The organism is uncultured Dubosiella sp. (assembly GCF_964018005.1).
Classification (GTDB): Bacteria; Bacillota_I; Bacilli_A; order Erysipelotrichales; family Erysipelotrichaceae; genus Dubosiella; species Dubosiella muris.
In genome coordinates, this window is the sequence record NZ_CAXHOA010000009.1 from 1 (window position 1) to 57671 (window position 57671).

Below are 57671 nucleotides of genomic sequence, written 5' to 3' on the forward strand. Positions count from 1 at the left end.
TAGAAAATGTTTAGGCTACAAAACACCATATGAAGTGTATTATTCGGAAACGTTGCACTTAATTTGACAATTCAAGGTAAAAAATTTAAGTACACCAAAAATCAAGATGCTTTTTTTTGATATGGATTTTGTCAGTTTGAAGGAAACAAAGAAAAAAGAGCTGTAACTTTTTAGTGATTTCTAAAAAGGATCCATTCGTTACAGCTCCTTCATTGAGTCCGTGGAGCCCGAAAATATTCGTCTCCAAAATAATTTTTTTCCACAGCGCCTAAGAAAAACTTATCGCTGAAGTTATCATCATTAATATATCTAGTTATGGGTTTTCTGTCAAATAAATTGTTTTTTTTTCTTATTTGGCATCGCAAATGACCAAATTATCCGATACGAGCCTTTTTACAAGTTCGTGATCAATTACTGATAATGCATTCTCTGTAACGGATATTTTCCCAATAGGATCAAGAGGATTAAGCGGGAGTCGAATTCTGAATTTGCTTATAGTGGTTATTGAATTAGGCATTAAGAAAGACTCTTTGTCATTCCCTTTATATGTATTCCTTATTTCTTTCAACCATTCAATTACGACAAGCAAGAGGTCAGTGGTGGAGTTTATTGGATTGCCTTCATCAACAGCAATAGATTTATATACATTTGCGCACTCTGTTAACTCATTTATTTGTTCGTTGCTAAGATCGGAATCTTCTGGGCTTATATAGAAATTTAATAGGCGATTCATATCCGATAGATTCTTTGAAAATTCGGTTATTATATCCAATATAATTTCTCTACCGATTGAAACATTATACGGCTTATTTTTTGAAGTTAAAGGCATCACGGTAAGTGCTTCATTGTAAGGATTATCGTTTTTCGTAAGAACAACCGCAAAATGGTATCCACACAACTCTGCGCCGATGGAAGTTCCAAAATCTACATAGATAATGGTCCCTCTTCGATATTTACGGAATCTTTTCTTCTGGCCGAAATGTTTGTTTTCGTTGTGATAGAATTTTGCTTGTTTATTCATCCATAAATGCAAATTCGAAAACTTTGGATTTCGCGGGTTTTTTATAATGTCTTTTACTTTTTCGTTTGCTAAATCACAGGTCTGTAGTTTATTTTTCATTTTTTCTTTTCCCCTCTATAAACCTCAATTTTTAATTTTTTTATATTTGAATTAACAGTTTTTAACCTTCACTTTTCAATAGTGTCATTTCTTATTCTTTTTGCCAATTTTATTTTCATCATGCAGGCTTACTCTCTAATTCAAAAGTGAAATTTATCATATGATTTAAGTATATTAAAAATATAGCTCTCAATAAAGCGCTATATTAAATATTTTCTTTTATTTTGCCGAAAGGCAATTCGGTAGAGTGAGAGCCAAAAAAATGAAAGATATTTTAATTGTTTGATTCATTTGATTGCAGAATGAAGGGAAGAACATATGATGGAGATTTCAGGAAGAGATAAAACGAAGTTTATAGAAATTTTTCAAAATACGTACACAAAATACGTACAAAGAGCTGAAAAGATACTAACCGATGGAGATGCTTTTGGAGCAGTAGAGAAGGGGAATAAAAAAAAGAAGTTCTCATTTAAGATAGTTTTTATTCGGCAAAAGGCCCCATCTTTATACAATCTTTATACGAACGCCTTTTCCTTAACGCCAATTTTACAAAAAAAAGCCTATCATAAGGTCCATTAGGAGGGTTTTGTGATGCCAATACTCATCGCACTGTCGGCGCTATGCGCCATCGGATTATTGATATGGTATATCGTGATTTTGTTAAAGGGGGACGCGCAATGATGGCACTTGTCATACGCTATGGCGTCTATGTGCTTCTGGTCGGCGCGCTCGCCTATCCGCTCGGCCTTTACATGTACAACGTCATGTTTGAAAAAAAGAACGCCTTGACCGGACTGGTCGGTCCGCTGGAAAAGGCGACCTACAAAGTGCTGGGAATCGACCCCGACAAACCAATGAACGGCAAGCGGTATTTAAGCTCGCTGCTGCTGTTTTCTTTGATCGGCTTCCTCGTTTTGTTTTTGATGCTCGTCACGCAAGCAAGCCTTGTCCACGACAAAGGCTTTGTCGGCATGGACATCGCGCAGGCGTTCAACACAGCCGCCTCGTTTGTCACCAACACGAACTGGCAGTCGTACACGCCCGAAACGCAAATGACACCCGTCGTGCAGGCGCTCGGTCTGAGCGTGCAAAACTTTCTGGCGCCAGCCGCCGGCATGGCCGTGCTCTTCGCGCTCGTGCGCGGACTCATCCAAACGAAAACCGGCACGATTGGCAACTTCTGGAAAGACATGACCCGGATCCTGCTTTACATTTTGATCCCGATCAACCTCGTGCTCTCGCTGCTGCTCGTTTCGCAAGGCGTCGTCCAGACGATGAACGGCACGCAAACCGCCAAACTGCTGGAGCCAGTCGCCGTCAACGCCAAAGGGGAGTGGATCGAAAACGCCATCATCGACGAGGAACACGACGTCGTAATCGTCGACGGAACGATCGTTCCCGACGCGAAAATCATCACCGAGCAGGCACTGCCATCGGGGCTTGCCGCCAGCCAAATCGCCATTAAACAAAGCGGGACGAATGGCGGGGGCTACTTTTTGACCAACGCCGCCCATCCATACGAGAACCCGACGCCGTTCACGAACGTGCTCGAGGTCGTTTCGATCCTGCTCATTCCCGCCGCGCTGTGCTTCACCTTTGGCAAGGCGCTCAAAGACATGAAGCAGGGCCGGGCCATCTTCTGGGCCATGCTCATTTGCCTGCTGCTCTCCACGCTTGTCATCACGCTGGGCGAGCACGCCGGCCTTGGCCTCGATCCCGCCATGGCGCTGGAAGGAAAGGAAACCCGCTTCGGCATTGTCGGTTCGAGCATCTGGTCGAGCTTTACGACCGCCGCGTCCAGCGGATCGGTCAACGCGATGCTCGATAGCACGTCGCCTGTGGCGCAGCTGGCCATGCTGCTTGTCATGCAGCTAGGCGAAGTCATCTTCGGCGGCGCGGGCTGCGGCTTGTATGGCATGCTCGCCTTCGTCATTTTGACCGTCTTTATTGCCGGCCTCATGGTCGGCCGCACGCCCGAGTTCGCCGGCAAGAAAATCGAGCCGTATGAAATGAAGTGGGCCGTCGTCATGGTGCTCGCCGCGCCATTCGCGATCTTGCTCGGAAGCACGATCGCCTGTCTGGACCCGGCCACGATGGATAGCGTGTCCGCTTCCGGGCCGCACGCGTTCACGCAAATCCTGTACGCCTTCACATCGGCGGGCGCCAACAACGGCAGCGCCTTGAGCGGATTTGCCAGCCACACCGTCTTGCTCGACACGCTGCTGGGCGCGATGATGCTGTTCGCGCGCTTCGTGCCCATGGCAGCCGCCATCTTCATGGCCCAGCACTTGAGCCGCAAGCAAATGGTCGCCAGCACGTCGGGAACGCTTTGCACAAGCAACGCCTTGTTTGTCTTTTTGCTGATCCTGATCGTCGTCGTGATCGGGGCGCTCAGCTTCTTCCCGGCGCTCGCGCTCGGGCCAATCGCCGAGTGGACGCAAATGATCCATTGATGAGGTATTCGATATGAACAATCAACAAAAACAATCGTTCGCCGACGGCGCCATGATCAAGGCGGCGCTCATCGACAGCGTAAAAAAAATGGGACCAAAAACCCAGGTCGAAAATCCAGTCATGTTTCTCGTATACTTGAGCGCGTGGCTGACGACCGTCTTCTTCTTTTTCGCGCTCGCCGGCATCCAGGACGCCCCGACCGCGTACATCTTCACCATCGCCATCATCTTGTGGCTGACGGTGCTGTTCGCCAACTTCGCGCAAGCCATCGCCGAAGGCCGCGGCAAAGCCCAGGCCGACGCCCTGCGCTCCTCCAAAAAGGAAGTGGAGGCCCGCCGCGTGGCTTCGCTCGACGATTTGGAAACTGTCGAAACCGTCTGTTCGCCTGACTTGCACAAAGGCGATCTCGTCCTTGTCAAAGCGGGGGAGACGATTCCAGCCGACGGCGACGTCGTGCTTGGGGCGGCCAGCGTGGACGAAAGCGCCATCACCGGCGAATCCGCGCCCGTCATTCGTGAAGCCGGAGGCGACCGCAGCGCCGTGACCGGGGGCACGAGCGTGCTCTCGGACTGGATCGTACTGCAAGTCGTCAACGAAGCCGGCAACAGCTTTCTCGACCAAATGATTTCGATGGTGGAAGGCGCCAACCGCAAAAAGACGCCCAACGAAATCGCTCTGCAAATCTTTTTGATCGCGCTGTCCATGATCTTTATTTTAGTGACGATCGCCTTGTACGCGTTCTCGGCGTTTTCCGCGACGATGGAAGGTGCCGCCAACCCGGTATCCATCACGACATGCGTCGCCTTGCTCGTGTGCCTGGCGCCCACGACGATTGGGGCACTGCTTTCCGCCATCGGCATCGCCGGCATGTCGCGCCTGAACCAGGCCAATGTGCTTGCCATGAGCGGACGCGCCATCGAAGCGGCCGGCGACGTCGACATTCTCATGCTTGACAAAACCGGAACGATCACGCTGGGCAACCGGCAGGCTAGCGAATTCATTCCCGTCGACCACACCGACGAGATGGAACTCGCCCAAGCCGCCCAGCTTTCCTCGCTAGCGGACGAAACGCCGGAAGGGCGCAGCATCGTCATTCTCGCCAAGGAAAAGTACGGGCTGCGCGAGCAGGAAATCAAGGATATGACGTTCGTGCCGTTCACGGCCGCGACCCGGATGAGCGGCGTCGACTTCCAGGATGTGCAAATCCGCAAAGGCGCCGCCGACACGATGATGAAATTCGTCGAAAAGGCGGGCGGTCACGTGTCGTTCGAAACACGCGAAGTCGTCAACGCCATCGCCACCAAAGGCGGCACACCGCTTGTGGTTGTCAAAAACAACAAGATCCTCGGCGTCGTCTATTTAAAAGACATCATCAAGGAAGGCGTCAAAGAGAAATTCAGCGATTTGCGCAAGATGGGCATCAAGACGATCATGATTACCGGCGACAACCCGATGACTGCCGCCGCCATCGCCGCGGAAGCGGGCGTCGACGACTTTCTCGCCGAGGCGACCCCGGAAGGCAAGCTGGACATGATTCGCAAGTTCCAGCAGGAAGGCCACCTCGTCGCGATGACGGGCGATGGCACCAACGACGCGCCCGCCCTGGCGCAAGCCGACGTGGCCGTGGCGATGAACACCGGCACGCAGGCAGCCAAGGAAGCCGGCAACATGGTCGACCTCGACTCCTCGCCGACCAAGCTAATCGAAATCGTGCAAATCGGCAAGCAGCTGCTTATGACACGTGGCAGTTTGACGACGTTTTCCATCGCCAACGACATCGCGAAATATTTCGCCATTATTCCGGCGCTGTTTGTCGGCTTGTATCCGCAGCTTGACGTGCTCAACATCATGCGACTGGCCAGTCCGCAAAGCGCGATCCTGTCCGCGGTCATCTACAACGCCTTGATTATCGTGGCGCTCATCCCGCTGGCGCTGCGTGGCGTCCAATACAAAGAGCTGCCGGCCGGCAAACTGCTGTCGCGCAACTTGCTCGTCTACGGACTGGGCGGACTCGTCGCGCCGTTTGTTTGCGTCAAGCTCATTGATCTGCTGATCAACTGCATATAAGGAGGTTCAATCATGCTTTCAACCCTTTGGAAACCTTGCGTCCGCTTCTTCCTGTTGTTCACGCTCGTCTGCGGCGTGCTGTACACGGGAAGCGTCACGATTTTGGCGCAGCTTTTCTTTCCGGCCCAGGCCAACGGCAGCCTCGTTGAAAAAGATGGCGTCGTGGTTGGATCGACCGCGATCGGCCAGCCGTTCAAGGACGACGACCACTTGTGGGGACGCCCGGCATCCATTGACGTCACAAGCTTCCAGGACGAGTTCGGCCAGCCGCTCGTCTATGGGGCGCCAGCCAACCACGTGCGCTCCGATTCAGCCTACCAGCAGGACCTTTCCAACAAACGGGAAGATCTGGCCGTCAAACTCGGTGTCGATCCAAAAGACGTGCCCGCGGACTTGCTGGCGAGCTCCGCCAGCGGGCTCGATCCCGACATTTCGCCAAAGGCCGCCAAGGCGCAGGTCAAACGCATCGCCCAAGCCAAAGGCATCAGCGAGAAGGAAGTCCAAAACGTCATCGACGCCTGCACGAGCAAGGCGTGGCTTGGCTTGTTTGGCGAGAATCGCGTCAATGTGCTCGAGGTGAATTTGAAGCTCGACGAAATCGGACATTAAGTTTTAAATAAACGGAAAAAACAAGGAAACAAGACGATAAAATCGTACGGCCAGCCATGGATTTGGCTGGTTTTTTTGAGGGATGATTTGAATTGAGTTTCCCGCAGTCAATCGTGTAAGATGAACGCTAAAGGAGGGAATCCACTTGAGAAAAGGGCATTTAAAAATCTTTTTCGGCTACGCGGCCGGCGTGGGCAAGACATACAGCATGCTCGTCGCCGCCAGGGAAGCCAAGGTGCTTGGCCGCGACGTCGTCATTGGCTACGTCGAACCGCACGATCGGGCGCAGACGCTCGCGCTCATGGAAGGACTGGAAGCGCTGCCCAAACGACAATACCAGGAAAACGGCGTGGCCGTCGAGGAGTTCGATTTGGATGGGGCGCTGGCGCGCGATCCCGACTTGATTCTTGTCGACGAAATGGCGCACACCAACGCCTCTTCAAGCCGCCACCACAAACGGTACAAAGACATCGAGGAGCTGCTCAACGCCGGCATCGACGTGTACACGACCGTCAACGTGCAGCATCTGGAAAGCCTGAACGACACGATCGCCGCCATCACGACCGTGCGCGTACGCGAGCGCATCCTCGATTCGAGCTTTGACGAAGCCGACCAGGTGGAACTGGTCGATATCGAACCGGAAGAGCTGCTCGAGCGGATGAAGGCGGGAAAAATCTACGCCCCCGCCCAGGCGATGCAGGCGATGGACAACTTTTTCACGCTCGACCACTTGCGGGCGCTGCGGGAAATCGCCTTGCGGCGCTGCGCCGAACGGGTGAGCCGGCTCCAGGGGGCGTCGGCCCCCAAAGGCGACGAGCACATTTTGGTTTGCCTGTCCTCGTCGCCAAGCAACGAGCGCATCATCCGCACTGCCGCCCGGATGGCTGCCGCCTTCAAAGCGCGGTTTTCGGCCGTGTATGTACAGCGCGACGACGAGGAGTGGCGCGGGCAGGAAAACGAGAAGCGGCTCGAAAACCATAAACGGCTCGCCCAGCAGCTGGGCGCGCGCATCGAAACGCTGTATGGCGAGGATATCGCGGAGCAAATCGCCACGTTTTCCCGCTTGTCGCATGTGACCAAAATCGTCCTGGGGCGCAGCGCCGTTTCAAAGCCGCGCTTTTTTCCGTCGCCGACACTGACGGAGCGGCTGATCGGCCAGGCGCCCGACCTGGACGTGTACATCATTCCCGACAAGGCGGGCTACAAGGCGCAAAAGAAAAAGCTCTTTCGCGTCATGAAGCCGACGCGCGCGCTGCTGAAAAGCGTGCTCATTCTCGCCTTTGTGACGATAGCCGGCCTGGCGCTCGAGATGAGCGGCTTTCCGAAAACCGCGATCCTCACGACGTACGTGCTCGGGGTGTTATTCGCCTCCACGTTGTCGGCCAGCGCCTTCAACGGTCTGGTGACTTCGCTGGTAGCCGTGCTTTTGTTCAATTTCGCGTTCACGCCGCCTCGCTATTCGTTCCACGCCTTGCACGCCGGGGACTTTTTGACGCTCGCGCTTATGTTTGCCGCGGCGCTGCTGACAAGCCGCATGGCGCAAAAGATTCGCTCAAGCGCTGAAAGCGCGGCCCGCTCGGCGTTTAAGACGAAAGTTTTGCTCGAAACGAACCAGTTGCTTCAAAGCGTCGAGGAAGAGGACGTGGTGTTCGAAATTGGCGCGGCCCAGCTGCGCCAGCTGCTGGACTGTCCAATCGTCACATACGCTTACGCCAAGCGCCGCATCGGCCATGGCCGGGTGTATGGGGAGGGCAAGGAGCTGCTGCTGACGCCCAACGAGCGGGCGGTTGCCTACTGGTGCGCCACCAACAACAAGCACGCCGGCGCGAGCACCGACACGCTGTCCAGCGCCAAGTGTTTGTATTTGGCGGTCCGTCTGAACGAGAAGGTATACGGAGTGGTTGGGATCGCGATGGACGAAGGCGCCCGGCTCGACCCGCTGGAGCAAAGCATCGTCTTGTCGGTGCTTGGCGAATGCGCCCTCGCGCTGGAAGGCATTCAAAGCCGGGCCGAAAAGGAACAGGCGCGGATGCTGGCGAAAAACGAGCAGACGCGCGCCAACCTGCTGCGGGCCATTTCGCACGACTTGCGCACGCCGCTGACGTCGATTTCGGGCAACGCGTCGAATTTGCTGGATAACGAGGCCGGGATGGACGAAATTACCCGAAGGCAGACGATCGAGGACATTTACGAGGAGTCGAACTGGCTCATCGGTTTGGTGGAAAACCTGCTCGCCATCACCCGGATCGAGGAAGGCAAGGTGGCGCTGCATCCGACGCTGGAGCTGTTCGAGGAGCTGGTGGAGGAGGCGCTGGGCCACATCCGCCACAACGAGGATCACGAAATCGCGACGGACGGCGACCCGTTTTTGTTTGTCGAAGCCGATTCCAGACTCGTGATGCAAGTGCTCGTGAATCTGGTGGACAACGCCATCAAATACACGCCGTCCGGATCGAGAATCGAGATCGCGTGGCGCAAGGAGGGCGAACGGGTGCGCGTCGAGGTGAAAGACGAGGGCGAGGGCATTCCGGACGCCGTCAAGGCGCGGGTGTTCGAACGGTTTTACTGCGGCGACCACGAAATCGTCGACAGCCGGCGCTCGCTTGGCCTCGGGCTTTCGCTTTGCGAGTCAATCGTGCACGCCCATGGCGGGACGATCGAGGTAAAGGACAATGTGCCCAAAGGCAGCGTGTTCACGTTTACGCTGCCGTATCGAAAGGTGGATTTACATGAATAAAAACACAGTGCTGATCGTGGAGGACGACGCCAGGATCCGCCACTTGATGGCGACGACGCTCAAACTGCACGAATACAAATACGACATGGCGAAAAACGGCAAGGATGCGCTCATGCAGACGTTGTCCAACCGGCCGGATATCGTCTTGCTCGACTTGGGACTGCCGGATATGGACGGGCTGGAAGTCATCGAGACGATTCGCTCGTGGTCGCAAGTGCCGATTATCGTCATTAGCGCGCGCAACGAGGACCAGGACAAAATCGAGGCGCTCGACCAGGGGGCCGACGACTACTTGACCAAACCGTTCTCGGTGGACGAGCTGCTGGCCCGTTTGCGGGTGACGCAGCGGCGGCTGGCGCAAATGGAAACCGGGCCGCGGATGGAGGATGCCTGTTTGAAAAACGGCGGGCTGGAAGTCGACTTGGCGCGCGGCGTGGCGAGCGTCAATGGCGAGCCGCTGCATTTGACGCCAATCGAGTATAAGATCTTGACGCTTTTGCTGCAAAATCTGGACAAGGTGCTGACGCATACGCAAATCACGAACCGCATCTGGGGCCACAGCCAGGAAAACGATGTCGCCAGCTTGCGGGTGTATGTCGCGGGACTGCGCAAAAAGATCGAGAAAATCGACAAGAAGGCTTCGTGCATCCAAACGCACATCGGTGTGGGATACCGGATGCTGAAGGCCGCCTCCATGTCGTAACGAAGGACTTTTTCAGGGGTCCTTTTTTTATTAAGCGAAGATGAATTAATTGTGAAAAATTTAACTTGCAAAAAAATAAGAGAAATAATAAACTGGAACCAGAAGGAAGTGAAAACGTGTATCAATGGATCAATGGAAATTCCTATACGTGCCAAGTCACGTTTTATCCGACCAATATCACGCTCAACGCCGCGGCTTGTACGTTTTTTCAGGATATCCGCTGGGTGCGCATCGGCCTGGATCTGGAACGAAAGCGGGTGGCGATCGAGCCGGTTCCGAAGGCGACGATCGAGCTTGGCGTCATTCCAAGGGAACAGCTGCAAAAGCTTTCGCTAGGGAAAGGGTATGGACGCATCAGCAACAAGGCGATCATGCACGAGATCTACACGTCGATGCATGTGCCGGTGGACGGCTGCAAATACGCGGCCGCCTTCAACCAAAACGAGAATTTGCTGGAAATCGAGTGTGGAGACGGAATGGGAAAAGAGGGATGAAAAGATGGTTTTGATTTGGATCGCGGCCGCGCTGGCGGCTGTGCTGATTGAACTTTTGACGCCAACCGCGCTGGTGAGCGTGTGGTTTGCGCTGGGCGCGGTGGTGGCGGCGCTGCTGGCCATCCTGCGTTTGTCGGTGGCTGTGCAAGTCGTGGCGTTCGTGCTGGTTTCGCTTTTGGCGATGCTCATCGTCCGTCCAATCGCGTCGCGTTACTTGCGCGGCAACGTCGTGCCGACCAACGCCGATCGCATGATTCACCAGATCGGCACGGTGACAAGGGAAATCAGGGAGGACCAGTGGGGCGAAGTGTACGTGCTCTCTTCGTACTGGTCGGCGGTGTCGTTTCAGCACGAGACGATTGAAAAGGGCACGAAGGTGAAAGTATTGAACATCGAAGGCGCCAAGCTCATCGTGGAGGCGCTCGGGAAAGGAAATGAATAATGATGACTATTGTAAAAATCGTTTTGATCGTTTTGGCGATCGTGCTCATCGTGGCCATTCTCATGAGCATGATCAGCATCGTTTCGCAAGCCAACGCCTACGTCATTGAGCGGCTGGGCGCCTACTATGCCACGTGGCACACGGGCATCCACTTCAAGATCCCGTTCATCGACCGGGTCGCCAACAAGGTGACGCTCAAGGAAGTCGTGAAGGATTTCGCGCCGCAGCCAGTCATTACGAAAGACAACGTCACGATGATGATCGACACGGTCGTCTACTTCCAGATCACGGATCCGAAGCTGTACACGTATGGCGTCGTGGGGCCGATCACGGCCATTGAGAATTTGACGGCCACGACGTTGCGAAACATCATCGGCGACCTCGAGCTGGACGAAACGCTGACGTCGCGCGACATCATCAACACGAAGATGCGCAGCATTTTGGATGAGGCGACCGATCCGTGGGGCATCAAAGTCGGACGCGTCGAAGTGAAAAACATCATTCCGCCAAAGGATATTCAGGAAGCGATGGAAAAGCAGATGCGCGCCGAGCGGGAACGCCGCGAGTCGATTTTAAAGGCGGAAGGCGAAAAACGCAGCGCGATTTTGACCGCGGAAGGAAAGAAAGAGGCAACGATCCTGAACGCGACCGCCAAAAAGGAAGCGATGATCGCCGAGGCGGAAGGAAAGGCGAAGGCGATGGAGGCCATTTACGAGGCGCAGGCGCGTGGAATCCAGATGATCAAGGACGCCAATCCGACCAAGGAGTATTTGACGCTGCAAGGCTTGAAAACGTACAGCGATCTGGCCAACGGAACCGCGACCAAGATCGTGGTGCCAAGCGAGCTGCAAAACCTGGCGACGATTTTGACGGCGTCCAAGGAATTTGTCGAGTCGAAAGAAAACTAAGGGCAAAAGGAAAGGATTTGGATGTACGATATGGCGATCGTTCTTGGCTTCATCGTGGCGGCCGCTTTCGCGGCGAACGCATTGCTGCATCGAAAAAAGCCATGAAACGCGAGGCGCTCTGTGAAAAACGGGGCGCCTTTTTTGTATTTATGATTCCTTTTTCTTTTCTGTATGTAGTGATGATGATAAAATGTGAAAGGAAACAGGAGGCTTTTTTTATGTGGAGCAATACATATATCAAATATATCGGCGCGAATGACCACGATTTGGATCTGTTTGAAAGCCAGTATCCGATTTCGCATGGCGTGTCGTACAACTCGTATGTGATCGTCGATGAGAAAATTGTCGTGATGGACACGATCGACATTCGCAAAAGCGAGGAGTGGCTGAACAACCTGGCCGAAAAAATCGGCGACCGTCCGGTGGACTATTTGGTGATCTCGCATTTGGAGCCGGATCACGCGGCCAATATTTTAGAGCTGTGCAAGCGGTATCCGAACATGCGGCTCATTGGAAACGCGCAGACGTTCAACATGCTGCCAAACTATTTTGACATTGAAGGGCTGAATGAGAAAAAAGTCGTCGTGAAGGAAGGCGACCAGATTTCGATCGGAAAAAACACGCTGCAGTTTTTCATGGCGCCCATGGTGCACTGGCCGGAAGTCATGGTGACGTACGTGCCGGAGGAAAAAGTGCTGTTCTCGGCGGACGCGTTTGGTAAATTCGGAACGCTGGACTACGAGGATGGCTGGGTGGACGAAGCCCGCCGCTACTATTTGAATATCGTCGGCAAATACGGCATGCAGGTGCAGGCGCTGCTGAAAAAGCTGAGCGGCTTGGATGTGCAGATCATCTGCCCGCTGCACGGCCCGATCCTGACGGAAAACCTGGGGTACTACATCAACTTGTACAACACGTGGAGCTCGTACGCGCCGGAGGAAGAAGGCGTGTTTATCGCGTACTCCTCGATTTACGGCCACACGGCGCACGCGGCCGGGCTGCTCAAGGACATGATCGAGGGCCTTGGCAAGAAGGCGAAAGTGGCGGATCTGTCCCGCGTTCCCGTATCGCAGGCGATCGCGGACGCGTTCAAATACAGCTCGCTCGTGCTCGCTTCCGCAAGCTACGACGGCGGCGTGTTCCCGAGCATGGAGCTGTTTTTGATCGAACTGGTGCATAAAAACTTCCAAAACCGCAAGGTCGCGATCATGCAAAACGGATCGTGGGGACCGTCGGCGGCGCGCGTCATCCAAGGGTATGTGGACAAAATGAAAAATATGACCCTCGTGGAGCCGATTGTCACTTTGAAAGCGCGTGAAACCGAGCGAAATCTGGAAGAAATGGCGCAAATCGCGGAAGAATTGTAAAAAAAACGATGAATTTCTGCCACAATCCAAACGGGGGAATGTGGTAAAAAACCGGAATTATTTAAGTTTCGCTTAAGCGATAAATAAAATAAATCTTTTCATTTCCTACGAAAAAGGTATAATTTGAGTAGGAGGACAGTATATGGTAATTCTTTATACTTCTCCTGGGTGCGCTAGTTGTCGGAAGGCAAAACAGTGGCTCAAAGATAATCATATAGATTTTGTCGAAAAAAATATTTTTTCAAGTGTGTTAAAAGAAAGTGAGATTAAGTACTTGTTGTCAAGGTGCGAAAATGGTACAGAAGATATCATTTCCGTCCGTTCAAAAGTGTTTCATTCTTTAGAGAAAGGGATTGATGACTTCTCGACAAAGGAATTGATTGTTTTGATACAGAAGAATCCGTCGATTTTGAAGCGGCCGATTCTCTTATCAGAGAATAGTATGGTAATTGGTTATGACGATGATGAAATTACAACATTCACACCGAATGCTATACGCAGTCAGACAACTCACGTCCGCACACCAGGAATGAAAGAAGACGAAACTAGTATCGGTTTGACCCTGAACGACGAACCGGGTACGATTCATCTTAGTTCAATTTAAAATCTCTCGACTTCCCCAGTTGGGAGATTTTTCTATTTTTGTCCCGGCCGGCGCTTTGGAGGATGTGGTATAATAAAACTCCGCTTTCATCCGGATGGATGCGCGGACTAGCAAAGGAACCCGCATTATGAAACAAACCTCGAAACAACATCTCCGGTTCGCTTTGGAAATGCTCGTCTTTACGATTTTTCCAATTATGGAAACCGCCAAAACGCCCATTGTGCTCGGGCAGATTTACGTCTTGTTCTTTTTGTGCGTGGAAGTCATTGGCTGGATGTATGTCAAATCGCTGCGCGAAAACGCGCAGAACGCCAAGCTGCTCATTTTACTCGGCTTTGGAGCGCTGACCATCGGCTATGGCGCGATCGTTCGCTCGCTGCTGATTTTGATTGGCTCGCTCATTTACATGCTCGTGCTGACGCTGTGCAAAAAATGGATTTAAAAAAGGTGTCGATCGAAACGATTTTCGATTGGACACCTTTTTCTTATGGGCGAAAGCTCTGGTTGTTCGCCGCGTTGCGCTGGTCGAGCCGCGCCTGCTCGCCGCTTTCGTCCAGCTGATCACGTCCGGAGCGAGGAGCGCGTCGCTCCAGCCAGACGGACAAAGCGAACAAGGCAATCGCCCCGATGATCAAGATCCACATACGATCCTCCTCCTTTTTCTATATTATATACAAAAAAAGCCTGCCGTAACAGACTTTTTCGAATCGGATTGTTTATTCGTCGTAGCTTTTGGAATGCTTGATCAAGCCAAACGCCTTCGAGCATTCCATCACGACAAATGGAACGAACGCCAAACCAAGGGCGATGAAGAAATCGCCCCAAGGCAAAATCTCCAAATTGAACGGGATGTTGAGCGGCGTGAAGATGACAAGCGCCACCAGCGCGAACGATACGAGCGCCGCCATGTTCAGCTTCTTGTTTGTAAAGAAGCCGGTTTTGAACAACGAGTGCTCGCTGCGCATGTTGAACGCCTGAATGACCTGGGAAAGCGCCAGCGTGATGAACGCCATCGTTTCCGCGCCCCGCTCGGTGTGGGTCAGCTGCTGGCCGAGATAAAACGACAGCAACGCCAGACCGCCAAACATGACGCCTTGCAGGATGATACGGGCGCCAAAGCCATTGGCGAAGATGCCTTCGTTTTTCGCTTTCGGCTTGTGGTTCATGACGTCCTTTTCCACCGGCTCCATGCCCAGCGCGATAGCCGGCAGGGAATCGGTCACGAGGTTGATCCACAGCAGCTGCATCGACACAAACGGCGATTTGTGCCACAACAGCATCGAAACAAACACGACAAGCACCTCGCCGATGTTCGTTCCCAGCAAATAGCCGATGACTTTTTTCAAGTTCGAGAAAATACCGCGTCCTTCCCAGACCGCGAAGACGATCGTCGCGAAATTGTCGTCGGTCAAAATCATGTCCGCCGCCCCTTTGGCGACTTCCGTGCCGGTGATGCCCATCGCGCAGCCAATGTCGGCCGCTTTCAAAGCCGGCGCGTCGTTGACGCCGTCTCCCGTCATGGCGACAACCTGGTTTTTGCGCTGCCAGCCTTTGACGATCCGGATCTTGTTTTCCGGAGAAACGCGGGCGTACACGGAAATGTTTTCAATGTCGTGATCAAGCTCGTCGTCGCTCATCGCGTCAAGTTCGACACCCGTGATGGCTTTGTCGCCATCGCGCAAAATTCCAAGCTCCTTCGCGATCGCGCTGGCGGTGATGACGTGGTCGCCCGTAATCATGACCGGACGGATGCCCGCCTTGCGGCACACTTTGACCGCTTCTTTCGCTTCCGGCCGGGCGGGGTCGATCATCGCGACAAGACCTTCCAGGTTCAAGTCGTTTTCAAGCTGCTCGCTCGTCGGGTTTTTTGGCACCTCGTCAATCGGTTTGGAGGCAATCGCTAAGACGCGCAAGGCGTTTTTGGACATCGCCTCGTTGAGCTCTTTCGCTTTTTTCACGTCGCCGCTTTTCAGGCGTGGAATCATGGAGTCGAGCGCCCCCTTCGTGATCACGACGAGCTGGCCGTCCATTTTGTTGATGGTGGACATGAGCTTGCGGTCCGAGTCGAACGGCAGCTCCGCCAGCCGCGGATACATTTGATTGAGCGCTTCTTTCGTCATGCCGTTTTTCATGGCGGCCGACACGATCGACGTCTCGGTTGGATCGCCGACCGATTTCTCCTGGCCGTCCTCGATCAAGATCGAGCCATCCGAGCACAAGGTGCCCAGTTGAAGCAGGCGCTTGATTTCCTTTGGATCGTCGGTCGTGATGTCGACGACATCCTCGTCGCCGTCGGCCCACGCCTTGACGAGCGTCATTTTGTTTTGGGTGAGCGTGCCTGTCTTATCCGAGCAAATGATCGAGGCCGAACCGAGCGTTTCGACCGCCGGCAGGTTGCGGATGATCGCGTTTTGTTTGGCAAGCTTCGTCACGCCGATCGACAGCACGATCGTGACAATGGCCGGCAAGCCTTCCGGAATCGCGGCGACCGCCAGGGAAACGGACGTCAGGAACAATTCCATTGGCGGCAAGCCGTTGAGCAGGCCGACCACAAAGATGATCGCGCAGCAGCCGATCGCCAAAAAGCCAAGGTACTTTCCAAGCTGGGCGAGCTTGAGCTGAAGCGGCGTCTGGGATTTTTCCTCGCTGTTGAGCAGACCGGCGATTTTTCCCATCTCGGTGTCCATGCCGATGGCGCATACGATGGCCTGGCCGGTTCCATACGTGATGGAGCAGCCCGAGTACACCATGTCCACGCGATCCCCGAGCGGGGCCCCGTCTTTGACGATGGCGCCGGCGTCTTTTTCCGCCGGGACGGATTCGCCCGTGAGCGCGGCTTCCTCGCTTTTCAGGCTCACGCTTTGAAACAGGCGGGCGTCGGCGGGAACGAAGTCGCCGGCCTCCAGTTTGATGATGTCGCCGGGCACAAGATCCTGGGAAGGAACGATTTCCTCTTTCCCGTTTCGGATGACGCGCGCTTGCGGCGTCGTCATTTGCTTGAGGGCGTTGAGCGCGGCCTCGGCTTTGGATTCCTGAACGACTCCCATCAAGGCGTTCAGAATCACGATGACCAAAATCAGAACGGGTTCGAAAAATCCTTCGGGATCCTTTTCAAAAATGGCGATTCCAAACGAAATGGCGGCCGCGATGAGCAGGATGATGATCATTGGATCTTTGAACTGGTCGACAAACCGGGCGAAGCTGGATTTCTGTTTCGCCTCTTTGAGTTTGTTTGGCCCATATTTTTCCTGTCGTTGTTTGACTTGCGTCGTATCCAGTCCGGTATGGATGTTCGTGTCGAGACAGCGTTCCACATCCGGAACCGATTGGTCGTAAAATTTCACGTGTTTCTCCTCCTTGTGTCCATCATATCAAACCACTTTCCCGATTTCCTTTCTAACACTTACAGGATGTTCAGCCCTTCGAGCAGGATTTTCAGCCCGATGAGAACGAGGACGATTCCGCCGAAAAGAGTCGCCTTGGAACGGTACTTGGCGCCAAACAAGCTGCCAATCTTGATGCCAATGGCCGAAAAGGCGAACGTCACGATGCCAATCAGGACGATTGCCGGCACAATCGACACGTCCATAAACGAAAACGTGATGCCGACCGCCAGCGCGTCGATGCTGGTGGCGATCGCCAAAACGAGCATCGACTTCCACGTCATCGAGCCGTCCACGCCTTCCTCCTCGCCAAACGAGTCCTTGATCATGTTGCCGCCGATCCACGCCAGCAGGATAAACGCGATCCAGTGCGTGTAGTTTTGGATGAAGCCGGCCATCAAACTGCCCAGGCCATAGCCGATCAGCGGCATCAGCGCCTGAAAGCCGCCAAACCACGCGCCGGCGATGACCATGTGCTTTCCATTGACGTTTTGAAGCGACAGCCCCTTGCAGATGGACACCGCGAAAGCGTCCATCGACAGCGACACCGCAATCAAAACGAGTTCGATCATTCCCATATTCTCCACTCCTCCTATCATAAAAAAGACTCATGAACGATTAAAAAGTTCATGAGTCTCATCTTTTCAAGCAATACCGGGCGTCAGCCAGGATGTCGACATTGCTGCATTTGAGAATGCTGATTACTCCCTCAGTCGGATAGTTTATAACACGGACCGCCGGTTTGGGCAATCGTTTTACTTTGAAAAAAGGTTAAGCCAGGCTAATCGGCGGGTGAAAAAAAGCCGCGTCCTACGGCTTTTCCTCGTTGATGATCGAAATCGAGGACTTGCGTCCTTTTTCGATTTTTTTGGACCGTTCGACTTTCGCGGCGAAGTTTTGATCGTAGTGGCGCGCGAACACGAGCGAGTAGAGCACGTTCAGCAAATACGAAATCGACGCCTCCGAAGCGTACCACGAAATTTTGGAGTAGAGCTTTTCCCGGGTGCAAATGCGCAGCGTCAAGTCCGCCAGCTTGCTGATGGTGTTGTCCCCCAGCGAGGTAATGGCAATCACCGGCACATGGCTTTCCTTGGCGAAGCGGATCCAGCGGATGAAGTTGCTTGTCTCGCCGGTGTAGGAAATGACGATCATGCACGAGGCCGGATCCAGAATCGTTCCGTTGTACAAGCCTTCGCCGCTGGGCGGCTGGACGATGACGCGCTTTTGGATGCGGCCCATTTTGTACATGAACTCCTCGGCTTGCGCGATGGTGTTGTTCATGGCCACGATGTTGACAACCGGGCAGTCGTCCACGATGGCGGCCGCCTGCTCGATCGCACCCCAGTCGATCAGGGCAAGAGTGTCGTCGATGGCTTCCTTTTCGAGCACGGCGATCCGGTTGGCGATCGTCATCGAAGAGTCGTCCTTTTCAAACGGCACGTTGGCGTTGACGTTTTGAAAATGCGATGACAAATAATCCTGCTCCTCGATGAAGGCGCGCTTCAATTCCTCCCAGCCGGTGAAATCGAGCTTGTGGGCGATGCGAATCAGCGTCGCGGACGACGTGTACGTTTCCTTGGCGATTTGGCGCACCGTTTTGTTTCGGATCTTGGGGCCGGCTTTGAGCATGTAGTCGACAACGATTCGCTGCGAATCCGAAAATTTGGAATGCTTGAGTTTTTCCTTGATTAACATAAATAAATTGTATCATGAGTCATGTTGTTTCGCCAGAACACTTGAAAATCCGTCCGGAAACGAAACACGGAACCCGTTTTTTATCCGCGCTTCTTTTTTGCGCGAAAAGGGAATAAGATGCCTTTGAAAAGGGAGATGGTGGGAATGGACAACACAATGCAAAGAAAATACAACGCGCTGCACGCGACATACTGGATGGGGACGCTGTGCGCGCTTGGCTTCGTGGCCGTGCTTTTGCAGCACAAGGGACTCACGAACACGGAAATCGGCGTCGTCACAGGCGGATCCTCCTTGACGACTATCGTTTTGTCGCCAGTCGTATCCGGCGTATGCGCCAAAGTGAAACGGTTTTCCTTACAGCAGCAGCTCATCGGCTTTTTCGCCGTCGAATCGCTGTTGTTTAGCGCCATCGTGTTTTTGCCTCTGCCCAAAGCGCTTTTGATGGGATTGTACATCGCGATGTACGCGCTGAATATCAGCACCGTACCACTCGTCTCCACGATCGCGATGAACTACATCGCGGACGGGAAACCCGTCAATTTCGGTTTGTCGCGCGGAATCGGCTCGATTTCCTACGCGTTGTGCGCCATCGTCGCCGGCCAGCTTGTCGGCTGGTTTTCCCCGGCAGCGCTGGGCTTCCTGTTTTTGGGCGCCAATATACTATGTGTCGTCGTTTTGTGGCGGATGCCGGCCACGTATTCGAAAACGGAGGCGAAAGCAGATTGCGCGGCCAGCGTCAGCCTGTTTGGCCTAGCCGGGCGGTACCGCTTGTTTTTTGGCTTGCTTCTAGGCTTCGGGCTGGCGTTCGCGGCTAGCGCCTGCGTTGGAACGTATTTGATCAACATCGTGACGTCCCTGGGCGGCGATGCCTCGATGCTGGGCGTGGCGACGTTTTTTATGGCGGCCAGCGAGCTGCCGGTCATGGCGGTGGCGCCACGGCTCATGCACCGGTTCGGGGCCAAAAGCCTGCTCGCGGCGGCGGCTTTGTTTTATATCGCCCGCAACGGTCTGGTGTGCGTGGCGCCAAGCCTGCCGGTTTTGTTTGTCGGGCTGGCGTTCCAGGGACTTTCGTACGGGTTGTTCACGCCCATCATGACATACTATGTGGCGGAAAATCTGGCGAAAGAACATCAAATCATGGGACAGACGATGATTGGCGTCATGACGTCGGGATTTGGCTCGGCGATCGGAAACACGGCGGGCGGCATGCTGCAGGACGCCTATGGCATGGAGACGATGCTGCGGTTCGTGCTCGCGTTGACGCTGGCGGGAGCGCTGATGGTCGTTTCGCTGCGGCAGGCTGGAAAAAAACAAAACGTGCCGCAGCTGGCAAAGGAGTCGAACTAGCGGCTCTTTTTTTTCGCGTTTGAGTTGTCACGACGGGCGAAAAAAGTATATAATGTGCTATACTTTCCGAGAAAAGGAGGGACTTTATGATCAGAATTGGCTTAGATGTAGGCTCAACGACATTGAAAAGCGTAGTGCTGGACGAATCGGGCGCGATTTTGTACCAGCAGTATGAACGCCATTATTCTCAAATCACGTTAAAAGTCATCGAAATGCTGTCGGGAATCCAGCGCATGTTTCCCGATCAAGCGACCATTCGATTGTGTATATCCGGCTCGGCCGGCATGGGGCTCGCGCAAGATCTGGGCATTCCGTTCGCCCAGGAGGTGTACGCGACCCGGGAAGCCGTCAACGCGCTGCTGCCGGGAACCGATGTCGTCATCGAGCTGGGCGGGGAGGACGCGAAAATCCTTTTTTTGTCCGGCGCGATGGATGTTTGCATGAATGGCAGCTGCGCGGGGGGAACCGGAGCGTTCATCGACCAGATGGCGACGCTTTTGGATATTTCGCAAGACGAAATGAACGCCCTGGTGACAAACCACAAAAAGATTTACAGCATCGCCTCGCGCTGCGGCGTGTTCGCCAAGTCCGACGTCCAGCCGCTGCTCAACCAGGGGGCGACGAAAGAGGACGTGTCGGCGTCGATTTTTACGGCGGTCGCCAACCAGACGATCGCGGGCCTGGCGCATGGCCGCCAAATCGAAGGCCGCGTCGTGTATTTAGGCGGTCCGCTCACCTTTTTTTCCGCCTTGCGCGCCACTTTCGACGACGCGTTGCGCTTAAAAGGAACGTGCCCGAAGCATTCCCTGTACTTTGTGGCATACGGAGCGGCTTTGCTTTCGCAGGACAAGACGTTTTCGTTTGACGCCTTGCTGGGCGCGCTGGCAAGCTACACGGCCAGCGACCAGTACGCCGCGTGCGCGCCGCTTTTTGAAAGCGAGGCGGAATACGAGGCGTTTGCCGCCAGACATTCGAAGCAGGACCAGCAAATCACGACATCGAGCGCAAAGCCGGTCGAGCTGGCGGTCGGCATCGACGCGGGATCGACCACGTTGAAGGCGGTCGCGATCGACACGCGCCGCCACGTCGTGTTTTCGCGCTATATGCCTAACGCCGGCAATCCGGTTCCGCTTGTGAAATCGTTTTTGGAGCAGCTGTACGCGGCGTTCCCCCAAGCGAAAATCGTTGGCAGCGCCACGACGGGATACGGGGAGGAAATCATTAAAAACGCGTTCCACGCCGATTACGGACTCGTCGAGACGATCGCCCATTACACCGCGGCCAGACAATACGATCCGGATGTCGATTTCATCATCGACATTGGCGGGCAGGACATCAAGTGTTTTCAAATTCGCAACGGGGCGATCGACAATATCTTTTTAAACGAGGCTTGCTCCTCGGGATGCGGCTCGTTTTTGCAGACGTTCGCCGGCGCGCTTGGCTATTCGATCGAGGATTTTTCCCGCCGGGGACTGTTCGCGAACCGGCCTGTCGACTTGGGCTCGCGCTGCACGGTGTTTATGAATTCCAGCGTGAAGCAAGCGCAAAAGGACGGCGCCACGATAGAGAACATCGCCGCCGGCTTGTCGATCAGCGTCGTGAAAAACGCGCTGTACAAAGTCATTCGAATGAAGGACAAAGAGGAAATCGGCCGCCACGTCATTGTGCAGGGGGGAACCTTTTTGAACGATTCCGTCTTGCGCGCCTTTGAAAAAGAAATCGGCCGCGACGTCATTCGACCGGCGCTCTCCGGTTTGATGGGCGCGTATGGCGCCGCGTTGTACGCGCTCGATCATCGTCTGGAGCGCAGCGGGCTGCTGGATGGGCCGGCGCTCCAAAATTTCCGCCACCAGGTCATGGCGACGACGTGCAAAGGGTGCACGAACCACTGCCGCTTGACGATCAACACGTTTTCGGACGGCCGGCGTTTTATTGGCGGCAACCAGTGCGACAAGCCGACGCGCGGGCAGTCCGGCGCGGCGCTGCCGTCGATGTTCGAGGTGAAAAAGAAACTGCTGGACGCGTATTCGTCGCAGCCGGGCCGCCTGGAGACGATCGGGCTGCTTATGGGACTGAACGAATATGAGCTGCTTCCGTTTTGGCACACGCTGCTGACGGAGCTGGGATTCGGGGTGGAGCTGTCGGGCAAGTCGAACAAAAAGCTGTACCATGCCGGACAAAACACGATTTCCAGCGATACCGTGTGCTATCCGGCCAAATTGATGCACGGACATTTGAAGGCGCTTTTGGATAAAGGGGTGGAACACATTTTCTATCCTTGCCTGTCGTACAACATGGACGAGCAAAAGGCGGACAACCACTACAACTGTCCGGTCGTCGCCTACTATCCTGAAGTGCTGCGCAACGCGCTGCCGGCCGGCAGCCGGGCGCGGCTGCTCCATCCGTATTTAGGCATTCACCGCCGCAAGGATTTCCCGAAGCACTTCCGGGCGTTTTTGAACGAGGCGTTCGACCATGACTTTTCGAAAAAGGAAGTGGCCGAGGCGGCGGAAAAAGCGTACGCGCGCTACGAGGCGCATTTGGAAACGATTCACAACGAGGGGGACCGGTTGTACCAGTACGCGGTCGAGCGGAATTTGCCGATCATCGTCTTGTGCGGGCGGCCGTATCATTTGGACGAGGAAGTCAATCACGGTATCGACAAATTTGTCACGCAGGAAGGCGCGGTGCTGCTTTCCGAGGATTCGCTTGGGCATATGGTGAAGAAGGTCGACACCGACGTGCTCAACCAGTGGACTTACCACGCCCGGCTGTATAGCGCGGCGGATTTTGTGAACACGTGCGGATACGATAAAATCGACCTGGTTCAGCTCGTTTCGTTTGGCTGCGGGCTGGACGCGATCACGACCGACGAGGTCCGGGCGATTTTGGAGTCGAATGGAAAGATTTACACGCAAATCAAGATCGACGAGATCACCAATCTGGGCGCGGTGAAAATCCGTCTGCGCTCGCTGTTCGCGGCGGCGAAAGAGAAACGAGGTGGAACGCATGTCTGAACGGGTGGCGGCGATTCCGTTTACGAAGGAAATGAAGGAAACGCACACGTTGCTGTTTCCAAACATGCTGACGACGCATTTTCAAATTTTGCGTAACATTTTGCGCAGCTACGGCTTTCGGATCGAGGTGCTCATGAACGAAGGGCCAGGCGTCGTGGAGCAAGGCTTGCGCTATGTCCACAACGACACGTGCTATCCGGCGCTGCTGACGATCGGCCAGATGATCGACGCGCTCAAGAGCGGCCGCTACGATGTGGACCACGTCGCGCTGCTTATGACGCAAACCGGCGGCGGGTGCCGGGCGAGCAACTACGCGTATTTGCTGCGCAAGGCGTTGCGGGACGCCGGGCTTGGCCAGGTGCCGGTCGTCACGATCAATTTGAGCAGCCTCGAAAGCAATCCGGGGTTTCGGATCACGATCCCGATGCTGCGGCGGATGCTGGCGGTGCTGGCGTACGGGGACATGCTCATGCTGCTGTCCAACCAGACGCGGCCTTACGAAGTCACCTGCGGTGAAACCGACGCACTTGTCGAGTCGTGGATCGAGCGCACGTCGCGCTGGTTTGATGGAAACGAGGGCTTTTCGCTCAAGCAGGTGACGCGCCACTATCAGGAAATGGTGGCGGAGTTTTCGGCGATCGAGCGTCACGCCGTGCCGAAGGTCAAAGTTGGAATCGTCGGCGAGATTTACGCCAAGTACTCGCCGCTGGCCAACAACGGCCTGGAGCGGTTTTTGCGCGACGAGGGGTGCGAAGTCATGGTGCCGGGCGTGATGCAGTTTTTGTTGTATGCCATCGACATGCCGATGGAGGACACGCGCCTGTATGGCGGCAGCCGGTTCAGCCAGCAGGCGACGCATGTCATTTTCAATTACTTGACGCGGTTTGAAACGGAGCTGATTCAGGCGGTCAAGCGCGATGGATCGTTTGTGGCGCCGGCCAGCTATGCGCATTTGAAGCAGATCGTGACGCCGTTTATCGGCAACGGCTGCAAGATGGGCGAGGGCTGGCTGCTGACGGCGGAGATGATCGAGCTGACCGAGGCGGGGTATGGTAACATCGTGTGCGCCCAGCCGTTTGGCTGCTTGCCAAACCATATCGTGGGCAAAGGCATGATGGGGGCGCTGCGCAAGGCGTATCCGCAAGCCAACATCGTGGCGATCGACTACGATCCGGGAGCGACGAAGGTGAATCAGGAAAACCGGATCAAGCTGATGCTTTCGATCGCGCGTGAAAATTTGCATAAAAATGGATAATTCGAAAAAAATTCGTTTTATCCCTTTTTTATTTGTGTAAAGACGTGTAAAATAATGTATTAGATAGTAAATCTATATGAGTGAGGAAACATATGGCACAGATGAATGATGAATTGTACGAAGTTGAAGACATGGATGCGGACATTTCGCTCAAGGAGGAATTAGTCGAAGAGGCGAAGAATTTCGCCGAATCGTCCAACTGGAACGAGACGCAGCGCGAACTCTCCAACCTGAAGAGAAGATGGAAGCGAATCCACTATTGGGAATCGGATTATGAAGACCAGCTCAGAGACGAGTTTGAATCGGCTCTCGACGCGGTGTATGCAAAACGCAATGAAGTGTATAAAGAGGCGCAGACGATCAAGGAAAACCTGGTGAAGCGCGCGCAGGAACTGGCGCAGACCGACAACTTGAATAAAGCGAGCAAGGAAGCCAACGAGCTGATGGACGAATGGAAGAAGGCGGGTCACGCCGGACGGGAAACGGACGATAAACTGTGGGCCGAGTTCCAGGCCGCCCGCGATATTTTCTACCAGCGCAAGCACGAGGCGTGGGAGGAAATGCACGCGCAGTTCGACGAGGCGAAAAAAGCGAAGGAAGTGCTCATCGAGCGCGCCCGGGAATTGAAGGATTCCACGGAGTGGCAAAAAACGAGCAACGCGATGAAGAACTTGATGGACGAGTGGAAGAGCATCGGCCACGCCGGCAACAAAGTCGACGACGCCCTGTGGCACGAGTTCAACGACGCCCGTCAGGAATTTTACACGCGCCGCAACGAGCATTACGACGAATTGTCCCGGACGCGTTCGGAAAACTACGCCAAGAAACGCGCGCTGGTGGAGCAGGCCAAGGCGGTCGCGGACGGCGGCGTGTACTCGCGTGAAAACACGGAGTTTATGAAGCAGCTTTCCAACGACTGGAAAAAGATCGGCTTCGCGGGACGCGAGCACGACGACCGGATCTGGGCGGAGTTCAGAGCGGCCAACGACTTGTATTTCGACGGTTTGAAAAAGATGAGCGAGCAGCGTCAGCAGGACTGGAAGTCCAGAATGATGGAGGCCCGCAATAAAAAAGTGGAGCTCATCAACAACCAGAAGCGGCAGATCGAGCGTCTGCAAAACGACATGTTCGGCCTTGTCAGCGAAGCGACGATGGCGGACATTCAGGCGGAAATCGACGATAAGGAAGACTTTATCGACGAGCTGGAGCAGCAGATTTCCGATATCGACGCCCGTTTGGAGGACTAATACGAAGAGAAGCCGGATTTTCGGCTTTTTTTGAAAAAACGATTGCCCAGTAAAACTGGATGTGATATAATCTGTTTACCGAAAATAATGTGTTTGTTTACGGGAGAAAAATTTTTTTTGATGGAACGGGACTTTTTTTGATTTTTTATCGTATATAAAGGGTAGGAGGTTAAAAAGAGAAAAGTGTGAAGGATGATATGTCCTTTTTTTCACGTGTTTTATTTGGTATAATAAAATACTGAAAGGGGAAGTTTTAATGACATATTATCAAATCCTGAAACAGCGAAGAATTGATTTAAAACTCTCCATCCAAGATGTGGCGGTGCAGACGCGGCTCGCGCCTGAGTACATCGCGGCCATCGAGGAAAATGATCTTGATGTATTTTCAGATGACTATTCATTTGTCCGATATTTCGTGCATGCCTACGCCAACGCCATCGGCGTGAACTGGGAGGCGATCTCGGTCGAAGTGGACCAGACGATCAAATACCACGCGCACAAGAAAAACATGGCGCTCACCCAGGCGCAGCGGCGGATCGTGGAAAACATGCCCAAGGCGCAGGCGTCCAAGCGCTCGCGTAAAAAACGGTCGCATTTCCAGTCGAGCATTTCCAGAGCCTCGCGCTCCCTGCACTGGTCGAAACGGAAACTGTCCCCGCTTGCCTTGTGGGGAATCGTCATCGTGGCTGGCGGTTTTTTGCTGACGAACATGGTCAGCTCGATGCTGAGCGCCAACGAGGCGAAGGCGAGGGAAACCGCCCGTCAGGCTGAATTGCAAAAAAAAGAACAGGAAACGCAGCGTTTGTCGCAGCAGAGAAAAGAAGCCAGGCTCGAAGAGGCGAAGACCGCATTGACTTTGAGCGAGACAGCCGATGTTCCCGATACCGTATATATCCATTCCGATCAGGCGATGCCCTGGACCGTGCAGTTAAACGTGTCGGTTCCTTCGGAAACAAAAATAGAAGTGTACAAAGGAGAAGAACTGGTGGCCGGCGACGCCGACCAGGCGCAGACGGCCGATTTCAGCACCGTGCTGGAAATCGGATCGGCCGAGACGTACCGGCTTGTCATTTCCTCCTACAAAAACAACTCCATCACGCTCAACGGCCAGGTCGTGGCGTATACGCCAAAGGAAGGCGGGCAGGACGAGCCGGCGCAGATCGAACTCGCGTTTGGCCAAAGCGCGCCGGTGGCGGACGAATCAAACGGATATGGCCAGTGGGACGCAAGCTGGTATGATGGAAGTACGGAAGACTACGCCTATGGCGAGGAGGCCGCAGACTATGGCTACGGCGATCCTTACGGCTATGGGGAATAGGAGGACATATGAATCTGCCGAATAAACTTACGATTTTGCGGATCGCGCTCGTGCCGGTGGTCGTGGCGGTGTATTTGTGCGTGCCGGCGGATGCCGGCATCGTCAACGCGGCGACGGGACTGGGCTTGCGCAATCTTCTTGTTTTGATCATTTTCGCTCTGGCGTCGATTACCGACTATTTGGATGGAATGCTGGCGAGAAAAAACAACTGGATCACGTCGTTTGGAAAATTCGCCGATCCGATCGCGGACAAGATGCTCGTGAACACGGTTTTGATCTTGCTTGTCTGGGCGCACGCGGCCAACGTGGTGGCGGTGCTGATCATGATCGCGCGCGACTTGATCGTGGACGGACTGCGGATGAGCGCCGCGCAAAGCGGCGAAGTCGTCAGCGCGGGCTTTTTTGGAAAGCTCAAGACGGTTTTGCAGATGATCGCGATTCTTTTGCTGTTGCTGAACAACTGGCCGTTCGCCCTGATTGGCGTGCCTCTGGCTTCAATCGTGTTGTGGGCGGCGACGATCGTGTCCGTGTATAGCGGATGGATTTATTTTCAAAAACTGAAAAAATACGTTTTGGAGACGATGTGATGGAAGCCGTCAAGGAATTGATCGAAGTCGCCGGACAAAATGGCTGGACGATCGGCAGCGCCGAAAGTTTGACGGCGGGGCTCTTTAGCGCGACGATCGCGTCGTGCCCTGGCGCCAGCGCGGTGCTCAAGGGCGGGTACGTGACGTATTTCACGGAAATGAAAGAGCGGATGCTCGACGTGCCCGCTTTGCTTATCGAACGCTTTGGCGTCGTATCCAAACCTTGCGCGCGGGCGATGGCTCTCAACGCCCAGCGGCTCATGGATGTCGATTTCGCGGTTTCCTTTACGGGCAACGCGGGGCCGTCCGCAATGGAAGGCAAACCGGCGGGGCTGGTGTATTGCGCCGTGGCGAAACGGGAAGGAACGGTTTTTGATTTTCGTTTTCAATGGGATGGGTTGGCGCGTAACGAGATCCGCGCGCGGGTCGTGGCGGACATGGTCGCCAACACGCTGACCATCATGAAGGAGGAAAGTGAATGGCAAAAAAGACAACAGCTGCGGCCGCAGAAGTAAAAGATAAAGACAAACTGTTAAAAGATGTGTTGAACGAGATCGAGCGCGAATACGGAAAAGGCGCGATCATGAAGCTGGGGGACCGGGCGGCGACGGACGTCGAGCCGATTCCTTCGGGAAGCCTGCTTTTGGATCAGGCGCTGGGAATCGGCGGCTATCCGAAGGGACGGATCATCGAGATCTTCGGACCGGAATCGAGCGGTAAGACGACGCTGGCGCTCCACGCGATCGCGGAAGTGCAGAAAAAAGGCGGACGCGCGGCGTTTATCGACGCGGAAAACGCGATCGACCCGGTTTACGCGAAAAAGCTTGGCGTCGATATCGACGATTTGATTTTGTCCCAGCCGGATTCGGGCGAGCAGGGATTGAACATCATGCTCATGCTCATCGAAAGCGGCGCCGTCGACCTGGTCGTGGTCGACAGCGTGGCGGCGCTCGTGCCCCAGGTCGAGCTGGATGGCGAGATGGGAGACATGCAGGTGGGCGCCCAGGCGCGAATGATGTCCAAGGCGATGCGAAAGCTGGCCGGTTTGATGAACCACAATGAATGTACGGCGATTTTCATCAACCAGCTACGTGAAAAAGTGGGCGTGATGTATGGCAATCCGGAAACGACGCCGGGCGGACGCGCCTTGAAGTTTTATTCGTCGGTGCGGATCGACATCCGCAAGGCGGACGCGATCAAAAACGGATCGGATATCGTCGGAAACAAAGTCAAGGTCAAGGTCGTCAAAAACAAGGTGGCGCCTCCGTTTAAAAACGTGGTTCTCGAAATCATGTATGGCGAGGGCGTGTCGTACATTTCGGAGCTGGTCGACTTGTGCGTCGAAGCCGGTATTTTGAAAAAGGCCGGCGCCTGGTACTCGTACGAAGGCGAGAAAGTCGGACAGGGAAAGGAAGCGGCCAAGGAGTATATCAAAACGCATCCGGAACTGAAAGAGGAGCTGGAAACGCGTTTGAAAGCGTCCATGAACCCGCAAGTCGACGACACGCTGGAAATGGCGATCGAGGAAGACGAAGCGAAAAAAGACGGGGAAGCGGCCTCGGAAGAATAATTTGACACGGAAGGAAGTTCTTGGAACTTCCTTTTCTATGTTATAATTGAGGCACGGAAAAGAGGTCAGAAATGACAAAAGAAAATAGAAAAAAAGAAACCGCGCTTTCGCTGGACAAACCGGTCGTGTTCGTCGTGGACATGGTCAACGGGTTCTTACACGAAGGAGCGTTGAGCGATAAACGAATCGAAACGATCGTCCCGGCGATCGAAAAACTGATCCGGGACAAAGGCTATCCAGCCGTTTTTGTGTGCGACAGCCATACGGGCGACGCGCGCGAGTTCGCGGCGTATCCGCCCCATTGCGTGCAGGACAGTCATGAGGCGGCGGTGATCGACGCCTTGTCGCCATACGCCCGGGACGTGCTGCCTAAAAACAGCACGAACACGTTCATGGCGCCGGCGTTTCAACAGCGGCTTCCGGAGCTTTTGGAAACGTACCGCGATTTTGTGATCACGGGGTGCTGCACGGATTTGTGCGTGCTTCAGTTCGCGCTTTCGCTACAAAGCTATTTGAATGAAAACGACGATCGAAACCACCGGGTCATCGTGCCGGCCAACGCCGTGGAAACGTTTCATCTCGATGGAACCCACGAGGCCGAAGCGTGGAACGCGATGGCGCTGGCGAACATGGCGGCCAACGGAATCGTGGTTCCGGAAAGAATCGAGGACTAAACAATGGATGAACCAAGAAACCTGACGTTGGTCATGGACTTTTACGAGTTGACGATGAGTCAATGCTATTTTAATCAAAACAAAGATCTCGAAGTCGTTTTCGACTTATTTTACCGGAAAAATCCGGATGACGGAGGCCTTTGCGTGCTGGCCGGACTCGAACAAGTCGTGGAATACGTGAAAAATCTCCACTTTTCGAAAAGCGACATCGAGTATTTGGCGAGTCTGGGCCAGTTCAGCCCGGAATTTTTAGAGTATTTGTCCACGGTGCGCTTTACCGGGGACATCGACGCGATTCCGGAAGGGACGCCGGTGTTTCCGCATGAGCCGCTCATTCGCGTGCGGGCCAAGATCATCGAGGCGCAGCTTGTGGAAACGGCGATTTTGCTCGCGCTCAACCACCAGACGCTGATTGCGACCAAGGCGCGCCGCATCGTGCAGGCCGCCGAGGGACGGGCCGTCATGGAGTTTGGCGCCCGGCGCGCCCACAATTTCGACGCGGCCATTTACGGTGCGCGGGCGGCGTATATTGCCGGATGCGCGGGATCGGCGACGACGTACGCCGGCGAGAAGTTCCAAATTCCGGTGCTGGGAACGATGGCGCATTCGTTCATTCAAAGCTTTCCAAGCGAGTACGACGCGTTTTTGTATTACGCCAAGACGTATCCAGACGCGTGCACGCTGCTCATCGACACGTACTCGACGCTGAAATCGGGCATCGAGAACGCGATCAAAGTGGCGAAGGACTATTTGGAACCGAACGGGTACCGGCTCAAAGGGGTGCGGATCGACAGCGGCGACATGGCGTATTTGTCAAAGAAAGTGCGGGCCAGACTGGACGCGGCGGGCATGGAGGATTGCGCCATTGTCGTGTCCAACTCGCTGGACGAGTACGTGATCGAGTCGCTCATTCGCCAGCAGGGCGCGAAAATCGATGCGTTTGGCGTGGGCGAGAATTTGATTTGCTCTAAAAATTCGCCGGTGTTTGGCGGCGTGTACAAGATGGTCGCCATCAAGGAAGACGGGCGGTGGATTCCGAAAATCAAGATTAGCGACAACGTGGGCAAGGTGACGAATCCGGGTGTGAAAGACTTGTATCGTATTTACGATCGGGAAACGAAGATGGCGATCGCGGATTTGATGACGCTGCAAGAGGAAACGATTGATACAAATGCGGATTTGCGGATTTTCCATCCGATGAACCGGTGGAAGTACAAAGTCATTCCGGGCGGGACATACGATGTGCGTCCGCTGCTCGTTCCGGTTTTCAAGGCGGGCGAGCTGGTGTACGACTTGCCGTCGCTGGAGGCGGTTCGCGCCTACAGCAAGAGCGAGCTGGACACGATTTGGGACGAGATCAAACGATTCGCCTTTCCGCAGGAATACTATGTGGACTTGTCGGAAAAACTGCTGGATCTCAAACTGCGGCTGCTGGAGCAGTATCGCTAAAAAAAGGGAAAGCTAGAGTAGCTTTCCCTGAAGCATGGCGAGAATGATTTGAAACGCGGTGTTTTCGAACGCTTTCGTGTAAAGCATGCGGTGCGGCGCGCCTTCGACAAGGAGCAGACGCTTGCGCTCGTGCGGAATGCGCTTGTATTCGGAAACCGAGCTGGAATAGTCGATGACCTCGTCCTTTGTGCCATGCAGGATAAGGACGGGGCATTCGATGTGCGCGATGGACTCCTTGTACATGTTGACGATTTCGGTGAAGGCCTTTGTCTGGGCGCGGCTTGGCGACACCTTGCTGGAAGAGGACGAAGATGAAAACGTCTTTTTGGTCGCGGTCTTGGCCATCTGCAAATTGATGTAGTGGAAAGCCGGCGCCACGAGGATCAGGCATTTGACGGGAAAGAGCGTGGCCAGATAGCTGGCGATCACGCCGCCCATGCTGAACCCGAGCAAATACACTTCGTCGGTTTTGCGAAACGCGTTTTGGAGCGCCTGCTCGGCGCGTTCGATCCACGCCTTGATGTTCGCGTCGGTCGGATCGTTGATATCGTATAAATTGAATTGAACGACGTCGTAGTGGTTTTGTTTTAGGAAGGCGGCCAAATCATCCATTTCGTGCGATGTGCGGGCGCCAAATCCGTGAACGGTCACGACGACGGGCCGTTTTTTGAATTTCCAAAGCATTAAATCCCCCATTTCTTTTGCCAATTATAAAAAAGGAGAACGTATGAAAGCAACTCTTTTAATAAAAAATATAGAAAATCTATATACATGCAATCAAAAGAATCGAATCGAACATCATGCTTTTATCGCGCTTCACCATGATAAGATCATTGATTTCGGCCATCACGATCCTAAGAAATGGATCGACGACGCGACGCGGGTCTTGGACGCGCGCGGGGAATGCGTCGTGCCGGCGTTTATCGACTGCCATTTCAACAGTCCGCTCGACGAGCTGGACGGGGACCGGATGCGCAAGGTGTCGGACGCCTTGTACGCGATGCGGATGAACGGGATCCTGACGCTCATCAGTAAAGACCCTTCGATGCGGCGAAAGGAGCTGTTTCAGGAAGTGCTGACGTCCAGGCACAACCCGCGGATGCCGGTCATTCAAGGCATTCCGGACGAGAAGATCCGCATTCCGTTTTTGTTGTCGTGCGGGATGAACTCCCTGCCGCACAAGATGTACTCGATGCAGCCGCTCGCGTTCGTGCTTTACGTGTACCGGGGTGTCGGGGCGAGCGATTTGCTGCGGGCGATGACGTGCAACCCGGCCTGGGAGTTTGGCTTGCGCGATTTGGGCGTGATCGAAAAAGGCCGGCAGGGCGATTTGCTTGTGCTAGGAGCGCCGACGATCGAGGAGTATTTTTCCCAGGTTGGCAAGCAGGGCATCCACCGGATGATCAAGAGCGGCATTCAGTTTTATCCGGAGATATTGCGGTGCTGAAAATTTTTTCAGAAAGTCTTTGACATGATTTTGTAAAACTGTTAATATCTAACTACAAATTGATGTTGAAAAGAAGAGTAGTCCAACCCGGATGGATAGAGAGCTTTCGGCTGGTGGAAGAAAGCGTGAAGCGTTGGATGAACATGGTCTTGGAGTTGCGTGATCGAAATGTAGGTCGCGACGGTTTCGCCCGTTATCGTGATAGAGTATGGTTGTACTTGAGGAGGTCTTTTCCGCGAGGAGAGGACGAAAATAGGTGGTAACGCGAAATTCACTTTCGCCCTATGCGGGCGGAAGTTTTTTTTTGGAAAGGATGGATACAATGATCCGACTCGAACATGTCACAAAGACATTTCAAACGAAGGATGGCGATGTCCACGCGGTCAAGGATGTCAGTCTGGATATCAAGGAAGGGCAGATTTACGGCATCATCGGGTTTTCCGGGGCCGGGAAATCGACGCTGGTGCGCTGCATCAACCTTCTGGAGCGGCCGGAAGACGGCAAGGTCATTTTCGACGGCAAAAACCTGCTTGAGCTTTCCCCTTCGGAGCTGCGGGCCGAGCGTCAGAAAATGGGCATGATCTTTCAGCATTTCAATTTGCTGCGGGCGAAGACGATTTACGAAAACATCGCCCTGCCGCTGCGGATGATGAAAAAGGATAAAAAGGAAATCGACCGCAAGGTCATCGAGCTGCTGGAGCTCATCGACCTTGTGGAGCGCAAGGACTCGTACCCGTCGCAGCTGTCGGGCGGGCAAAAGCAGCGCGTGGCGATTGCCAGGGCGCTGGCGAGCGACCCGAAGGTGCTGCTGTGCGACGAGGCGACCAGCGCGCTGGATCCGCAGACGACGCAAAGCATTTTAAAGCTCATTAAAAAGGTGAACAAGGAAATGAACATCACGGTCGTGATGATCACGCACGAGATGCTGGTCGTCAAGGAAATTTGCGACCGGGTGGCGGTCATGGAAAACGGGCGCGTCGTCGAGAAAAACGACATCGTGCCGATTTTCGTCAACCCGATCGAAGAGATCACGCAAAACTTTATCAATACGACGAACAATTCGAACAAGATCAACGAGCTGATCGCCCAGAAGCATCCGCTGACGCAGCTCGAGCCGAACCAGCAGCTTGTCCGGCTTAAATACACGTCGGCAAATACGAAGGAGGCGCTCATTTCGCAAATTTCGCGAAACTACGGCGTCGACTGCTCGATCGTCTTTGGCAACGTGGAAGTCATCAAGGACGCGCCGCTGGGCACGCTGGTGACCGTGTTTACCGGCGAGGATGGCAAGATCAAGGAGGCGCTGGAGCGCTGCCGCGAGGAAGGCGTTTATGTGGAGGTGTTGAAACGTGGACATATTGATTGATTTCATTCCAAACGTCGTGAAGTACGCCCACCAGTTTCCGAAGGCGATCGTGGACACGCTTGTCATGCTGGCGTACTCGGGCATCATTTCGCTCGTGCTTGGACTCATTCTTGGCGTCGTCATCGTCGTGACGCGCAAGGGCGGGATTTTGGAAAACAAGGTGGTGTTCTTCGTGCTGGACAAGATCATCAACTTGTTCCGGGCGATTCCGTTTATCATTTTGGTGCCGATGCTTTACTTCCTGTCGCGTTTGATTTTCAACACGACGATTGGCATCAACGGCGCGCTCGTGCCGCTTGTGGTCGGGACGATTCCGTTCATGGCCCGGCAGATGGAGTCGGCGATGATGGAAATCGACGACGGCATCATCGAGGCGAGCATTTCGATGGGGATGTCCCCGATGCAAATCATCTTCCAGGTGTACTTGCATGAGAACATTCCGGGTATGATTCGCGGCATCACGATCACGCTGATCGCCTTGATTGGGCAGATCGCGATCGTGGGCGCGGTTGGAGCCGGCGGACTGGGCGACATGGCCATCCGCTACGGACAGCGCAACATGTACGACATCACGTACACGGTTGTGATCGTGATTTTGATTATCATTTCGATTATTCAGTCGATTGGTAATAAACTGGTCGAAAAAACGACCCATTGAGTTTTAAGAAAACAACAGAGGAGGACAATGAGATGAACAAATTTTTCAAACTGGCGGCTGCCGCCGGACTGGCTTTGGCTTTGACGGCTTGCGGATCAAGCGAAGGCGGAAGCGACGCGGAATCGAAGACGATCAACGTGGGCGCGACGACGTCGCCGCACGTGGTGATTTTGGAAGAGGCGAAAAAGATCATGGAAAAAGACGGCTACACGCTGAACATTACGGAATTTTCCGATTATCCAAACATCAACCCGTCGACGAGCGACGGCTCGCTGGATGCCAACTATTTCCAGCACCAGCCGTATTTGGACAGCTATAACGCCGACAGCAACCTGGCTGAAGGCGACGACGGCTACCTGGTGAGCGCGGGCTCGATCCACTACGAGCCAATGGGCGTGTACTCGCAAGAAGTGGAAGAGGTCAATTTGGACAACTTGAACGAGGGCGCGCAAATCGTCGTGCCAAACGACGCGACCAACGAGGCCAGAGCGCTGCTATTGCTGCAGGATCTGGGCATTATCACGCTTAACGACGATGCGACGATCGACAAGGCGACGGTGGCCGACATTAAGGACAATCCGAAAAACGTGGAAATCGTCGAGATCGCGGCGGATCAAATTCCGGCAAGACTGCAGGACGCGGATGTTATTGTCGTGAATGGAAACTACGCGCTGGACGCGGATATCACGGATTCCTTACGCGCGCAGGAGGCGGCCGACAGCGACGCGGCGAAACTGTACGCCAACGTGATCGCGGTCAAAGAAAGCAACAAGGACAACGAAGCGGTGCAGGAGCTTGTCAAAGTGCTGAAGTCGGATGACATCAAGGCGTTTATCGCGGAAAACTTTGGCGACACTGTGCAGGCGGCGCAATAAGAGCACAAAGATCGGGAAACCGGTCTTTTCTTTTGGGTGGAATTTGGTAGAGTAAAACTATGGAACAAGCATGGAGAAGGAAGCGGCCGGTTGGATCCAAACTGGAAGAGGCTGGCTTTGAAAACAAAAACGGAGTGTGGGAAAAGCGCGTGCCAATTATGGCGGGCGACTTTGAGCTTGTCGTGCGCGTCGAAAACGAAGTCCCGTCGTTTCACGTGTTGGACGTGGCGTTTGGCGAGGAGTACATCGGCTACAAAGTGACGGACGGGGAGTTCGCGCTGCGCATGAAGGAGGAAATCGAGCGGGTGTTGAAGACAATCGCGCAGGAAGCCTTCGAGGACGTGTGGTTCGACAACGCGCAGGCGAACCGGATCGCACATCGTATTTTGGAGGCGTATGGCGACGAGCCGCAATTTTTGTTCAAGAACGACGAGCAGACGGGCGTCTTTCGCAACCCGGACAACGACAAGTGGTATGGCATCGTGCTGGCGCGCAAGGACAAAACGACGTTATTGAACGTGAAGCTGGACAAGGAGCGTGTGAAAACGCTGCTGGAACGAGAAGGATACGAGCCGGCGTACCATATGAACAAGACGTACTGGATCTCGATCCGGCTCGATGACACCTTGCCGGATATCGAGATCATGGAGCGGGTCGGGGAGAGTCACAGGCTGACGCAGACGAGCGCGAAAAGCTGGGTCATTCCATCCAAGCCGAGCGTGTACGATGTGGAAAAAGCGTTCAGGGAAAGCGACACGATCACGTGGCATCGCAAGGCGAGCATGCAAAAGGGCGATCTGGTGTTTATTTATTTGAGCGCGCCGATTCAGAAAATCCGGTTCGCGTGTCAGGTCGTGGAAGCCGACGAGAAAGCCAAACGAATGAAGCTAAGGAAAATCAAACGGTACGACGACGAGTTTCCGATCGAGAGGCTGAAGGAAAACGGCTTGCTGGCGGTGCGTAGCGCCAGGCATGTGCCCAAGGCGCTGGAAACGTTGTTGTTGGAGAAGATGGGAAAAACGTGACAAAACGTATGTTTTTTATTGATCGGACTTCTCAATAGGAGAAACTGTATTTTTTGTAGGAATTTAGAAAGCATGATATCTTAAAAAAGAAAAAAAGATTCTTAAACAAGAAGGGATTGAAGTTCCTTTTGAAATATTCAATGCGAAATATTCACAGCGGGATCAAGAGGCTCGAAGAAAGATGAAAGAGCTGATTGAATCCGATCGAAATACCGTTACGCATGTATTTAGCGATGTATTGAAGGAGAAAATATGAAACCTTATGCAGAAGTTTACTTAGACGATGTGGTGGAAACCCAAGGAAAATTATTCGAGTATGTGGCGGAGACATTTCCCGAAGCCGATTTTCAAAAATTTTGTGGAAACGTATATGAAAAGCAAGACCCGTCGATTTATTGACGATGGGCAGCCGTACGTAAACACAATGGATCCAGTGACTTTGTGGGAATATTTTCAAAAGGCGGATGGCTATAAAGTGAAAAAAGGGAAAACTCTTTTTGGATTTGTCCCTGAATGGATGGGAGAATTTTACGCGCTGTTTCAATGGGAAAACAAATTGTCCAGTGAAGAAACCATTCGTCAAGTTCCCTTTGATTTTTTGAAAAAAGCGTACCCGGGAGTGCATGATCTCGATTTGCGTCTAGCCGTGGATAAGGTTGGAGGAAACCAGCATGATTTGTTTTCACAATGTGGATGAGCCCAACGGCTATTTAGCCAACTGGTATGAGTCAAATTTTGCCGAGAATGGACAAACCTTTACATCGGTCGAACAATACATGATGTGGAACAAGGCCATTCGCTTTCACGACCAAAAGCGGGCCGATTTGATTTTGGCATCCAGCGATCCCGCGCAAATCAAACGGCTTGGACGGGAAGTGGAAGGCTATGACGACACCATTTGGAAACGGGCGATCAGATCATTGTGGAGTGCGCCGTAAAAGACCGGGTATGGGGAATTGGCTTGTCCATGCACGATCCCAACCGTTTCGACATGCGACGCTGGAAAGGGGAAAACCGGCTTGGTTTTGCCTTAATGGAAATACGGGAGGAAATGAAAACGTGATTTTGCGCAACCAAAATCACGTTTTTGTATGCGATTCGATTCTTAAAATAAGCGCTCGCCTAAATATTTGTCGTGAGGAGCGATTAAACATTTTTCAATGGATTTCCAATAGCTGTCATAAAGCTTTTTTTGCGCAATGCCGTAGTTTTCTTTCGTGTCAAATTCCCAGTACAGCATATATTTCACGCTTTTTACAATTCGTTTGATTTGAAGTGGCGGAAGACCTTCCTTAATTTGCTCCATGTCGATACGATATCCTCTTTTGGCGAATCGAAGCAAAAGCAATCCTTCTTGTTTTTCCAAAAGGCTTTTGACTTCAAGCATCAGAGCCTCAAATTCTTCCACCTTTTGCGGTTTGACTTGATAAATACATATTTCAGTAAATGGCATCTTCATTCCTCCTTATTTGGGCTATCGCGTTTCTCGATTTGTTTATATTTTACTATGCAAGATCTTCTTCTGGCAAAGTCCTATGCGAAAATAATTTGATAGATAAAGGCGGCGAATTGTTTTTTCTTTTAAAGATTCGCAAACTGCAAATAGTCATTCCAGCGTTTTTGTATGCGATACGCTTCCTGAAACGAACCCAGGGAACAATAGTAGTCCGATAGCAGGGGATACAAAACCATCTCGAGTTCCACATCCCGAAAATCGGGCAGTTTTTTAAAAAGTCGCTCAATCAAATAATCCGGCACGTTTTTATCATCCATTATACGTTCCAAAATGGTGAAAAACGAGTTGATGAAATTCACACGAGGGTCGGATGAAAAAGAATGTCGAAAACGAGTAATCGACTGTCTGGCCGATTGGATATCCCCTAGTTTGTAGTAGCCATACGCGAAGGTGATATAAATATCGGGAAACCGGCTGCCTAATCGTTCCGCTTTTCGGGCTTTCTCTATCGCTTCTTCGTATTTCCCTTGCAGGAGGGAACACCAGGAAGAGCTCGCGCAAATTCTAGAAATTATTTCTTTTTCATCAATTTGAGATTGAGAATGTTCAAGATTCCTATATATTTCCTGAGCTAGAGGATAGAGACCTAGCTTTATATAAAAATTTCCTTTGTTTAGCTTCGCATAAAGTAATCGACGATAAGCGCCCGCTTTTTCCAGACTGTGTTCGCATTCTTCTAAATATTGAAAAGCGCCTAAACATTTATATTGTTTATAAATAAGAATGAGATGGTAAAGAATCAGTCCGCGTAGGCCATCACAATTTGCTCCATGACAAAAACCAAGTGCTTTTTGGAAAGACTGAATTTGTCTCATAAACATTTGATCGTTTTTAAGGGAACCGGAAGCACCGTTTATGTCATATAAAAGGGCATAGTATCGAGGGTCGACAAAAAAATTTGAATCAATCAAATATTGAGTGGATTCCATACAGTCTTTTTCCTGAATGCATTCGTATATATTTTGAACTACCAAATAATGAAAGAAGGCGAAGGAATCCCTGTATTGTGAATGATCAATAAAATTCTCTATTTCATACATAGAAGAAGGGTAAGTGACAAAAATCAAAGACTGAATGCATTTGAAGACAAACGCGTCTGCATGATCCACTAAAGAGAGATCAAATGAAAAATGAAAATCAGGATCAAGATTTTCAAAAAAAGAAATGGCTTTTTTAAACGTCGCGTCATCCATTTCTTGTTTGCCGGCCTCGATTTTGCTCAAAGAAGAGTTGCTGATTCCGGTGTTTTTCGCTAAATCTTTCTGGGAAATTTCATAGTATTGCCGTAAATACTGCGTGTATAACGGATAAAAGGCTGTGTTTATTTTCATCTTTGAATCGTTTCTTCCTTTTGTTTATATATTATATATTGAAATTCTTTCTTTTTTATCTTTGTTTTGCTCAAAAAGAACATAGACATAAATACATATATATTGTATCATTACGCCATAAAAACAAGGAATTTTTTTAGAAGGAAAGGAGAGCGTAAAATGACAAAAGCACTAAAGATGATTGGAATATTGAACACAGGACTCGCCCTGCTGATTTTCATATTGAATTTTGGTAAGCCGATCCATTTGTATTTGATTGGAATGTCCGAACAAGGCGATCTTCAAAATTCGGCGTTTGTTTTCCTGCTTTACGGATTGCTTATGGGATTATCGGTTTTGTTCCAAAAAATCGGCTTGGAAAGTGGAAGCGAAGCGGGGAAATTCAAATTTTCCAATATCGGTTTTTTGCTTCTGGAAACCCATCGGCTAAAAGGGTGGTTCGTCGCTTCTTTTCGATTTTGGCTTTGATCGTGCAAGGAATTTTACTGTTTCAGCTTGGCTGTATTTTCTTTCAAACCCGCCTGTCTGGCGCGTGGTTCGGGTACGCGGCCATCGGCTTCGTCGTCGCCGATTTGATGTATTTGTTTTTGAGTCTATACAAAAAATGAGATAGAAAAAAGGAGCGTTTTTTGCTCCTTTTTGTCTATTTCTTGTCCGGTGTCCAGCGCCCGAAGATGCCGCACGGCAGAACGCCCTCGTTGGTCGTAACCGGGAGCAGGTTTTCCCCCACTTCGATTTCTCCCTTTTGTTTGATGGCCCGCTTGAGCACCTCGTCGAGCGTGCAAAGCGAAAAGCCCGTCGTGTAGCAGTTGACAATCAAAAACAACGGATCGTCGCTGAGCAGCTTGGCCGCCTCGCTCACGAGCTCGTACAGCTGGTTTTCCAGCTTCCACACTTCGTTTTTCGGCCCGCGCCCGTAACTTGGCGGATCCATGACGATGCCGTCGTACTTGCGTCCGCGACGGATCTCGCGCTGGATGAATTTCAGCACGTCGTCCACGATAAAGCGGATCGTATGGTCTTCGAGGTGGTTGAGGCGCATGTTTTCCTTGGCCCATTCGTTGATGCCTTTGGATGCGTCCACGTGCACGACTTCCGCCGCGCCCGCTTTGGCGCACGCCATCGTCGCGCCGCCCGTGTAGGCGAACAGGTTGAGGATCTTGATGTCCTTTCTGCCGTTTTTTTCCGCCTTTCGAATCGTGTCCATCATAAAATCCCAGTTGCTTGCCTGCTCAGGAAACAGGCCTGTGTGCTTGAAGCCGGTCGGGGAAATCTTGAACCGCAAGTCTTTGTACGCGATCGTCCATTCCTCTTTTAATTGTTTTTTGTATTCCCAGCTGCCGCCGCCCTTGTTGGAACGATGGTAGACGGCGTCCGCCTTGTTCCATGGCGTTTCCTGCTCGATCGGCCAGATGGCGACCGGATCGGGACGGCGCAGCACGACGTCGTTCCAGCGTTCCAGCTTTTCTTTATTGCCGGTGTCGATGACTTCGTAATCGACCCAGTCCTTTGCGATTTGATTCATAAAACAGCTCCTTTGCGTCGCTTTCATTATACTCGAAACGCCCCCAAAAGCCTAAACAATCGCTGTGGAAGAAAGAAGGGATTCGTTTTTGGCCACCATAGTCTTGGGTGCGCGCATGTGGTATACTAGGACTTGATTAGAGATGAGGAACCACAATGAATGCAATTTGTAAATATACGCGCGCTTTTGTGCTGGCCGGCCTGCTCGCCTTCGCCATGCCGCTAAGCGCGTGTTCTAGCGGCAAACAAGCCGATCGCGAAAAGACGGAGGAAAAGGCCGTCAAGTACACCGTGAAGGAAAACGACACGTATTGGGCGCCCGAGGATCCGACCCAGTACATCGCCAAGACGTACGACGACGTCACCGCCACGCTGGGGGCGGCGGACCAAAAACAAGCCGAAGCCGTCGCGAAGGCGTTTCTCGCCGATTTCTTCACGCTGTCCAACAAAGACAACGACGGCGACATTGGCGGACTGGACTACATTCCTTCCGCCAGCGTCGAAGCGTTTTCCGAATACGCCAAATACTACTACTACAACAACTACGCCCAGATTTTAACGAACGAGGGAAAAGCGGCGCTGCCGCAAGTCGTGAACGTCAAGCTCACCGACATGGCGCCGGCCAAAGTGTCGTATCTTGACAAAGAGTACGACGGCTACACGATGAACGCCGCGATGGAATACGCCGACAGCAGCGAAGCGTCCAACTTTAAAACGAACGCGAAATGTACGATGATAAAAATGAAGGACGTCCACTACGTTCCGGGCTCGGATGTGACGAGCACGAAGGAAGCGGGCGAGCCCAAAGATGTGTATCGTATGATTGCCGTGGAATGATACAAGACACTTCGGTGTCTTTTTTTGGAGGAATAGAAAAATGTATGTACAACTCATATGCAAAGACCGCAATGAAAAAGAAATGAATGAACTGTATGAAGTGCTCGGCGCCTTGTGCGAGCGCGAAGGCGTGCAAATCGAGGACCGGGGCGCCAGCGTCGAGATCCTCGTGTGTCCGCAAGGGAAAATCGTCGTGACCGAAGACGACATGACGATGGTCATGACCGCCAACACCCGCCACGCCGGCGCGGGCTTCCACGCGTTTGTCGTCGACTTGTTCAAAGACATCGAGGAGGAAGTGCCCGGCGAGTACGAGCTGATCGACGATTTGGAGTACGCCAATGACGAGGATTTCCACCGCCTGCATCATGTGTATGAAAACGAGCTCGACTACATACGCAAGCTGCTGCTGACCGATCCCGCGTTTCGCCAAAAAAACTACTTGTACGACGAAACGTACTTTTTGCCTATGGAAAAGGAAAACCGCGTGCTGACTTCGATTGGCGACATGGACCGCGACACGTTCATGCACAAGGAGCTGCACGATTTGATGGACGCGTTTTACGTATGGAACGACTGGGACCGGGACGCCCGGTTTTACCGCAACGCGGCCTTGACGCTACTGGCCAAAGAAGGCGTGGGCGCCTACACGAACATGAACGAGCAGACGAAAAAAGTCGCCAACGAAGTGTGCGACGACTTGGAAATCGCCCATGAAAAAGATCCGGAGCTGCCGCTTCCCGTCAAGGAATACACCGAGCTGGTCGACTTGCTTGGCCGGGAAAACAAGCTCAAAGACGCGCCAAAAATGGAAAAGGACGCGATCCAGTACCGAACCGAAGACGTATACCATTTGTTCGACGACGCCAGAATCGTCGCGCCCGGCGCCGCGGAACGAAGCTATGACCCCATTACGAAATCGGTCAATCTCATGGCACCGTATACCGACGACGGGCAGTGGTCGTGGCTCATCCAGGCCAGCACGCACCCGGACATCGTGACGAATCGAAAGGCGCTCGAGGAACAGGAGCCCGAGCTGGTGGATGGCAAAAGCATCTGGTTCGACGACTGGATGGAAGACGGCTACTACGTTTTGGAAGCGATGCTTCGTTACGACAACCGCACGCTCTACTTCCACGATGTGGCGGTTTCCGAGCGGGAAATTCCGTATTTGAAACAATGCGTTCGCCAAAGCGGTTTTATGAGTGAATAAAGAAAAGGAAAGTTCAGGAAAGAGAAATGACAACATGGAAGGAAAAATGGGAACGGGACATTGAAAAGCCCAATCCTGAGATCCTGGAAAAATTCCAGGCCAAGTCGCAGGAGTTTTTGACGTGGATGACGTATTATCGTTCGGCTTTACGCGAAGTGGAAACGAAGTTCCAGATTTTAGCGGATGAATGCGCGCTTCTAAACGACCGCAATCCCATCAACGACATCCAGACGCGGCTCAAGTCGCCCCAAAGCATCACGAACAAGCTCCAGCGCAAAGGCCTCGCGCTCACGAAGGAAAACATCGAAAACGAAGTGCTCGACGTGGCCGGCGTGCGCGTCGTCTGCTCGTTTATCGACGACATCGACCGGCTCGCCAAGGCGTTTTTGGAACAGGACGACGTGCGGCTCGTCAAAAAGAAGGACTATATCCGCCACCCCAAGCCCAATGGCTACCGCTCGCTCCATCTAATCGTGGAGACGCCCATCTTTTTGATGCATGAAAAGAAAATGATGAAAGTCGAAGTGCAGCTACGCACGATCGCGATGGAGTTCTGGGCCTCGCTCGAACACCAGATGCGCTACAAAAAGGACTTGTCCAACGAACTCGTCGAGTCGCTTTCGGAACATTTGTTCCAGTGCGCGGAAATCAGCTCGCTGCTCGACACCCACATGCAGACGATTCGCAACAAAATCGACTACGAAACGTTCCTCGCCGAAGGGGAAAAGCTCGCCGACGAGTGAAGCGACACAAGAAAATCCCGACAGGAAATCCTGCCGGGATCTTTTTTATCCATTTTTTTCTATTCCGCTGTTCCGGTATCCGCCGGCGGCGTGACCGGTTCGGATGGTGTCGTGGAACCGCCATTATCGCCCGTACCCGGATCGGTGGCTGGTGGCGTCGTCGTTCCACCCCCATCGCCCGTGCCCGGATCGGTGGATGGCGGCGTGGTTGTCGTTCCATCTCCATCGCCCGTGCCCGGATCGGTGGCCGGCGGCGTGACCGGCTCGCTCGAGCCCGTGTTTTCGCCTCCCGTGTCCGGCACATAGTCCGGCTGGGAAGGGACGTAATAATCGTAAACCGGCGCTTGCGGAACGACGATTTCAATGTTGTTGGTTTGCGCCCGCTGTTCGGAAGCCCCCGCGTTGGAAGAATCCACCCGGTCGATGCCGTAGTACACGCTGTACGGGTTGAGGCGGTCGGCCGCGGCGCTCGTAATCATGAACTCGCTGACGCTTTGATCTTTCGGGTATTTGATCGTGCATTGCGGGTTCGTGCTCAAGTTGAACGCGAAGTTTTTCATCGGCGACGAGTCGTACATGCGCTGGTAGGCGTTGTACACTTTCACGATGTCGCCAGGACTGAGCAAGTAGCAGCTCAGCGGCAGACTTGGCATCGAGACGGTCGTCAGCGTCGCGTCCGTTCCGCCCTTGAGTGTGATCGAATCCACGCTCCACGGCTTCACGTCGCGCAGCTGTTTGGAAACGAACGACTGGATGGCCGAAAGCGGCATGTTGGTCGCCACGTATTTGCTGGCGACATTCATCAAGTCGTTGATGTGGGAAATGCCTTCGGCCGTCGTCAGCTTTTTCATGATCGCCTGAATGATTTGCTGCTGGGCGTTTTCGCGACCCGTCGTGCCATAGCCTTCCGTCTTGCGGTGGCGGGCGTAGGCGAGCGCCTCTTTGCCGTTGAGCGTCTGCATTCCCTTTTTCAAATAAATCTTGTCGCTCTTTTTAAAGCTGCGGTTCTCGTCTTGCTCGTTGAAGTCGATTTTGACATCCACGTCCACGCCGCCCAGCGCGTCCACGATATGGATGAGCGACTGGAAGTTCACCTTGGCGTAGTAGTCGATGTCGATGCCAAACGCCTCCTCGATGCCCTCCATGCTGTTGAGGGCGCCGTCGTTGCCCAAATGCGTCAGCTTGTCCGACCCGTTTTCCAAAGCGGGATTAGGCACGTAGCTGTCGCGCGGAATCGACACCGTCGTCATCTGGTTGTTTTGCGGATCCACCATCACGAGAATGTTGACGTCGCTGCGCGCGTCGATCGAAGGATCGTCCCCTTCGTCGATGCCGGCCACGTAGACGACAAACGGCTCTTTGGAAATGTCGATGTTCGACGTCACCGGCGTGATTTCGCGCTCGGCCTTGAACGTCTCGATCGTCTTGGTGTCCTTTTCAATCGACTTGTACTCCTCGCGCAGCAGCGAGATCCGGTTGTGCGGAATGAGCAGGCCGTCGATCTCGCCGGCCTGCAGCTTCTCGTACAGTTGCTGGTAGTCGTTCATGTCCACGTACTCGACCGTGGCGGTTTGCGTGTTGATGTCCGCCATCGCCGCGCTGGACGCAAACGAGTCCGCGTGGTTCGAGTAGCCGATTTTCTTTTTGGCGAAATCCTCGACGGAATCCAGACTGGAATCGGCTTTCGTGAGCAAGTCGATCTGGATCACGCTTTGTCTGGCGGACGTGATGTCGTTGAGCGTCACGTACGTGTTGTTGAGCGTGTAGGCGCCAAAACCGGCCCCCGCGATATACAGCAGCAGGACGATTCGATACAGCGTCGCTTTCCAGCCGCCGCTTTTTCGCTTGATCAGCAAAATGAGCAAAATCAAAACGAAAGCGAGCAGGACGCCGGCAATGCTGAGCACGATTTGCAGTTCGAACATGCTCAAACGATATAGACAAAACAGCAAAAAGACCGTCACGGCCAAAGCCAGGACCCATTCGATCCAGTCCAGCCATTTTTTCGGCGTTTTCGGTTTCTTCGGTGTCGTATCTATAGGGGGTTGATTCAGGACGGATACGTCCTTCTTTTTCACTTTTTTCATAAAATCACCAAGTTTATAGTACCATCTTTGCACCCAAAAGAAAATTCCGAAACGGGAAACCGGGGCGGATTCGGACAAATCCAAGAATTTCCCGAGCGAAACCATGAAGTATGGTAAAATGAAGAACGGTGATAAATTATGCTTGAAACAAGTTTACATACATTAAACGAGCCGCAGCGCGAAGCCGCGACGACGATCGACGAGCACGTGCGCATCATCGCCGGCGCCGGATCGGGAAAAACCCGCGTCCTGATGGCCCGCATCGCGTACTTGATCAACGAAGTCGGCATCCTGCCATGGCGCATCATGGCCATCACGTTCACGAACAAAGCCGCCAACGAGATGAAAGAGCGGTTGCGCGCCATGATTGGCGATGTCGCTTCGGATGTGCGCATCTCGACGATCCACTCGCTTTGCGTGCGCATCCTGCGCGAGGACGGACAGGCGCTCGGCTACCCGAAATCGTTCGCGATTCTCGATCCCGACGATCAAAAGTCCATTTTGCGCCGGCTCGTCAAGGAAAACGGCATCGACAAAAGCGAAGCCGCGCCCGGCGCGGTCATTTCCTATATTTCCAACAACAAGTCCTCGGACGTCTCCGTCGAGCAGGCCCAGAAGCTGGCCGGGCGGCACCACAAGACGTTCGCCTTCTTGTACGAGCACTACGAAAAGACCCGCAAGGAAATGAAAGCGATGGATTTTGACGACTTGCTCTGGGAAACAGACCGCTTGCTCAAAACGGAGCCGGCGATCCGCGACAAATGGCAAAACCGGCTGGAGTACATTCACGTCGACGAGTTCCAGGACGTCGATCCGATCCAGTATTCCATCATCCGGCAGCTTTGCGCGCCCGCGACCCGGGTGTGCGTCGTCGGCGACCCCGACCAGACGATTTACACGTGGCGGGGCGCCAGCGTGGATATCATTTTGCGCTTCGACCAGGATTTCGTTCCTTGCCGCACCATTATTCTTAACGAGAACTACCGTTCGACCCGCTCCATTTTGGAGGCGAGCAACCAGCTGATCGCCAACAACATGGACCGCATCGAAAAGGAGCTGTTCACCAGCCGCGAGGAGGACGAGCCCATCGTGTACCACGAGGCAATCGAAGACAGCGAGGAGCCGTTGTTTGTCGCCCGCAAGATCCAGGAATTCCACAAGCAGGGTGTCGCCTACAACGACATCGCCATTCTGTATCGCTCCAACTACTTGTCGCGCGCTTTTGAAAAGGCGTTTCGCTCGATTGGCCTTCCGTACCGCATTTATGGCGGCATCCGCTTTTACGAGCGGCAGGAAATCAAGGACATCTTGTCGTATTTGCGGCTTTGCACGGATGTTGACGAGGACGATCCGGACCGCTTCGCGCTCGATCTGGCCGTGACGCGGGTCATCAACGTGCCCAAACGAAGCATTGGGGAAAAGACGCTCGACAAAATCCGGGCGCAGGCGTCGGCCGAGCATTTGAATTTGTACGACGTCCTCTCGCATCCGGAAGGGTTCGCCAAGTCGACGACCGCCAAGCTCGTCAAGTTTTACGACATGATCGAGGACTTGAAAGCCATACGGCACGCGTCCGGACTGCTGGCGATGTTTGACGCGCTGCTGGAAAACAGCGGCTACAAAGCGATGCTGGAAGGGACCAAAGAGGAAGACCGGCTCGAAAACATCATGGAGCTTCGTTCCGATATCGCCGACGCCCTCAAAGCCGATCCGAACACGACGCTCGAACAGTATTTGCAGGATATCGCGCTCTTTACCGACAAAGAGCAGGAAGGCGCTGGCGAAGGCGGGGTGACGATGATGACCGTCCACGCCTCCAAAGGGCTGGAGTTTCCGGTCGTGTTCGTCGTCGATCTCAACGACGGCATCTTTCCTAGCGGCCATTCGCTGGACGAGGGAGGAAAACGGGCTTTGGAGGAGGAGCGGCGGCTGTTGTACGTCGCGATGACCCGCGCGAAAAAAAGCCTGGTCGTCACATGGAGCAACGGATTCAGCTACGTGCTTCAAACCTTCAAAACGCCATCGAGGTTTTTGATGGAGCTGCCGTACGCCAGGCAAAGCGCGCCGGTTGCCGCGCCGTCTTCCAAAAATAAAAAAGCGGCCGGCAAATACCGCCGGGGCGATGTGGTCGATCACGACAAGTACGGCCAGGGCGTTGTCGTCGACATCGACGGGACGGTTGGCAAAGTGGCGTTTGGCCACAAATTCGGCATCAAAAAAATCGACTTGTCGCATCCCTCGATCCATAAAGCATGATGGAACCGGTCCGTTAGTGGTATAATTAAGGTTCAAGGTGGAAATACAATGAGGACACAACTGACAGAACAACAACGAATCGAACAGCTGCGAAAGCTGCTGGAAAAATACGCCATAGAATATTACGACAACGACGCGCCCAGCGTCAGCGACCAGGAATACGACCGCCTGATGCAGGAGCTCATCGCTTTGGAGGAAAAGCATCCGGAACTGGACGATCCCAACTCGCCAAGCCGCCGCATTATCGGCCAGGTCATGGAAGGGTTTGAAAAAGTCGTCCACGCCCAGCGCATGCTTTCTTTGGGCAACGTCTTCAACAAAGAGGAAATCGAAGAATTTGTCAACCGCGTCGCCAAGGAGGCGAAGGACCCCGAATTTGTCGTCGAATGCAAGTACGACGGACTGGCCATGTCGCTGGAATACGAAAACGGCCGCTTCGTGCGCGCCGTAACGCGCGGGGACGGCGTGACGGGGGAGGATGTCTCTAACAACGTGCGCACCATCGCCAGCATTCCGATGTACATCGACACCAGGGAACGCGTCGAGGTTCGCGGCGAAGTGTATATGCCGAAAAAGAGCTTTGAAAACCTCAATACGCTGCAGGCGACGCTTCATTTGCCGCTGTTCGCCAATCCGCGCAACGCGGCCGCCGGCTCGATCCGCAATTTGGATTCGACGGTTTGCCTGCATCGCAAACTCGACGCGTACTGGTATTATTTTCAAAACGCCCGCGATTTTGGCTTGCGCACGCAGGAAGCGGCGCTGGACGCGATGAAAGACATGGGCTTCCGCGTCAATCCGATTCGCAAGGTGTGCAAAACCGCCGACGAGATTTACGATTTCATCGAGGAAATCGGCCGGCAGCGCGGCGAGCTTCCGTACGAAATCGACGGCATGGTCATCAAGCTCAACGACCTCGAGGACCAGCAGCGCATGGGCATTACCGCCAAGGCGCCCCGCTACGCGACGGCGTACAAGTTTCCGGCCGAAGAAGTGCAAACCCGCCTTCTGGACATTTTCGTCAGCGTGGGCCGGACCGGCCGGATCACGCCCAACGCCGTTTTGGAACCAGTCCGCGTGGCGGGCACGCTCGTTTCCAAAGCGACGCTGCACAACGAGGACATGATCAAGTCCAAAGACTTGCGAATCAACGACATCGTCGTCATCCGCAAAGCGGGTGAAATCATTCCGGAAGTCGTCAAAAGCGTGCCCGAGCGCCGCGACGACACCCAGATCCCCTACCAGTATCCAACCGACTGTCCGGTGTGCGGCAGCAAGCTTGTCCGGCTCGAAGGGGAGGCCGAGCATTTTTGCATCAATCCGGACTGCCCGGCCCGTATCGTCGAAAGCATGATCCATTTCGCCTCGCGCGACGCTATGGACATCGACTCGCTCGGAGACAAAAAGATCGAACAGCTGCACGAGTGGCATTTCCTGAACTCGATCGAGGACATTTACCGCCTGCATCGCCGCCGCGAAGAGCTGCTGGAAAAGAAGGGGTATTCGCAAAAAGGCGTCGACAAGCTGCTGGAGCACATCGAGGCGTCCAAAAAAAGGCCTCTCGCCAACTTGCTTTTTGGATTAGGCATCCGGCTGGTCGGCAAGAAGGGAGCCGCGATTTTGGCGGAGCACTTTGGCAGCATGGACGCCATTCGCGCCGCCAGCGAAGACGAGCTGGCCGCGGTCAAGTTTATTGGCGGCGTCACCGCGCAAAGCATCCGCGCCTATTTCTCGGAGCAGGAAAACGTCGAGCTGATCGAGTTTTTGAAGCGGGAAGGCGTGAACATGACGCAGGAGCGCGTCGAGAAAAAAGAGTCGGTTTTCACAGGAAAAACGGTGGTGCTGACCGGCAGGCTCAAGATGGCGCGCAACGAAGCGAAAAAGATTCTCGAATCGCTTGGCGCCAACGTCGCGGGTTCCGTTTCGAAAAAGACGGACTATGTCATTTACGGCGAGGACGCCGGCAGCAAGCTGGCCAAGGCGCAGGCGCTCGGGGTGCCGCAAATGAGCGAGGAGCAATTCGAACAGGAGGTGGACAATGCGAAAGCGTAAACGCTGGCCGCTGGCCGCGCTGGCTTGTCTTTGTCTGACGGGCTGCGACATCGCCAACACGCGCGACGCGTCGTATTTGACGTCGGGCGACTACACGGCGGCGCTGCCGTTTCAGGAAAACGACACGCGCGTCAAGCACGTTTCCCTGATTTCGGATATGGATGTGCGTATGCAAATGGAGGAAGGGCTGATGGACTTGTCCAGGCAGTATTTCTCGCCTAACGACGTCGCCTTCCGCTCCCACACGTTTTTGGACTATGACGAGCTGGACGCCACGGATGGCTCGCGCGGCTTGCTTGGGACGCTGCGCGACGGCAATCCGAACGGCTTGAATCCCAACGCCAACGAGGAGTTCGACACCGGCAACGGCGTCGTGCAGGGCGGGATCATCCTCGTGGATATTTACGAGCTGGACTGGTACGCCAACGACCGCCTGGCGGGAATTTCGCTAGGTTTGATCGTCAACGACAAGATCAACTACAACAACCAGGACTACGAGATCACGCCCGAGAAGATGGAAAACTATTTGAATGTCACGTTCAGCAAGCTTGTCACGTACATGCGCGAGCGCTTTAACGAGGTGACCGTCAACGTGCCGATTTTCGTGGCGGCCTACGAGCTCGATTCCGATCCGCTCACGTCTTCGCCAGGCGGGTATGTGTATGATGGCTACTTCGATGGAACGAACAGCACGTTCCACAACCTCGACCAGACGCAGGCGACGGTGCCAAGCGCGAAATTCACCGAACTCGACCCGGAAATGGCGGCCGATTTTACGGAATTTAAAAACGCGCTGCTCAATGTCCTGCCCGACGCCACGTACGTGACGGGCGAGGCCAAGCTGAACAAGGGCGTGACGCAAAAGCTGTCGCTGACGGTGACGGCCCACGGCAAGACGCTGGCCGAAGTCATGGCCATCACGCAGGAGGCCAAGGAAAAGATGAATTTGTTTACCGATACGGAGTGCGCGTATGTGGTTACGGTCAAAAACGACGACGATGTCTACGCCCTCATGCGGCGGGCCAAGGACTCGACGAACGTGCTCATCACAACGGCGATATAAAAGGAGAAACAATGGAAAAATTCAGCAACGAATATTTTAAAAAACTCGCGAACGATTTGAAATTCGATCTCAGCGACGAGGAAATCGAGGCGTTGAAAAAGGATTTCATCGCCCTGGAACAGCAGGTGGAGCTGTTTGATTCGATCGACACGGCAGGCGTGGAGGCGATGGTGTACCCATTCGAGACGCCGACTGTCTACGTGCGTGAGGATGTCGTCGAGGAAGTGCTCGACCAAAAAGACGCGCTGAAAAACGCGAAAGATGTCAGAATGGGACATGTCCATGTTCCGAAGGTGGTAAAGTAGGATGAAGATCAATGAACAACGCAGCGCGAGCGAAACGATCGCGCGCATGAAAGCGAGCCAGCCGGTGCTCAACGCCGTCGTTTCCTTTTACGACGATCCAAAACCGGAAAGCGAAACCGGAAAGCTGGCGGGCGTGAACGTCGTGCTCAAGGACAACATCAACACGAAGGATCATGTCACGACGGCCTCGAGCCGGATTTTGGAAAACTATGTCCCTGTTTACGACGCGACGATCGTGAAAAAGCTCAAAGACGCGGGCGCCGTCATCGTGGCTAAAGCGAGCATGGACGAGCTGGGCATGGGCGGAACGAACAAAAACGCGCTCACAGGCGCCGTGCACAATCCATACGATCCGTCCCGGATCTCGGGCGGAAGCTCGGGCGGAAGCGCCGTGGTCGTGGCGGCCGATCTGGTGCCGCTTTCGATCGGAACCGATACGGGCGACTCGATTCGCAAGCCGGCCGCCTACAACGGGGTCGTGGGCGTCAAGCCAACGTATGGCCGCATTTCCCGCTATGGCATCATTCCTTACGCCAGCTCGCTGGATCACGTGGGCTATTTCACGACGAACGTCAAAGACGCGGCGCTGGCGCTTGAAGTGTTGGCGGGCCGGGACGACCACGACATGACGTCGTCCAACGAGCCGGTGGGCGCGTACAGCGAGGCGCTGAATGGCGACTTGAGCGGAAAGACGATCGCGATTTTCAAGACGGTCAACGACGAGGTGCAGGACGAAACGATCCGCTCGGCGTTCGCGGCGCTCGAGGAAAAACTCAAGGCGGCCGGCGCGACGTTGGTGGAGCGCGAAATGCCGCGCGAGTACATGGAGCTGATCGCGCCGGTTTACCGGACGATCGCCAACGCGGAAGCGACCGCGAACCACTCCAACTTGGATGGCATCCGGTTTGGACGACGTGTGGATGGCGACTCGGTGGAAGATGTGATGACGCGCTCGCGGACCGAAGGATTTTCCAGCTATGTCCGGGCGCGGTTCGTGATCGGCTCGTATTCCTTGTTTGAGGAAAACCAGGACCGGCTGTTTCGCAAGGCGCAAAAAATCCGCCGTCTGCTGGTGGACGCGTACGCGAAGATGTTCGATGGCGTGGATGGCGTCCTTTCGATCGCGGCGCCGACGATCGCGCCGCACATCGAGGAGAGCGCGGACTTGCGTTTTGGCGCTTCGTCTTTCGCGGAAGAGCATATGCAGCTAGGCAACTTTTCCGGTTATCCTTCGATGACGCTGCCGCTTGGCAAAGAGGATGGCATGCCGTTTGGCGTGCTGCTGGCGTGCAAGCCGTTTGAAGAGCAGACGATGTTCGACTTGGCGCAAGGCATCGAAGAGCTGACCGGACTGGCCAATCAGGTGAAAGAGGGGTAGAGCATGAGCAACTATTTTGTAACGATCGGAATCGAGATCCATTGTGAATTGAAAACGAAAACGAAGATGTTCTCCAGCGCGCCGACGTCGTTTGGCGAGGTGGCCAACACATGCGTCAACGAAATCGACCTGGGCCATCCGGGAACGCTGCCTTGTGTCAACAAGCACGCGATCGAGCTGGCGATCAAGGCGTGCACGGGCATGCACTGCGCGATCGACCCGCTTGTGCGTTTCGACCGCAAAAACTACTACTATTCCGATTTGCCAAAGGGCTATCAAATCACCCAGCAGTTTTTCCCGATTGGAAAAGACGGCTACGTGGAAATCGACGTGGATGGCGAAAAGAAAAAAATCGGGATCGAGCGCATTCATATGGAAGAGGACACCGCCAAGCAGTTCCATAAGGAAACGGGAACGTATATCGACTTCAACCGGGCGGGAACGCCATTGATTGAAATCGTGTCGCGGCCGGATATGCATTCGGCCAAGGAGGCGGCGGCCTATGTGGAAACGCTGCGCAAAAACCTCTTTTATCTCAACGTGTCGGATGTGAAAATGGAAGAGGGAAGCATGCGCTGCGATGTGAACATTTCCCTAAGCGCCGATGAAAACACGCTGGGAACGAAGGTGGAGATCAAAAACCTGAACTCGATCGCCAACGTGCAAAAGGCGGTACAGGCGGAAATCGAGCGGCAGTCGGCGCTGCTGGACAGTGGCGAAGAGGTGGAGCAGGCGACGCGTCGTTTTGACGAGGCGCAGAAGACGACGATCCTGATGCGGAAAAAAGAAGGCAACGTCGACTACAAATACTTCCCGGAACCGAACATTTTCCCGATTCAGCTGGACGCGGCGTGGATCCAAAACATCCAGGACCATTTGGAGGAGCTGCCGGACGCGCGAATCGAGCGGTTCATGCGCGACTATGGATTGAACGACTACGACGCTGGCGTGCTCGTGGCGGACCGGGCGATGGCCGACTACTTCGAGGCGGTCGCGAAGCAGACGAAGGAAACGAAGAAGGCTGCCAACTGGATCATTGGCGACATGTCGGCGTGGCTGAACAAAAACGCGAAAAATTTCGAAACGATCGAAGTCGAGCCGCAGGCGCTCGCTACGCTGATCGACTTGATTTCCAAGGGCGAGATCAGCGGCAAGCAAGGCAAGGTCGTGTTCGAGGAAGTGATGCTGGGCAAGGATCCAAAACAAGTCGTCGAGGAAAAGGGCATGAAGCAGGTGTCGGACGACGGCGCGATTTTGGCGCTCGTCAATTCGGTGCTGGATGCCAACCCGCAATCCATCGAGGATTATAAAAACGGCAAGGACCGGGCGATTGGCTTCCTTGTCGGGCAAGTGATGAAAGCGTCGAAAGGACAGGCGAATCCGAAGCGAACGAACGAGCTGATTCGTGAAGAGCTCGCCAAACGATAGGAGAGAAAGATGCCGGATTTAAAAAAATTCCAACTGAAAAAGAAAACGCCGTCGAAGCAGAAGGTGAAGCAAGGGCATAAGCTGGTGTGGCTGACGTTGATCATTATCGCGATTCCGTGCGTGCTGGTCGGGTACGTGCTCATTACGAGCATGGAGCAGCAAAACCAGCCGGTCGTGGGCAACCGGTTCCAAAAAGGGGACATCGACCCGAAGATCACGCAGGACCAGCTCGACCAGCTTCAGGCGAGCCTGAGCGAAATCGGAGGCGTGGAAGGCGTGACGGTCAACTTGAAGTCGGCGACGTTGCGCGTCCATCTCAACGTCATGGACGACGCGAGCCAGGATCAAATCAACGCGATCGTGGACGAGGCGTACAACCGCGTGGCCGCGATTTTGCCAATCGAAACGTACTTCACAAACAACGAGAACGGAAAAATGTACGATTTGGAAGTGGATGGCTACAACTATTTGGTGGACGAGGCCCATCCGCAGGAAAGCCAGATTTACATCAAGGTGACGAAGACAGGCGCGGGCAACCGGGTGACCGACTACCTGACGCAGCCAAAAGACCAGGATCTTGTCAACCAGATCGTGCGGCAGTAAAACACAGAGGAACACTTCGACGAGGTGTTCTTTTTTTGAAAGGAGAAAATCAAACATGATCAACATCTTGATGAACACGAGCATGATCGACGAGAAATGGTGCGTGCCGGTTTTGAAGAAGGCGCTCAAGCCGGGCATGAAAGTGTGCGTCGTGGCGCTGTCGTTTTTTGACGACACGAAAACCGGGGCCGACTGGAACCGGCAGTTCGCTCCGGGACAGGGCATTTGGTACCGCAGCAACCACGACGTGTTTTTTCGCTACGGCATCCGCGACGAGGACATTTCGTGGATTCGCTATTTTTCGGATTCGACCGAGGACATGCGCCGGAAAATCGAACAGGCCGACGTGCTCATGCTGACGGGCGGCGCGCCTGATCTTGCGATGAAGCGAATCAAGGAAAAAGGATTGAAAAAAGCGCTGAAGCGCTTTTCGGGCGTCGTGATCGGGTACAGCGCCGGGGCGATGATGCAGCTGGACCGCTACCACATCACGCCCGATGCGGACTATCCTGATTTTTCGTATCAAACCGGTTTGGGATATGTGAATGGTTTTGACATCGAGGTGCACTACGCCAACAACGCGCATCAAAACGGATATATCGAAAAGGTGCGGCAGGAAACCGGCAAGCCGGTGTACGCGATGTACGAGGATGGTGGCATTCTGATCGACGAAGATCGAAAGATCACATGTTTTGGCCGGGTCGATTTGCTGGAATGAGAAAATAATGCGAAAAAAGGAAGGACAAATGCTGGATGAACGCCGGGAGCCCTTCCTTTTTTGCGCTTTTTTAACTTTTTTTAAAATATTGTCCGGTTTTCTCTCGTTTTGTCGTATATAAAACATTCATTGGGAAGGAGGAAAAACGGTGCCATACACAAGAAAGACAAACGATCAGAAAGGAGCAAACAACGATGGCGTATCCATTTGGACCGGAACAAAAACCCGAAACTCCACCCTATGCTGTGCTACAATGTAAGCGGCAGGACACCTCGATCGCGCAGGCTGTCCACAACACGGAAAACCAGTCGCAATACGACGCGGCGTGCAAACGCCTGCTGTCCGAAAAGATCATTCTCGCCTGGATTCTGAAGGAATGCGTGCCCGAATACAAGGACAAAAAGATCGACGACATCATGCACAAATACATCGAAGGCGTGGAAGTGTCGGTGGTGCCGGTGCAGGGACCACGCATTCATGGAGATAATACCGAGGATACGGATCTGTATGTGGGAACGATACGCTACGATATCTTCTTTCGAGCCCTGCTTCCCAAAGGCCAAGGAAGGATGCTTTTGCTGATCAATGTGGAAGCGCAAAACAAGGAGAATGAAAAGTACCTGCTCGTATCGAGGATGATGTACCATTTAGCCAGACTGGCGTCCAGTCAGCATGGGGTGGAATTCACCCATGACGACTACGGAAACCTGCAAAAGGTGTATTCGATCTGGATCTGCATGGACGCGCCAAAGAGCCGCGCCAATTCGATGAACGTGTACGAGATGACGGAAAAACAAGTGGCGGGCAACGTGAAGCTGAAGAAGTCGGATTACGACTTGATGACGGGGATCATGTTGTGGCTTGGGGATCCGGGATCGGAAAAATACGATGGAATCTACAAGCTGCTGCACACGCTGTTGTCCAACAAGGTAAAGGAACCGAAGAAACGGCAGGTGCTGGAAGAGGAATTTCACATACCCATGAGCGAGAAGATGGAAAAGGAGGTCAGCGAGATGTGCAATTTAAGTCAGGGGATCCTGGAACAGGGGATGGAGAAGCAAAGACTTATCGACGAGCGGAAAATAGAGCGGATCCAAAAGAAGATGGAGAAGCAACAAAAGAAAATGGAACGCCAAAATATCCAAAAGATGAAGCAGCTCTTAGCGGCCGGCGTCGACAAAACAACGATCGCCAGCGTGTTTGACTGCTCTTTGGAAGAGCTTGAAGGGTTGTCTAAAAAGAAATCCCGATAGCGGAAAGGAAGGACATGTGCCTTCTTTTTTTTGTTTTGTAGAAAGCGAAAAAGAAGATGCCGTTTCCGGCACCTTCGATAAAATTATTTTTTAAATGTGACGATCGCCTTGAACAAATCGCCGTCGATGTCGATCTTGAACTCGCCGTTTTGGATCTCGGTAAAGCTTTTCACGATCGCAAGACCAAGACCGCTGCCGATTTCATGCCGCGACTTGTCGCCACGCACGAAACGTTCGACGATTTCGTCCGGATCGAAGTCGAGCGGCTGGCTCGAAATGTTGCGGTACGTGATCGTGACAGTGTCCGCTTCCTCTTTCACGTCGATGAACACGCGGGTGTTGTCCATGGCGTATTTGGAAATGTTGCCAATGAGGTTTTCGAAGACGCGCATGGATTTGTTTGGATCCAGCAGGAGCGTCACCGGATGATCCGGGTGCTTGTAGACGACTTGCAAGTCTTTCTTTTCCCATTCATCCAAATGCTCGGCCTGCACCTGGCCGATGAGTTCCACCAGATCGACGGGCTGGCGTTCCAGCTGGATATTGCCCGAGTTCGCCTTGGACACGTCGAACAAGTCGACGACAAGCTGGTCGAGCCGGTTCGTGTAGCCCTCGATTTTTTGACCGTATTCCTTGAGCTTTTGCGGGTCGTCCGTCGTTTCCAGCAGCTCGACGTACGTCTTGATGCCCGTCAGCGGCGTCTTCAAGTCGTGCGACACGTTGGAAATGAGCTCGGTTTTCATATTTTGCGACTGGATGCCTTCCTTCAGCGCGATCTCGAAGCCGCTTTTGACTTGCAGCAAGGTATTGTAGATGGACTGGAACGGACCGACCGGATACGGCAGCACCTTGTCGAAGTCGCCGGCCGCGATTTGCCGCGTCGCCGCCAGCGTCTTTTCGTAATCCGCCTTGATGCGCTTGTAGTATTGAAAAAACTTGATAAAGC

Annotated in this window: 54 protein-coding genes, 1 pseudogene and 1 other annotated feature (1 of these 56 running past the window's edge); of the genes and pseudogenes, 44 read left to right on the forward strand and 11 right to left on the reverse strand. The window is 53.5% G+C overall.

What is annotated here, in order from left to right; all coding sequences use genetic code 11:
• Window positions 1–349 precede the first annotated feature (349 nt).
• Window positions 350–1120 carry a type II toxin-antitoxin system PemK/MazF family toxin gene (locus ABNS49_RS07340; RefSeq protein WP_289108265.1) on the reverse strand — a complete coding sequence of 257 codons (771 nt, stop codon included), beginning with the start codon at window positions 1118–1120 and terminating at the stop codon, window positions 350–352.
• A 318-nt stretch (window positions 1121–1438) separates the two neighbouring features.
• Here ABNS49_RS07340 and ABNS49_RS07345 point away from each other — a divergent pair, with 318 nt between their 5' ends.
• The 12 genes from ABNS49_RS07345 to ABNS49_RS07400 all read left to right on the forward strand — a co-directional run bounded on the left by ABNS49_RS07345 (window position 1439) and on the right by ABNS49_RS07400 (window position 13947).
• The gene (locus ABNS49_RS07345) at window positions 1439–1699 is read left to right on the forward strand and encodes a hypothetical protein (RefSeq protein WP_289108266.1); all 261 of its coding nucleotides are present in this window, start codon (window positions 1439–1441) and stop codon (window positions 1697–1699) included.
• A gap of 98 nt (window positions 1700–1797) precedes the next feature.
• Window positions 1798–3573, forward strand: coding sequence for a potassium-transporting ATPase subunit KdpA (locus ABNS49_RS07350; RefSeq protein WP_289108267.1), 1776 nt, complete (start codon window positions 1798–1800; stop codon window positions 3571–3573).
• A gap of 13 nt (window positions 3574–3586) precedes the next feature.
• Window positions 3587–5641: a potassium-transporting ATPase subunit KdpB gene (gene kdpB / locus ABNS49_RS07355; protein ID WP_289108268.1), complete on the forward strand. Its 2055-nt coding sequence runs from the start codon at window positions 3587–3589 to the stop codon at window positions 5639–5641.
• Between the two features lie 12 nt (window positions 5642–5653).
• Window positions 5654–6250 carry a K(+)-transporting ATPase subunit C gene (gene kdpC, locus ABNS49_RS07360; protein WP_289108269.1) on the forward strand — a complete coding sequence of 199 codons (597 nt, stop codon included), beginning with the start codon at window positions 5654–5656 and terminating at the stop codon, window positions 6248–6250.
• Between the two features lie 145 nt (window positions 6251–6395).
• A complete protein-coding gene (locus tag ABNS49_RS07365) occupies window positions 6396–8987 on the forward strand; it encodes a sensor histidine kinase KdpD (protein ID WP_289108270.1) in 2592 nt (863 codons plus the stop codon).
• On the forward strand, window positions 8980–9690 hold the full coding sequence (locus ABNS49_RS07370; protein WP_135979605.1) for a response regulator transcription factor: 711 nt from the start codon (window positions 8980–8982) through the stop codon (window positions 9688–9690). The genes ABNS49_RS07365 and ABNS49_RS07370 overlap by 8 nt, the downstream gene beginning before the upstream one ends.
• Window positions 9691–9806: 116 nt before the next feature.
• The gene (locus ABNS49_RS07375; RefSeq protein ID WP_135979604.1) at window positions 9807–10184 is read left to right on the forward strand and encodes a hypothetical protein; all 378 of its coding nucleotides are present in this window, start codon (window positions 9807–9809) and stop codon (window positions 10182–10184) included.
• A gap of 4 nt (window positions 10185–10188) precedes the next feature.
• Window positions 10189–10626 carry an NfeD family protein gene (locus ABNS49_RS07380; RefSeq protein ID WP_135979603.1) on the forward strand — a complete coding sequence of 146 codons (438 nt, stop codon included), beginning with the start codon at window positions 10189–10191 and terminating at the stop codon, window positions 10624–10626.
• Between the two features lie 2 nt (window positions 10627–10628).
• Window positions 10629–11534, forward strand: coding sequence for an SPFH domain-containing protein (locus tag ABNS49_RS07385; protein ID WP_135979639.1), 906 nt, complete (start codon window positions 10629–10631; stop codon window positions 11532–11534).
• Between the two features lie 218 nt (window positions 11535–11752).
• Window positions 11753–12901, forward strand: coding sequence for an FprA family A-type flavoprotein (locus ABNS49_RS07390; protein WP_135979602.1), 1149 nt, complete (start codon window positions 11753–11755; stop codon window positions 12899–12901).
• Between the two features lie 142 nt (window positions 12902–13043).
• Entirely contained in the window at window positions 13044–13505 is a 462-nt protein-coding gene (gene spx, locus ABNS49_RS07395) for a transcriptional regulator Spx (protein WP_135979601.1), read from the forward strand.
• A 127-nt stretch (window positions 13506–13632) separates the two neighbouring features.
• Entirely contained in the window at window positions 13633–13947 is a 315-nt protein-coding gene (locus tag ABNS49_RS07400; protein WP_135979600.1) for a hypothetical protein, read from the forward strand.
• A 43-nt stretch (window positions 13948–13990) separates the two neighbouring features.
• Here ABNS49_RS07400 and ABNS49_RS07405 read toward each other — a convergent pair whose 3' ends face one another.
• From ABNS49_RS07405 to ABNS49_RS07420, 4 genes are all read right to left on the reverse strand, one after another.
• Window positions 13991–14149: a hypothetical protein gene (locus tag ABNS49_RS07405; protein WP_168353526.1), complete on the reverse strand. Its 159-nt coding sequence runs from the start codon at window positions 14147–14149 to the stop codon at window positions 13991–13993.
• A 72-nt stretch (window positions 14150–14221) separates the two neighbouring features.
• Entirely contained in the window at window positions 14222–16849 is a 2628-nt protein-coding gene (locus tag ABNS49_RS07410; RefSeq protein WP_348688149.1) for a cation-translocating P-type ATPase, read from the reverse strand.
• 59 nt (window positions 16850–16908) lie between these two features.
• Window positions 16909–17466, reverse strand: coding sequence for a manganese efflux pump MntP family protein (locus tag ABNS49_RS07415; protein WP_135979598.1), 558 nt, complete (start codon window positions 17464–17466; stop codon window positions 16909–16911).
• Between the two features lie 232 nt (window positions 17467–17698).
• Window positions 17699–18583, reverse strand: coding sequence for a MurR/RpiR family transcriptional regulator (locus tag ABNS49_RS07420; RefSeq protein ID WP_135979597.1), 885 nt, complete (start codon window positions 18581–18583; stop codon window positions 17699–17701).
• A gap of 144 nt (window positions 18584–18727) precedes the next feature.
• Here ABNS49_RS07420 and ABNS49_RS07425 point away from each other — a divergent pair, with 144 nt between their 5' ends.
• From ABNS49_RS07425 to ABNS49_RS07470, 10 genes are all read left to right on the forward strand, one after another.
• Window positions 18728–19930 (forward strand): MFS transporter, encoded by a 1203-nt coding sequence (locus tag ABNS49_RS07425; protein WP_168353525.1) that lies wholly within the window; start codon window positions 18728–18730, stop codon window positions 19928–19930.
• Window positions 19931–20016: 86 nt separating this feature from the next.
• A complete protein-coding gene (locus tag ABNS49_RS07430) occupies window positions 20017–22947 on the forward strand; it encodes an acyl-CoA dehydratase activase-related protein (RefSeq protein WP_348688151.1) in 2931 nt (976 codons plus the stop codon).
• Complete coding sequence (locus tag ABNS49_RS07435) at window positions 22940–24202, forward strand: 2-hydroxyacyl-CoA dehydratase (protein WP_135979595.1); 1263 nt, start codon at window positions 22940–22942, stop codon at window positions 24200–24202. The genes ABNS49_RS07430 and ABNS49_RS07435 overlap by 8 nt, the downstream gene beginning before the upstream one ends.
• Window positions 24203–24294: 92 nt before the next feature.
• The gene (locus ABNS49_RS07440) at window positions 24295–25449 is read left to right on the forward strand and encodes a DUF349 domain-containing protein (protein ID WP_277820759.1); all 1155 of its coding nucleotides are present in this window, start codon (window positions 24295–24297) and stop codon (window positions 25447–25449) included.
• Window positions 25450–25705: 256 nt separating this feature from the next.
• Window positions 25706–26767, forward strand: coding sequence for a helix-turn-helix domain-containing protein (locus ABNS49_RS07445; protein ID WP_135979594.1), 1062 nt, complete (start codon window positions 25706–25708; stop codon window positions 26765–26767).
• Between the two features lie 8 nt (window positions 26768–26775).
• A complete protein-coding gene (gene pgsA, locus ABNS49_RS07450) occupies window positions 26776–27354 on the forward strand; it encodes a CDP-diacylglycerol--glycerol-3-phosphate 3-phosphatidyltransferase (protein WP_135979593.1) in 579 nt (192 codons plus the stop codon).
• On the forward strand, window positions 27354–27869 hold the full coding sequence (locus tag ABNS49_RS07455) for a CinA family protein (protein ID WP_135979592.1): 516 nt from the start codon (window positions 27354–27356) through the stop codon (window positions 27867–27869). The genes pgsA and ABNS49_RS07455 overlap by 1 nt, the downstream gene beginning before the upstream one ends.
• Entirely contained in the window at window positions 27833–28924 is a 1092-nt protein-coding gene (gene recA / locus ABNS49_RS07460; protein ID WP_135979591.1) for a recombinase RecA, read from the forward strand. Before ABNS49_RS07455 ends, recA begins: the two co-directional genes overlap by 37 nt.
• A gap of 71 nt (window positions 28925–28995) precedes the next feature.
• Entirely contained in the window at window positions 28996–29598 is a 603-nt protein-coding gene (locus ABNS49_RS07465; protein ID WP_135979590.1) for an isochorismatase family cysteine hydrolase, read from the forward strand.
• Between the two features lie 3 nt (window positions 29599–29601).
• Window positions 29602–31047, forward strand: a complete 1446-nt coding sequence (locus tag ABNS49_RS07470; protein WP_135979589.1) for a nicotinate phosphoribosyltransferase — start codon at window positions 29602–29604, stop codon at window positions 31045–31047.
• A 12-nt stretch (window positions 31048–31059) separates the two neighbouring features.
• Here ABNS49_RS07470 and ABNS49_RS07475 read toward each other — a convergent pair whose 3' ends face one another.
• Entirely contained in the window at window positions 31060–31731 is a 672-nt protein-coding gene (locus ABNS49_RS07475; protein ID WP_277820758.1) for an alpha/beta fold hydrolase, read from the reverse strand.
• Between the two features lie 43 nt (window positions 31732–31774).
• On the opposite strand from ABNS49_RS07475, the gene ABNS49_RS07480 reads away from it, so the two are divergent.
• The 8 genes and pseudogenes from ABNS49_RS07480 (at window position 31775) to ABNS49_RS07515 (ending at window position 37481) form a co-directional block, all read left to right on the forward strand.
• The gene (locus tag ABNS49_RS07480) at window positions 31775–32494 is read left to right on the forward strand and encodes an amidohydrolase family protein (RefSeq protein ID WP_135979587.1); all 720 of its coding nucleotides are present in this window, start codon (window positions 31775–31777) and stop codon (window positions 32492–32494) included.
• Window positions 32495–32550: 56 nt separating this feature from the next.
• Window positions 32551–32782, forward strand: a binding site (T-box leader).
• Window positions 32783–32816: 34 nt separating this feature from the next.
• Window positions 32817–33860, forward strand: a complete 1044-nt coding sequence (locus ABNS49_RS07485) for an ATP-binding cassette domain-containing protein (protein ID WP_135979586.1) — start codon at window positions 32817–32819, stop codon at window positions 33858–33860.
• Window positions 33844–34518, forward strand: a complete 675-nt coding sequence (locus ABNS49_RS07490) for a methionine ABC transporter permease (protein ID WP_277820757.1) — start codon at window positions 33844–33846, stop codon at window positions 34516–34518. The genes ABNS49_RS07485 and ABNS49_RS07490 overlap by 17 nt, the downstream gene beginning before the upstream one ends.
• 32 nt (window positions 34519–34550) lie before the next feature.
• Window positions 34551–35393 (forward strand): MetQ/NlpA family ABC transporter substrate-binding protein, encoded by an 843-nt coding sequence (locus ABNS49_RS07495; protein WP_135979585.1) that lies wholly within the window; start codon window positions 34551–34553, stop codon window positions 35391–35393.
• Between the two features lie 59 nt (window positions 35394–35452).
• Window positions 35453–36418, forward strand: a complete 966-nt coding sequence (locus ABNS49_RS07500) for an MmcQ/YjbR family DNA-binding protein (protein WP_288342132.1) — start codon at window positions 35453–35455, stop codon at window positions 36416–36418.
• Window positions 36419–36670: 252 nt separating this feature from the next.
• Entirely contained in the window at window positions 36671–36817 is a 147-nt protein-coding gene (locus tag ABNS49_RS07505; protein ID WP_277820756.1) for a hypothetical protein, read from the forward strand.
• Window positions 36789–37115: a hypothetical protein gene (locus ABNS49_RS07510; RefSeq protein WP_288342129.1), complete on the forward strand. Its 327-nt coding sequence runs from the start codon at window positions 36789–36791 to the stop codon at window positions 37113–37115. Before ABNS49_RS07505 ends, ABNS49_RS07510 begins: the two co-directional genes overlap by 29 nt.
• A pseudogene (locus ABNS49_RS07515) lies at window positions 37090–37481 on the forward strand (NADAR family protein). Before ABNS49_RS07510 ends, ABNS49_RS07515 begins: the two are co-directional and overlap by 26 nt.
• 42 nt (window positions 37482–37523) lie before the next feature.
• Here the strand turns inward: ABNS49_RS07515 and ABNS49_RS07520 are convergent.
• Window positions 37524–37871: a hypothetical protein gene (locus tag ABNS49_RS07520; RefSeq protein ID WP_135979635.1), complete on the reverse strand. Its 348-nt coding sequence runs from the start codon at window positions 37869–37871 to the stop codon at window positions 37524–37526.
• A gap of 128 nt (window positions 37872–37999) precedes the next feature.
• Window positions 38000–39265: a helix-turn-helix domain-containing protein gene (locus tag ABNS49_RS07525; protein WP_135979583.1), complete on the reverse strand. Its 1266-nt coding sequence runs from the start codon at window positions 39263–39265 to the stop codon at window positions 38000–38002.
• Window positions 39266–39424: 159 nt separating this feature from the next.
• On the opposite strand from ABNS49_RS07525, the gene ABNS49_RS07530 reads away from it, so the two are divergent.
• Both ABNS49_RS07530 and ABNS49_RS07535 read left to right on the forward strand, forming a co-directional pair.
• Window positions 39425–39733 carry a hypothetical protein gene (locus tag ABNS49_RS07530; protein WP_348688152.1) on the forward strand — a complete coding sequence of 103 codons (309 nt, stop codon included), beginning with the start codon at window positions 39425–39427 and terminating at the stop codon, window positions 39731–39733.
• Window positions 39730–39873: a hypothetical protein gene (locus tag ABNS49_RS07535; RefSeq protein WP_348688153.1), complete on the forward strand. Its 144-nt coding sequence runs from the start codon at window positions 39730–39732 to the stop codon at window positions 39871–39873. The genes ABNS49_RS07530 and ABNS49_RS07535 overlap by 4 nt, the downstream gene beginning before the upstream one ends.
• A gap of 35 nt (window positions 39874–39908) precedes the next feature.
• On the opposite strand, the gene ABNS49_RS07540 is transcribed toward ABNS49_RS07535, so the two are convergent.
• Window positions 39909–40790, reverse strand: coding sequence for a class I SAM-dependent methyltransferase (locus ABNS49_RS07540; RefSeq protein WP_135979581.1), 882 nt, complete (start codon window positions 40788–40790; stop codon window positions 39909–39911).
• Between the two features lie 155 nt (window positions 40791–40945).
• Between ABNS49_RS07540 and ABNS49_RS07545 the strand changes: the two genes are divergently transcribed.
• Genes ABNS49_RS07545 through ABNS49_RS07555 form a run of 3 tightly spaced genes read left to right on the forward strand, consistent with a single transcriptional unit; the run spans window position 40946 to window position 43582 of the window.
• Window positions 40946–41626 (forward strand): hypothetical protein, encoded by a 681-nt coding sequence (locus ABNS49_RS07545; RefSeq protein WP_135979580.1) that lies wholly within the window; start codon window positions 40946–40948, stop codon window positions 41624–41626.
• A gap of 40 nt (window positions 41627–41666) precedes the next feature.
• Entirely contained in the window at window positions 41667–42839 is a 1173-nt protein-coding gene (locus tag ABNS49_RS07550; protein ID WP_135979579.1) for a hypothetical protein, read from the forward strand.
• 26 nt (window positions 42840–42865) lie between these two features.
• Window positions 42866–43582, forward strand: a complete 717-nt coding sequence (locus tag ABNS49_RS07555; RefSeq protein WP_135979578.1) for a GTP pyrophosphokinase family protein — start codon at window positions 42866–42868, stop codon at window positions 43580–43582.
• Between the two features lie 59 nt (window positions 43583–43641).
• On the opposite strand, the gene ABNS49_RS07560 is transcribed toward ABNS49_RS07555, so the two are convergent.
• Window positions 43642–45669, reverse strand: a complete 2028-nt coding sequence (locus ABNS49_RS07560; RefSeq protein WP_305084712.1) for an LCP family protein — start codon at window positions 45667–45669, stop codon at window positions 43642–43644.
• A 138-nt stretch (window positions 45670–45807) separates the two neighbouring features.
• Here ABNS49_RS07560 and ABNS49_RS07565 point away from each other — a divergent pair, with 138 nt between their 5' ends.
• From ABNS49_RS07565 to ABNS49_RS07605, 9 genes are all read left to right on the forward strand, one after another.
• Entirely contained in the window at window positions 45808–47925 is a 2118-nt protein-coding gene (locus tag ABNS49_RS07565; RefSeq protein ID WP_135979576.1) for a UvrD-helicase domain-containing protein, read from the forward strand.
• 48 nt (window positions 47926–47973) lie between these two features.
• Window positions 47974–49977, forward strand: coding sequence for an NAD-dependent DNA ligase LigA (ligA, locus tag ABNS49_RS07570; RefSeq protein WP_135979575.1), 2004 nt, complete (start codon window positions 47974–47976; stop codon window positions 49975–49977).
• Window positions 49964–51040: a CamS family sex pheromone protein gene (locus ABNS49_RS07575; protein ID WP_135979574.1), complete on the forward strand. Its 1077-nt coding sequence runs from the start codon at window positions 49964–49966 to the stop codon at window positions 51038–51040. The genes ligA and ABNS49_RS07575 overlap by 14 nt, the downstream gene beginning before the upstream one ends.
• 11 nt (window positions 51041–51051) lie before the next feature.
• Window positions 51052–51345: an Asp-tRNA(Asn)/Glu-tRNA(Gln) amidotransferase subunit GatC gene (gatC, locus tag ABNS49_RS07580; protein ID WP_135979573.1), complete on the forward strand. Its 294-nt coding sequence runs from the start codon at window positions 51052–51054 to the stop codon at window positions 51343–51345.
• Window position 51346: 1 nt separating this feature from the next.
• Entirely contained in the window at window positions 51347–52723 is a 1377-nt protein-coding gene (locus ABNS49_RS07585; RefSeq protein ID WP_135979572.1) for an amidase family protein, read from the forward strand.
• Window positions 52724–52726: 3 nt separating this feature from the next.
• Window positions 52727–54151: an Asp-tRNA(Asn)/Glu-tRNA(Gln) amidotransferase subunit GatB gene (gene gatB / locus ABNS49_RS07590; RefSeq protein ID WP_135979571.1), complete on the forward strand. Its 1425-nt coding sequence runs from the start codon at window positions 52727–52729 to the stop codon at window positions 54149–54151.
• A gap of 9 nt (window positions 54152–54160) precedes the next feature.
• Entirely contained in the window at window positions 54161–54754 is a 594-nt protein-coding gene (locus tag ABNS49_RS07595) for a hypothetical protein (protein ID WP_135979570.1), read from the forward strand.
• Window positions 54755–54809: 55 nt separating this feature from the next.
• Window positions 54810–55472 (forward strand): Type 1 glutamine amidotransferase-like domain-containing protein, encoded by a 663-nt coding sequence (locus tag ABNS49_RS07600; RefSeq protein ID WP_135979569.1) that lies wholly within the window; start codon window positions 54810–54812, stop codon window positions 55470–55472.
• A 194-nt stretch (window positions 55473–55666) separates the two neighbouring features.
• A complete protein-coding gene (locus ABNS49_RS07605; protein ID WP_135979568.1) occupies window positions 55667–56725 on the forward strand; it encodes a hypothetical protein in 1059 nt (352 codons plus the stop codon).
• Between the two features lie 83 nt (window positions 56726–56808).
• Here ABNS49_RS07605 and ABNS49_RS07610 read toward each other — a convergent pair whose 3' ends face one another.
• Window positions 56809–57671, reverse strand: partial view of a sensor histidine kinase gene (locus ABNS49_RS07610; protein WP_135979567.1) — the 3' end only. Its footprint extends 1117 nt past the window's final position; only the last 863 of its 1980 coding nucleotides appear in the window; the start codon falls outside the window, past its right edge; its stop codon occupies window positions 56809–56811.

Bases quoted from the DNA above. Each gene is read 5' to 3' on its own strand.
- ABNS49_RS07340 (WP_289108265.1), bottom strand. From the start codon at position 1,120: ATGAAAAATAAACTACAGACCTGTGATTTAGCAAACGAAAAAGTAAAA.
- ABNS49_RS07605 (WP_135979568.1), top strand. From the start codon at position 55,667: ATGGCGTATCCATTTGGACCGGAACAAAAACCCGAAACTCCACCCTAT.
- recA (WP_135979591.1), top strand. From the start codon at position 27,833: ATGGCAAAAAAGACAACAGCTGCGGCCGCAGAAGTAAAAGATAAAGAC.
- kdpC (WP_289108269.1), top strand. From the start codon at position 5,654: ATGCTTTCAACCCTTTGGAAACCTTGCGTCCGCTTCTTCCTGTTGTTC.
- ABNS49_RS07445 (WP_135979594.1), top strand. From the start codon at position 25,706: ATGACATATTATCAAATCCTGAAACAGCGAAGAATTGATTTAAAACTC.
- ABNS49_RS07600 (WP_135979569.1), top strand. From the start codon at position 54,810: ATGATCAACATCTTGATGAACACGAGCATGATCGACGAGAAATGGTGC.
- ABNS49_RS07510 (WP_288342129.1), top strand. From the start codon at position 36,789: ATGAAAAGCAAGACCCGTCGATTTATTGACGATGGGCAGCCGTACGTA.
- ABNS49_RS07345 (WP_289108266.1), top strand. From the start codon at position 1,439: ATGATGGAGATTTCAGGAAGAGATAAAACGAAGTTTATAGAAATTTTT.
- ABNS49_RS07520 (WP_135979635.1), bottom strand. From the start codon at position 37,871: ATGCCATTTACTGAAATATGTATTTATCAAGTCAAACCGCAAAAGGTG.
- ABNS49_RS07380 (WP_135979603.1), top strand. From the start codon at position 10,189: ATGGTTTTGATTTGGATCGCGGCCGCGCTGGCGGCTGTGCTGATTGAA.
- ABNS49_RS07530 (WP_348688152.1), top strand. From the start codon at position 39,425: ATGACAAAAGCACTAAAGATGATTGGAATATTGAACACAGGACTCGCC.
- ABNS49_RS07385 (WP_135979639.1), top strand. From the start codon at position 10,629: ATGACTATTGTAAAAATCGTTTTGATCGTTTTGGCGATCGTGCTCATC.
- ABNS49_RS07465 (WP_135979590.1), top strand. From the start codon at position 28,996: ATGACAAAAGAAAATAGAAAAAAAGAAACCGCGCTTTCGCTGGACAAA.
- ABNS49_RS07420 (WP_135979597.1), bottom strand. From the start codon at position 18,583: ATGTTAATCAAGGAAAAACTCAAGCATTCCAAATTTTCGGATTCGCAG.
- ABNS49_RS07485 (WP_135979586.1), top strand. From the start codon at position 32,817: ATGATCCGACTCGAACATGTCACAAAGACATTTCAAACGAAGGATGGC.
- ABNS49_RS07470 (WP_135979589.1), top strand. From the start codon at position 29,602: ATGGATGAACCAAGAAACCTGACGTTGGTCATGGACTTTTACGAGTTG.
- ABNS49_RS07405 (WP_168353526.1), bottom strand. From the start codon at position 14,149: ATGTGGATCTTGATCATCGGGGCGATTGCCTTGTTCGCTTTGTCCGTC.
- ABNS49_RS07575 (WP_135979574.1), top strand. From the start codon at position 49,964: ATGCGAAAGCGTAAACGCTGGCCGCTGGCCGCGCTGGCTTGTCTTTGT.
- ABNS49_RS07350 (WP_289108267.1), top strand. From the start codon at position 1,798: ATGATGGCACTTGTCATACGCTATGGCGTCTATGTGCTTCTGGTCGGC.
- ABNS49_RS07595 (WP_135979570.1), top strand. From the start codon at position 54,161: ATGCCGGATTTAAAAAAATTCCAACTGAAAAAGAAAACGCCGTCGAAG.
- ABNS49_RS07505 (WP_277820756.1), top strand. From the start codon at position 36,671: ATGAAACCTTATGCAGAAGTTTACTTAGACGATGTGGTGGAAACCCAA.
- spx (WP_135979601.1), top strand. From the start codon at position 13,044: ATGGTAATTCTTTATACTTCTCCTGGGTGCGCTAGTTGTCGGAAGGCA.
- ABNS49_RS07495 (WP_135979585.1), top strand. From the start codon at position 34,551: ATGAACAAATTTTTCAAACTGGCGGCTGCCGCCGGACTGGCTTTGGCT.
- ABNS49_RS07370 (WP_135979605.1), top strand. From the start codon at position 8,980: ATGAATAAAAACACAGTGCTGATCGTGGAGGACGACGCCAGGATCCGC.
- ABNS49_RS07430 (WP_348688151.1), top strand. From the start codon at position 20,017: ATGATCAGAATTGGCTTAGATGTAGGCTCAACGACATTGAAAAGCGTA.
- ligA (WP_135979575.1), top strand. From the start codon at position 47,974: ATGAGGACACAACTGACAGAACAACAACGAATCGAACAGCTGCGAAAG.
- ABNS49_RS07500 (WP_288342132.1), top strand. From the start codon at position 35,453: ATGGAACAAGCATGGAGAAGGAAGCGGCCGGTTGGATCCAAACTGGAA.
- ABNS49_RS07545 (WP_135979580.1), top strand. From the start codon at position 40,946: ATGAATGCAATTTGTAAATATACGCGCGCTTTTGTGCTGGCCGGCCTG.
- ABNS49_RS07455 (WP_135979592.1), top strand. From the start codon at position 27,354: ATGGAAGCCGTCAAGGAATTGATCGAAGTCGCCGGACAAAATGGCTGG.
- ABNS49_RS07390 (WP_135979602.1), top strand. From the start codon at position 11,753: ATGTGGAGCAATACATATATCAAATATATCGGCGCGAATGACCACGAT.
- ABNS49_RS07415 (WP_135979598.1), bottom strand. From the start codon at position 17,466: ATGGGAATGATCGAACTCGTTTTGATTGCGGTGTCGCTGTCGATGGAC.
- ABNS49_RS07475 (WP_277820758.1), bottom strand. From the start codon at position 31,731: ATGCTTTGGAAATTCAAAAAACGGCCCGTCGTCGTGACCGTTCACGGA.
- ABNS49_RS07425 (WP_168353525.1), top strand. From the start codon at position 18,728: ATGGACAACACAATGCAAAGAAAATACAACGCGCTGCACGCGACATAC.
- kdpB (WP_289108268.1), top strand. From the start codon at position 3,587: ATGAACAATCAACAAAAACAATCGTTCGCCGACGGCGCCATGATCAAG.
- ABNS49_RS07565 (WP_135979576.1), top strand. From the start codon at position 45,808: ATGCTTGAAACAAGTTTACATACATTAAACGAGCCGCAGCGCGAAGCC.
- gatC (WP_135979573.1), top strand. From the start codon at position 51,052: ATGGAAAAATTCAGCAACGAATATTTTAAAAAACTCGCGAACGATTTG.
- ABNS49_RS07435 (WP_135979595.1), top strand. From the start codon at position 22,940: ATGTCTGAACGGGTGGCGGCGATTCCGTTTACGAAGGAAATGAAGGAA.
- gatB (WP_135979571.1), top strand. From the start codon at position 52,727: ATGAGCAACTATTTTGTAACGATCGGAATCGAGATCCATTGTGAATTG.
- ABNS49_RS07555 (WP_135979578.1), top strand. From the start codon at position 42,866: ATGACAACATGGAAGGAAAAATGGGAACGGGACATTGAAAAGCCCAAT.
- ABNS49_RS07550 (WP_135979579.1), top strand. From the start codon at position 41,667: ATGTATGTACAACTCATATGCAAAGACCGCAATGAAAAAGAAATGAAT.
- ABNS49_RS07585 (WP_135979572.1), top strand. From the start codon at position 51,347: ATGAAGATCAATGAACAACGCAGCGCGAGCGAAACGATCGCGCGCATG.
- ABNS49_RS07540 (WP_135979581.1), bottom strand. From the start codon at position 40,790: ATGAATCAAATCGCAAAGGACTGGGTCGATTACGAAGTCATCGACACC.
- ABNS49_RS07525 (WP_135979583.1), bottom strand. From the start codon at position 39,265: ATGAAAATAAACACAGCCTTTTATCCGTTATACACGCAGTATTTACGG.
- ABNS49_RS07560 (WP_305084712.1), bottom strand. From the start codon at position 45,669: ATGAAAAAAGTGAAAAAGAAGGACGTATCCGTCCTGAATCAACCCCCT.
- ABNS49_RS07440 (WP_277820759.1), top strand. From the start codon at position 24,295: ATGGCACAGATGAATGATGAATTGTACGAAGTTGAAGACATGGATGCG.
- ABNS49_RS07480 (WP_135979587.1), top strand. From the start codon at position 31,775: ATGAAAGCAACTCTTTTAATAAAAAATATAGAAAATCTATATACATGC.
- ABNS49_RS07400 (WP_135979600.1), top strand. From the start codon at position 13,633: ATGAAACAAACCTCGAAACAACATCTCCGGTTCGCTTTGGAAATGCTC.
- pgsA (WP_135979593.1), top strand. From the start codon at position 26,776: ATGAATCTGCCGAATAAACTTACGATTTTGCGGATCGCGCTCGTGCCG.